Below are 56,693 nucleotides of genomic sequence, written 5' to 3'. Positions count from 1 at the left end.
GCCCCGAACCGGTGCGAACCCGACGACCACGGCCCGTGGTGGGTTCTACCGCCCGGGGGTTCGGGGGCGCTGTGTACGCCGACGTTGCTCGCCTCGCTGATCGGGGTGGGACGGGAGCGGATCGCCCGCGAGGGGGACGTTCTGTGATGGACAGCCCTCACACCCGCGAGCTGGGTAGAACATCCTCACCTACCTCGGACATGGCCGGTGACGGCGCCCTCGATCCTCGGCCCGTGAGGAGCAGCGCGCGCATGGCCACCGAACCCTCATCGTCAGTGATCTCGGAACCCGCCTATAAGCAGAACATGCCGCGAAAGCCCGAGTCCGCGCGGACCGCGCGGCAGATGGTGTCGACGGCCCTTGACGCATGGGGCTTGGGAGAGGCTGCGGACGCGGCCCACCTCGTGGTGACCGAGCTGGTGGCGAACGCCGTGCAGCACGCCCGGCTCGACACGATCCTGGTGACGACCCAGCGGCGGGATGCGTTCACGGTGCGGGTCGCCGTCGTGGACCGGTCCCGCGAGACCCCGCAGCGACACCACGCCGATGAAGACGAGGAACACGGGCGCGGCCTGGAACTGATCCAGGTCCTGAGCCACGGGCACTGGGGAGTTGACCCGCTGCCCTGGGGCAAGCGGGTATGGGCCGACCTAGGGATCGCGAGCCGACCGGGAGACCCCGGAGGGGCACCGTGACCCTGATCCAGCAGCAGCCTCTGTTCCGGGCCGAGGTGGCTAGCTACCCCTCCGGGCACCCCGAACCCGGTAGGTCCGTTCTCGGCACGTTCGTGAGTCCGTATGCGGCGCGGGCGATGCGGTGGCTGTGTGTGCAGGCGGTGTTCATCGCGAACGGGCTGAATCCCGATCCCGATGTTCCGTGGTCGGCTGGCCTCATCTCGATCGATGCCCGGAGCACCCTCGATCTCGACCTTGGTGACGCGCCGGCCCGGCTTCGGGCCTGGGTCGCCGATGAGGACGCGCGGCACCCGATCGTGCAGGACCTCAAGGCCGGTCAGTCTTTCCGCTTGGACGTCGCCGATTGGTCCGGTCGATACGAGCTGACGGCCTGGCCCTGGCACTCTCACGAGCCCGGGTACGGGATTCCGTGGCCGCCTTCCCCGATCGGGAGAGCCCTCGTCCGGCGCTGAGACCTTTCGCGCTGCCTCTCCTCGCCCTGCCGGGCCGTGAATCGACGCTTCCCTGCGGGGCCGGCAGGGCGACCACCTCGATGCCTTCGCCTTGCTTTGCCCTCCTCTTCTGCCCGTATCTCTCGCACCACTGGGACTTTCAGATGAAACACCCTCGCTCGACTTTCCTGCCGTCTCGTCGGGACACTCAAGGGCCCTCTGCACCCGAGGAAAGCGGCAGAGCCGAGGGCGGGATCGAACGCTTCGGTCAGGCTTGGCTGCAACGGTTTCCGGAGTACGGGAACCGGCTGGTGGTCGCGGTCGGCGGGACCGTCGACTACCAGGTCCGAATGGCGCTCCGCGATCGGCTGCACACGCACACCGGCATGGGCCAGGGCGATGCGGTCCTCGACCTCACCCGTGTCGAATTCCTTGACGCGTACGGAACCGGAGCGGTGATTGCGCTCCATAACCGCCTCTGTGATCAGCGCCGCAGGTTGTATATCGCAGCCGCCCCCACGGGGCCGGTCCTCAGAATCCTGTGCATTACCGGCCTCACCACGATTCTGCGTCTGCGCGATGACCTCCCGGGCGCCCTTATCGCAGCGGGGATCGGGCCGGCCGCTGAAGTCTCTCCGCTCCGTTCGGCTTTCGCGCGACTCACCGGGCGAGCGACATGAACCGCGAAGGCCGACGCCGCACGAAAGCCGAGATTGCCGCGTCGAAAGAACGCGTGGTCAAGGAAAGGGCCATCGTGGTCGCCCGCTATCGAGGCGGTGAGTCCCGGCGTGCCCTCGCCCGGGAGTACGAGGTCTACGAACACTGGCTCAGCCGGCGGTTTGACGAGTGGCAGGTTCCGCAGCGGGGCCGGGCCCAGGCGATGGAGCTGTGGGGGAGGCAGCAGGCAGAGAAGGGGGCCGCGGCCCGACGTGCTGCCCAGCGCCGCACGAGGGAGGAATGCGACGCGTCGAGGAAACGCGTCATCAAGGCGAAGGAGACCGTTATCCGCCGCTATCGGGACGGTGAGCCCCGGCGCGCTCTCGCTGACGCATACCGGGTCCATCTCGATTGGCTGGACCGACGCTTCGCCGAATGGGGAGTCCCCTTCCGAAGTAAAGCGGAAGCCGCGAGCATCAAAAGGCCGATGCCGTGAGCGAGGTCATGCGCCAAATTCTCTGCGTGATCGCTATCGCCGCCCTTATGGCCGTCCTCGCGTACAGCGTCACCAGCTGATAGCCAATCCCGCTGTTCGCATTCTCGACTGGAAGCTCATGACCGGAATTGATATGGAACCCCGCCACGGCCGCGATTGTAAGGCGGCGTTCAGCGTGGAGTGGCATCTCCAGGGCCTCGGGTTCACCCCCGCGGTGACCCGCCGCGACGGTGTCTCCTACCAGACGTTGCCCGAGGGGCTCGGCTGGTGCCAGACGCTCCCTGTGCCGGAAGAGGCATGGCCGCCGGGCGCAACGCAGTGTGTCGTCGTGCGCTGGTACCCGGACAGGACGTACCGCCGCGATCGCCGCACGGGGCTCATCCCGGCTGGTGCCGACGAGCACTGGAGGGACCGCACGACGGACATCATGGGGCGTCTGCGCGCCCTCGGCTTCTGGGCCGAGAACACCGGCCCGTACCGCGCGCCGGCCCTCCACACCCACGAAGACATCCTCGTGTGGCGCCAGCCCGGCGATCGGCACTGGCCCCCGGTGTCTGCGTGGTTCGGCTCGGAGCCGGCCTCGACCCACTTCGGCCCCCCGTCCCCCGCGGAGCGTGAGGCGGTCCTGCGGGTACGGGGCGTGCTGAGACAGGTGGAGCGAGGGCGGCGCCGTATTCAGGGGACGCTGTCGGCGGAGCCAGCCCTACCCGCGTGGTGGCCGCCGCACGCCGGGATGTGCGTACGGGTGCTGTGGCAGCCCACCGTGCAATACCAGCGTGACCCGAACAGCGTGGTGGCGCCCCCTGGGGCCGCACGCCACTGGCATACGGGTATCGAGTCCATTCGTCGGGCTCTGATCGCTGCGAGCTACGAGGTGCAGGAACCCGTACGCCCCAGGACGCCTACGCGCGACACATGCGTCGGATTCCTCGCGTGGCGCCGCCTCCGATAGGCCCCTCGGCCCCTGTTTTCCCGTCATCTTCGGGAACGCCTCCCGTGCTGGCCCAGGACTCCGCCGGCACTGATGACGGGCGCCGCTTCCGCTGTGACGGAGGAAGCGGCCTCCACGTCCACCGCCTCGCTCGCACCGCCCCCAGGACACACCATGACCACACCCAGCCCCACGCCCGACCACGAGCCCAGCACCGAGCCCAGCATCGAGGAGATTCGCGCAGCCATCAGCGCCGTACAGGAGGCCCTGGATAGCCCCGGCGACGCACACAAGCTGGCCGCCCTGATCTGGGAGGAGATGCCCGAGCCGCACCTACTGGTACACCACCTGAGCACCGCGCTGACAGGTGTCGGGCTGACGATCAGTGAGACCACGATCAACGAACTCGGCATCGAGATCGGCACCATCCGCACAGCTGACGCCCTCACCCTGATCACCGTTCTCGGGGGGACGCATCCGCCCCGCTCGAACCCGGCCACCGGGCGCAACACCGAGGCGATCGCGGACCGCCTCCGCGGCCGGCTCCGCCGCCTCTCCCCCGAAGTGAAGGTCACCCCGCATCCCGCCTGTGCGAGCTGCGCGGCGGACCGCCCTCACCAAATCCTCATCGGCACCGCCACGCTGGAAGAGGTTCGGCTCCTCATCGAGGCGATCGAGGCCGGAACCCAAGAGCGAGAACGCTCTACGGGGCGGCGAGCGGGAAGCGCCATGGGCCGGGGTGGTGACCGTGCCTGACCCGGCAGCGGTCGCTCGGAACGACCAACTCCAGGCCGCGAGCGCCGAGGCCGCGTCATGGCTCGCACAAAGAGGTGCGGGTGAAGGGACCTCCCTGCCGCTCGACCAGGCGCCGCCGTGGCTGAAGGAGGCGCACCAGTCCTTCGCCGAAGCCGTCGAGGCACGGGCGGCGACGTATTGCCTCCACCTCGTCGGGCGCGGCCCGCAGGTCGTCGTGATCCAAGCCGAGTACCCGGAAGAAGCCCTCTGCCGGGCCTGCGCGCAGGCGAGAGCCCCTCACCGCTTCTGCCTGACCTGCTGCCGTGGCGCCGGGACGAGCTCACCGGCAGGAGGGGTTGAGGACACCTTTGAGAGCAGCGCGGTCGTCTACTCCCGGGTCCGGTGCCCTACCTGCGTGGAACGGGCCGCGCTCGACGACTCCCACCCGGACGTCGGGTAGGGGCCGGAACCACCCCGAGGGTGAACCCGGGGGAGGGGGCCGGCCAGGGCACGACTCCACCGCGGATGGCCCGGTGGAGAACACCAACAAGGAGAAGACCGTGACCACTGACGACACGATCACGCCCGAAGGCGTGCAGAACGAGACCGGCGAGGTGACCGCAGAGGTGGCGACCGTCCGGACGAACGTCTCGGCGTTCCTCGCCGAGGCCATCTCGACGATGGGCTGCGGAACCGAGTAGCGCTCGGTCGCATGCCCCGGCCCGGGGCAACCCGCCCCGGGCCCACCCGATAAGGCCACCCAGCAACAAGGAGTCGACTGTGCGCTTCCTCAACCTGGATCACACCCAGGAGACCATCTCCCGCCTCGTCACCGCCCTGCACGGCTGTGAGCCGATGCCCGATGAGCTGGACACTTCATACCGGCGAGTCATCTCGAAAATGCGGGTCCTGCCTGCCCCGCCAGTCGGCACCGAAGTCCAGTTCCGGCAAGGCCCGTGGGGCCAACACCTGGAGAAGGGCCGGACTTTCGAGCACCTCGTCGAGGGCCTGGCCGACACCGAGGCGCACCAGGAGATGGAATGGTTTCGGCAACTGGAGGCCGCGATCGCCCACACCGAGGAGCTCTCTGCCGGTCTCGGCGCTCTGGTGAACCTGGTCGTCACCGACATCGTGTGCTTCAGCTCGAAGAACAAGGGCAGTGCGTCCGCTTCACACTTGCCGGGCCTGGTGTCGATGAGCCCCGGTGACAGCTGGCAGGTGTACGACTTCGCAGACTCACTCGTCCGCCAGGCCGTCCATCTGAACGTGTACCTGGCGGACATGGCATACCGGCTCTACACGAAGCCGGTCCGCGAACTGGCGGGCGACGAGCACCGCGTCGTGTCGGCCGTGAACGCCGGCCACATGCGACCGCTGGATCAGGCTTTCCACTCCGGCGCAGTTGTGCCGCCGCTGATGCTGATGCAAGCACGTCGCGGAAAAACGGACCGGGTCGACCAGCTCCGCGACTCCCTGAGGGAGTGCACCGACGGCCTCATGGACAAGCTCGGCCAGTTCACCCCGTACGGGCAGCTCCTCGTCCAGGAGCTACGTGAGTTCACCGACTCCTATGACCTGGACCTCGTCGCCGAGTCGGTGTCAGGGGAGCGGTTCGCGCACTACGACATGTCCGCGGCCTGAGCCACGACTCCATACGAGCACGGGCGCCCGTGCGAGGGCTTGGGCCACCGCGCCATCCTCGCCTACCGCCCCGGCCCCCTCATGGCAGGTGCGGCGTCATGACCCGCGCACAGAACGGCAGGTCAAGGTACTTCCTCCCTGCCGATCCAGCTGACCATCAAGGAGACTGCTGTGACTGCCCGCTTAATCAACACCGCTGAACAGGCGTCGTCCTGCTACTTCCGGACCACCGTCGACAGTCCTCACCGCAAAGCGCTGATCCAGATCTGCGAGCCGTGCAACGAGAAGTGCGCGCACTACTTCGTCAGCGCGACGAAACGCGGCGATTACATGCCCTTGGGCCAGGTCCGCAAGCGGCTGATCCCCCAGCTCGCCGAAGCCCGGGTCACCCGTGTGACCCTCACCGGCGGCGAGCCGTTCATGCACCCCGACCTGATCGAGATCGCCGCTGCATTCCGCCAAGCCGGCATGGGCGTAGGCGTCTGCACCAACGCCACGTTGGTGACCGACCCGCAGATCTCCGCCCTGGCCGAGATGGACGCGCACATGAACGTCAGCTTGGACGGCTTCGCAGAAGAGTCGCACAGCCGGTTCCGCGGCCAGCCGGAGTCGTTCACGGAAACCGCTGAGACCGTCAGACGGTTTGCCAAGGCGGGCATCCTCCAGGGCCTCCTGTGCACGCCGAACAATCTGGCACAAGACCACGAGTATGAGGACCTGGTGCGCTTCGCCCAAGAGCAAGGCGCTACCTACGTCCTGATGAATCCGCTGGGCCCCATGGGCCGCGGGGAGAACTCCCAGCGCAAGCTGGCTCGCCCCGACGACCACATGCGGCACATCAGGACCGCGACCGTGTCCGCCGCGGCGGAGGACCTGGACGTCGTACACATCCGATTCCCCAACGACGATCGGCCCCTCGCTGGCTGCGAGGCCGGCAGCATCATCTACGTGTTCACCGACGGCGGGGTAGCGGTCTGCCCCTACCTCGTATTCGCGGCCCGAACAACGGTGAGCCAGCACCCGGACACCGACTTTTTCGTCGGCAACATCTGGAGTGACGACGACGTCGCAGCCAAGCTCGATGCGTACGGTCGCTTCAGCGACCATTGGACCGTCGGCGCGAACCCCACCTGCGGGGGCTGCTCACTGTCGGGCTCCTGCGGGAAGGGCTGCCCAGCCGCCGTGGTGGCGGCCGGCGAACGGATCGGCGCCGTCGATACCGAGCAATGCCCGATCGTGCCCAAGCGGTCGCGCATGCTGCCCGTGGTGGGTGTCTCGTGACCGAACGGACGGGCTGGCCGGGATTGCTGGTTGCGATCGAAGGGCCGGGCGGCGTGGGAAAGTCCACCGTCACGGCCGCCGTGGCACAGATGCTGACCGAACAGGGGGTACCGGTCCTCGCCACGAGAGAGCCAACGGACACCCCTTTGGGGGACCTCGCACGCTACGGCACGCAGGAATACCGAGGTACGGCGATGGCCTGCCTTATCGCGGCTGGCCGATACCAGCACGCGCAGGAGATTCAACCGGCCCTGGATCGGGGAGAGGTGGTCATCTGTGGCCGGTACATCGCCAGTTCACTGGCCCTTCAGTGCATGGACGGCGTCGATCGAGACTTCGTCTGGCTGCTGAACGAGGGTGTCATCCAGCCCGACCTGACCGTGATCCTCAGCGCGCCGCCAGAGGTCATCGAAAGCCGGCTCGCGGCCCGAGGCGCCCATAGCCGGTACGAGATGCAGGAGGATGGCAGCCGAATCGAGCTCGCGTACTTCGCCGAGGCCGGTCGATACCTACGGGCCCAGGGCGCGCGTGTCCTCGACGTGGACGCGACTCCAGGCTCTCCGCGAGAAGTCGCCAGCCCGATCGTTGCTGCCATCACCTGCTTCATGAAGGACCCCCGATGACGCTGGACGTATTGACGTTCAACCTCAACAACCCCAGTCGAGAACGAGCAGCACGGCAGCTCACCTACCTGGCGGCCCGCCCGGAGGCGATCCTCGTCCTCACGGAGACAGCGAACAGCACAGGGTGCGAACACCTGGCCAACGAGTTCGAGGGGGCCGGCTATCACGTCGCATTCCCCCTGCCGTCGCGTCAGGCGCGTGAGCGCGGCGTGATGATCGTGTCCCGTCTGGCCATGCACCCATTCCCCCTGGCGTTGGAGTACCTACCGCACCGGGCACTCGCGGTCACGGTCGACACCGAGGAAGGGCCGCTCACCGTGATCGGTGTCTATGTGCCCTCCCGGGATGCCACCGAGGCCAAGAGGGAACGCAAGCGGCGATTCCTGGAAGAACTTGCAAGCCGACTGCCGGCCGGTGAGACCGGGGCCCGGTTGATGATGGGCGACTTCAACGTACTGGAGCCGGACCACGTCCCTCGATACCGCTTCTTCGAGCCCTTCGAATACGACTTCTACACCGGCCTCGCCGAACGCGGCTACACAGACGCCTTCCGGCACCTCCACCCCGAGGCGCGGGAATACTCCTGGGTCGGGAAGACCGGCGACGGATACCGGTACGACCACGCACATGTCTCGGCCGGGCTGCACGATGCCCTACGCACCTGCGCCTACGTACACGAGCCGCGCACCGCTGCGCCGCCGCGGCTGACCGACCACTCGGCCCTCTCGGCGGGGCTGGCCGTCACCGCGACAGAGCCCCTCCCGGTTGCCGTCCCGGGTACGTCCGTGTCGGCCCTTTTCTGATGCCCACCTCCAGAGGAGAACACCTGATGACGAACACCGAACCCTCCGGGACGTGGGAGCGCGTCGAGCTGCTGCGCGCGTGGCTGGACTCGGAACTCACCCCTGCCGCTGAGGGGTCCGTCGAGTTGTGGCGTGTCCTCAAGATCGGCGAGGAGTTCGGCGAGACCGTCGAAGCGCTACACGGGGCCCTCGGCGTGAACCCGAGGAAGGGGTACAGCCATACCTGGGACGACGTCACCAAGGAGCTGTGCGACGTCATCGTGACGAGCATGGTGGCCTTGGCGACATGCGCGCCGGACGCTCCGGAACTCCTTGATGCCCGCCTTAAGGAACTGGTCGACCGGAGCCTGCGGCCCGCCCGTCCAGGAGGGCCTGGTGCTGATGCCTGATCACCCGGGAGCGGTCGCGCTGGACGACCAGCTCCGTGCAGCCGGTGCCGACGCTGCGGCATGGCTGGAGCAGAGAGGCGGCGGGAAGGGAGCCGCTACACGGGTCGAGCAGGCACCGCGATGGCAACGGGATACCGCGGCCTACGTGTGCGTAGTGGCGGAGGCGGGGTAGGCCCAGTCGGATGCCCATGGGGCCGGAGGGTGGGCAGCGGGCGGTGGTCGTCCAGCGTTCGCGGCGGATGATGATCGGCAGGAGATGGCCGCGGTTGACCCAGGACAGGACACCGGTTTCCAGGTGCAGAGTGGCGAGGATGCCGGTGGCGTACTGGGTGGGGCCGAACTGGGCGATGAGCGTGTCCTCGATGGCGCGGCTGACGTCGGCGATGCCCGCCCCTTGGCGGCGCTGGTTGCGGCAGGTGGCCATCGCCAAAGACGCGGTCAGCCCGGAGGAGGTGTCGTGCCCCATGGCATCGAAGATCGCCAGGTGCGCGGTGTCGCCCGCGACGGCGTAGTCGAAGGGTCCCCGGCGATCTGGTAGGCGGGTTCCATGGCGGCACTGACGACGACCCGGTCGTTAGCGAAGGTCATGGGCGGCATCAGCGCCCACTGCATCTCCGCCGAGACACTCATCGGCCGGGCACGGGCCAGACACGCGTAGGAGTCGCTGTTGGTGCGTTTGGACACCAGCAGCAGACCGGCCATCGACGCCAGAGCCTGCCCCATACCCGCGAGGACACTGGCTTCCGATGGAGGCTGGGGTGCGGCGTCCTGGACGAGGTGGAGCACGCCGAGGCGTTCGCTGCCGTCCAGCACCGGGATCCAGCTCTGCAAACCGTCCGCGGTGAGCATGGGGCGCAGCATTTGGTAGGCGCGACCCGCGGGGGTGGTGTCGATCCATCCGCAATTCCTGTCCGCCCGCGCCGGCGTTGTCTCCGCGGCCGGTGACTTCGCGTAGCACGTCTTCTTGGAGGTCGGACACGAACAGTCGTGCTCTTCCGGCCCCGGCGGCGGCTCGGCCGAGGAGATCCGGTGTCTGCTCGAATGGGGCGTGGTGGCTGGCCTCCAGCAAGCCGGCCAGTATCCCGGCCAGGCCAGGGAGAGGTGACGTCATGACGCGAACCCCGAACAGGAAGGATGGGGAGAATCGCGTCGGCACCTGATCCGTGTACCTGGCCGGTGCAAGGCGGACGGGCACGAGAAGCCCAGCGGCTGTGACCGAACACCCTATGGCCCCACCAAATTGGTCCATGCGGGTAGGCGGCGATGGTCTGGTCCGTGCTTTGCCGGTTCGCCTTTCCGTTCTGGGGCCGCACCAAGGTGGGCCACAACCCGTTCGCAGGCAACGTCGGCCACGAGAAGCATGCGGAGACCGGCAGCAGAGTCAGCTGTGGCCGTCCGAACGGACGGGTGTCAAGACGCGGTGGGGTTGTAGCCCCACCGCGGGTCAGCCTGCTTTGAAGGTCTCATCGGAAAGCTACTCGCGGCGGGCCGGACGCCGTTCCAGGTGCGCGATTACGCTGGTGTGGAACCGGTCCACGGCGTTGTCGACGCTGCGGATGAAGCCGGATTCGGCGTTACCTCTTGTGCTACCAGTGCTTTTGAGGAGTGAGAGCCGGAACCCGGTGATGGGGGAGCCATCTTTCGGTAGCAGGTCGCCCGGCTCGGGGCGCAGCTTCTCCAGTGTGCCCCGGGGCCCGCCACTCTGGCTCGCGACAAGGGTCTCGACATGGAGATCGGCCGGGGCTTCGGAGAGTTGGCGCACCAGGCGCTTGGCCCAACTGAGGGGGTAGCCCTGCTCGGGGGCTGGGATGTCGATGGATGTACGGAGCTTGCTGGTCCGCAGGTCGGCAGTGATCGCGAGGATGCCGATGGTGCTGTCGATGCGGATCTCGGCGTGTAGGCGGCCGTCTTCGCACAGACCGTCGGCGAGCGCGGCCCGGCGTGATTGTGGATCGGAGCCGCGCTTAGCGCGCTGGACAGGCAGCACCTTCTCTCCGGCCTCGCCACCTAAGCGTAGGCAAACCTGGCGGATGAGGCGTTCCCAGCTCTCAACGACCTCCACCGCGCGCGGGTCGCCCTGGCACAAAGTCTCCGCGTCGATGCCATTGCGTACCGGAACCCAGGCCGGGCCCATGTTCTGGAAGCCGTGGCAGCCGGAGTTCTCGTGCTGGAGGTAGTGCAGAAGTTCCTGGAGGAGCCACGCATGGGCGGCGTTGCCGACACCTTCGTGGCGGATGAGTATCTGAGCTTGGTAGGTGACCTCGGCCCAGGACAGGTGCCAGAGGGCGACCTTGTTCTTCCGCCTGCCGTCGATCTTGACACTGACCAGCGGACTGCCTTCCAAAGCGACATCGTTGGAAAGCGTGATCACAGCCTCATAGCCACGTTTGGCCGCGATGTCCATGTAGTCCTGGACCTGCTCGCCCTTGAGCGAGTTGCCGTTGGTCTTCGCTTCAACGAGGGCTGTCCACAGCTTGCCGGCGCGCTCGACCCGGATAACGCCGTCCGGGCGCTTCGGGGCGTCGCCGTGGGGGAGCGAGACCTCCGTGAACGTCTCCATCCGCCCGGCTGGGGCGCCGAAGGCGGCGGTAAGACGGCGCCCGAACTCCGGTACCTGGGCCATCACCGACAGAAGGATCGAGGTCGCCCGAACCTCGCGCTCATGGTCGCTCTTGAGCGACGAAGCGGGGAACAACCGGGCCGTCCGCCAGGCGTCGTTCTCAGCGAGAGTCTTCTTGGCAGCCTTGGGCAGGATCACCTTCTTCTTGGCAGTGCGCGGTCGCCGTGACGAAACAGGGGCCTCGGATGCCACGACGGGAACCGGGACCGGTGCCTCCGGCACGGGTGGGGCCGCAGTGGCGCGCGGCTCCAGCACTTGCGACGCCGCTTCCGAAGAGGCCGCCTGCTCATCCGGCTCTTCGGCGTCATCGACATCTATGCCGAAGTCGGTCGCCAGCCCAACCAACCCGGTCTCGTAACCCTGCCCAACGGCCCGAAACTTCCACTCTTCACCGCGCCGGTAAAGCTCAGCGAAGAGGAACGCACTCTCCACCGTCGCGTCCGTGATGGAAAACCCGATGATGCTCTCGCCGGCACTGTCGGCCAGCGTCACCCTCAGATCGTCCAGATCACCGAACCGCGCACCCCTGTAGCGGCTGGCCGCCACGACGATGCGCTCCACCTCACCGGGCATTACTGCCAAATCGAGATTGATACGGTCCTCACTGCCGCTGCCCGTCGGCGTTTTCCCGAGCAACTGCACAGTTCCGTCAGGACTGGCCTGATTGTTGTAGAAGAAGAAGTCCTCTTCGCTGCGCACTTTGCCGTTGGCATCGAGTAGCAGCACAGAGACGTCCGCGTCTCCGTCCCCCTCTGCGCTCGTCCAACTCAGGCTGACGATCACGGAACCTATGTCCGGGCTCAGGCTGGGCAGGCTGACGTTCGCACCCTTGATCAACTCATGCATGGAGCTCCCCCTGGGAATCCTCACGGCATTGCGAGAACGTCCACGGACGGGGACTCCGCACGGAAAGTCGCCTGCAACTGGACAGTTCTCGTTGACTGCGCAGGAGGCAGTGGCCCCCGCCGCCCGAACATGCCTGAATATTATCGGCGGATTCCTGCCAGCCACCCGCGAGTCGGCAAATACCGGTCGACAAAGGTGCCAGTGATAGCTGTGGGCACCAAGTGGCGCTCTCAACCGCTTCGGCACAGCGCGGCGCAGTGCCAGTGCATGTGCCAAGCCCGTCTTCAGGGCGCAGCGGACAGAGCGCCGATCTCGCTTCCAGGCGATGAACAGCTGGTCACTTGATCTCGGAACCAGATGGCACTGGAGACGCGGACAAGGCGCCAACTTCACTTGGCGGGCGCCAGGGACCCGCTGCCTTGCTCACCGCTGGGTGTTCAGGCCGCTGGCGCGGGCGATGCCGTCGAGCGTCGCGTCTTCGGCTTCCCGCTGGGCCCACCAGGTGTTGAGCTTGGTTGGGACGGCGGTGAGTTGTTCGGGGTCGTTGGCGATGTCGGCTTGGACCATGGCCCCGTTGAGGGAGCCGTCGGGGCCGGGCATGTCGATGTAGTGGTGGTCGGTGCGGCCGGTGGCGAGCATGGTGATGACGGTGGCGAGTTCCTGGTGGAGGCCAGAGGTGAATGCGGTGTCGTCGATCTGGAAGGAGCCGTTACCGCCCGTGGCGATCTGGCGGCAGAACTCGTTGACCGCTTTGGCGAGTGTCTTGTATTCCGCGGGTGCCATGCGGGCGCGGAGGGTTTGCATGTAGAGGCCGACGAATGCGGCTGGGCCGACGCCGGAATCCTTGCTTCCGTTCTCGTCGTTCATCCCGCGAGTCTTGACCCGCTTCCTCCCCAAGTCCAGGGGTATGCACCACCTTCCTGCCGCCGACTCGGGACAGGGCAAGCCCTCCGGGAAGGAAGAGGCTGGAGAAACAGAGTTCCTTCCGAGTCCTGGCCGTTCAGGGGCCGGTGAGGATGTCGTGGGTGCCGACGCGGTGCCAGATGATGTGGGCCTGCACGGGTTGTACCGGGGTGCCGCATTGTCATGTGGCGCGCCCGTTGCCGTCCCAGGTGTGCTCGAAGACAGCGGGCGTCCACTGGACACCTTCCACGCGGAGCCTGGGGCGGAATGTACCGCCGGTGCGGAGGTCGTGGAACGAAGGCTGTGTGCACGATGCGGCGGAATGCCCCCAGCTCGACCCGGCCCCGCCCGGCACCCCGGTCACCAAACCCACCCCTCACACACGAAGCCGGGCCCGTAGCCGATTCTCGCGTCAACTTGACTGCGAACGACGTGCTACAGCATTCCGGTTAGGTCGGCGAGCCACCGGCCTAGGACATCTGAGCTGATGGCCCACGGCACTGCGAGACCTGCGGGAAATGCAAGCAGGCAGAGCCGTAGGCCGAAGTCGGCGGCGCGTGTGCCTTGAGTGCGCTTCGGCGGCGTCGGCATCGCCATGCCGACGCTGAGGAGCATGGCGAACACGCATATCAGCACCACGAGGGTTCCGTAGCCGAGGAGCCTCCAGGGGCTAACCGTGGACGAGTTCTGGAGGCCAGCCGTGAAACCGGTCGTGACTAGGGCGATGGCGCTGGGCCCGGCTAGAGCGTAGAACCAGGTCCGTGAATGGCTCAGGAGCTGGTACCTCCCCCTGACCAGTCGGGAGCGGAAGGGGCGTGGGCTCAGGTCTGCGAGGTCTCGCGACATACCCAGTTCGGAAGGATAGCCAGCGAGGATGCGGGCGTAGGCGCGCTCGAAGGCGGATACTTCGTGATCTGTCGCCCCCATCACACGTACCAGGGACTCCAAATGGTTCCAGGTGTCGGGAAGGACGTCGTCGTCGATCCAGCGCATGACAGTCATATAGACGAGGTCGTCTTTGAGGTGTCCTGGAAATGCGGTCGGGGTCAGTTTCCCCAGTGGCTGTCTTCCCTCTCGCTGCAGCAGCAGCGACAGAGCGTCGGACAACGCTGTCGGTGTCTTGACCCCTTCCAGGCCCGACAGTAGTTCCCCTGTCTGGCTCGGCAGATTGTCCCGGTGGGTGCCGGTCCTGGACTCGGCCAACGCGTCCCAGCCGTGTGCTGAGCTGATCGGTACTGCCGCATCCTGCCTGGTCAGGGCTTTTCCAGTGTTGTCCAGCCCATGATCGGCGGCAGTATCGTGGACTGCCCCAGCTGGACCGCGTTCGAGGGTGTCCGTCTGCACGATTCGGGTGAGTGTCACCTCGCCGTAGTTGCTTTCGGCGTCGAGTCCGATCTGAAGTCCCAGGTCATCCAGCTCTTGATCCTGTGCGTCCAGCTGCTGCTGCGCTGCTTCGAGGAGCCGATGAATCTGCTCCAGTGGAGGCAGGTTCAGTTCTTTCACAGGTGAAAGGTTCGAACTGCGAGCTTTAGCGTCATTCCCGAACGTGTTCGGGTCGATGTGCCGTAGAGCCATGCGTTCGACTGCTACCTGCTTCTCGGCGGCCAGCCGGAGAGAGTAGGCCTTCTCCTCCGCTCGGCGGGCCTGGTCCAGCTTCTCGTCTGCCTGGCGCCGGTACTCCAGCGACAACTGCAGCTCATGCTGAAGCTCTGCCTGAACCTCCTTCCGTGCTAGGTCTCGCTCGCTCTCAAGCAAGGTGCAGCGTTCTTGCAGAGCGGACACCATGTCTTCTAACTGTTCGCGGCGCTTCTCCGACGCGGCGAGCTTCTGCATCGCCTCAATCTGTCGCAACCGCGCGTCATCCAGCCTCAGCAGAGCTGCAGCGACAGCATCCGCCCGGTTCGGCCCAGGGGCTGCCACCGGAAGATTCGCCACACCGTCCAGCGCCTTGACCGCCTGCTGAGCGGCTGAGAGTAGCCGCAGCCCTTCCCTGAGCTGTCGGCTACGCATCACGGGCTCGGGCAGATAACGGGCCGCCACCTCTTCCACTAGCTCTTGAGGCGGAAGCCTGCTTCCGTCACGAAAACTGCTCCAGGAGGACTTGCCGTATGGAAAATCCTCCTCAAGTGATCGGACCCTTATCCCAGACGTGACCCTTCGCAGCCAAAGAGCGAACTCATTGGCCTGCTCAGTCCGGCCTTTCAGCGCCCCCAGCGGTCGCCCCATGCGCTCCCCGAACTCACCTTTGTCCAGGAACAACCCGTCGTTGTCCCTGATGTACCGATGCCCGCCTGCGAAGACACACGCGCAGCGAAGCGGACAAAGAATGCATGCGCCAACGTGAGTCCCACGAGTCCAGTCGACCACGGGAGATCAAATTGAGCGCCAACTCGCCCAGCCCCAACCGACGTTCATGGCCATACGCGGTCACGGCGATCGTAGCCCTCGCCGTTCAGCAAGGATGGGACGTCCAACAGGTCATCAGCCTCTCGGTGATCTTGCTGGTCTTCATCGCGCTCATTACCTCAGCGGATCGCAGAGACGGGTGAATGGGCGGCCCGTCAAACAGCGCTCAGCAGCGTGGCCAGAAGCAGACCGACGAACGCGTTGTCGGCCTGGCGGAAGCGTTGGTGCTGTTCTGGGGTGAAGCGGGTGGTGGGCACGTTGGTCTTCTCCGGGAAGCACGAAGCCCCCGGGTTGCCGGGGCGGTGGGCGTCTTGCTGGGGTTGAGGAAGGGGTTGGTGACGTGGTGGGGGCGGGGCGTCTTCAGCCGTCGGGTGGGGGAGTGGCGCGTAGGTATACGCGCCACGTCGATGGCGTCGGTTACTTGGCGTTTTTGAGGTTGGTGAGGCTGGTGTGGCGCTCGCCGCGCAGCATTTGCATGGCCGGGCCGGTGTCCGCCTGACGGGTGTGACGTGGCCGCCGGCTCCCGCTGTACTGGATGGGCGGTAAACGTTCGGTGAACTGTCCCGCCTCGCGGGATCGAGCTTTTCCGCAGGTCAGAGCAGGCGTCCCCTGGGGGATGCTGAGTGTCGCCAAGGTTCAGAGGCGTAATGCGTGGCGTTACTACCTGCGCCATGTCCTGGCCGGGCATGGTCCCCGCCTCGCGGGAGAGGAGCCGAGCGATCTCCGCACGCTCCTCGCCCAGATGCCTCGTCCATGACGGCCTACCAGATTTCGATCAATTGTGGAACCACAGCACCGCCACCTGACGCCCCACGACGACCGGGTTGGGGGCGGGTACTCAGAGGTGGGTCTGTCCTCCGATGAGTCTGATCGGTGTGGTCGGTCACGCGACATCGGCGTCGTGCTCGATGACCTTGAGCCGCGATCCGATTGCCACGGCCGGATCTACCCAACCCTCCACAGGTACCGGATCTACCCAACCCTCCACAGGTAAAGGGCGGTCCGTCTGCAACGGCGAGCAGCCAGCGGTGAGTTCGAGGTGTGAGGATGGGTGCCTTCATCGGTGACTGGAAGGGAAGGGACCCATGAGCGGTCAGCAACCAGATCAGGGGCAGATCGAGGCTCGGCAGGTGGCTGAGGCGTGGGCACGGATCGAAACATGGCTGGCAGAGCACGCTCCGGTCTCTTTCGCTTCGCTGAGGGAGGGAGCGTCTGAAGAGGAGATTGCCGCGCTGGAAGACGCCATCGGCGTTCGTGTGTCCGCTGGGTTAAAGGCGCTGTGGCAGGCGAACGCTGGTGCGGAAGAGGCGGCTTGCGCGGTGTTCATGCTGGGCAATTGGGCGCTGATGGGGCTTGATGCGGTGGAGGACGTGTACCGAAGGCGCATGCGGTTTCAGCGGGACCATGAGGCCGAGGGGTACATGACGTGGAAAGAGGCGTGGATTCCGGCCTGTTCGTACACCGTGACGGACACCTCCTACGGGCTGTGCGTGGACGGGGAGAGCGGCACGCTGTGGGAGTGGGAGGAGAACGCGGTGGTCACTCCCCGGTTTGATTCTCTGAGCGACTATCTTGAGGAGATGGCCGACGCGCTCGAGGCGCCCGGCCTTGCTGTCGGGCCCATGCCAGGAGTGGCCCGTGGGGCTCTGATGTGGGGCGAGCCCTCTGACCCAGAGGCCAAGGACGCGTGGGCTCCGCTGGCCTGAGCGCACACGGCAGGAGAGGGCCGATCGTAGTGACCGGCCCCCTCCTGATCATGTGCGGCTTTTTCAAGTTAGACCTTGCGCCAGGCGCAGGTGGTGGCTGCGCTGGTGCAGTGCTCGAAACCGGGATTGGAGACGAAGAACTCGTCCTTGTCCAGCAGGCGCCACGCCGGGGCGGGATACTGTTTGAACGCCCCAGAGTTCTGTGTGGTGGGGATCGCGGCTCGGCCGCACCTCTCAGCCCCGGTGGGTCCGTCCGCGGCGATGCGGGTATCCGCGAGGAGACCGAAGTTGGCGCTACCGTCGCCCATCCTGTCGGTGTAGAGCTGGGCACATTCGTCGCCGCTGGCTACTTCGTTGACTCCGCCGGGGAAGCCACCGCTGTGATGGGTGGAGGCCATGGCGTACTCGTCACAGGTGAGCTTCTCCAGGGTGCTATCGGTGGGGTGTGCTGTCCAAGCAGATGGGCAGATCTTGGCGCGACTCTTGGCCGAGGTCCACAGAGTGCCGTCGGGGCCCTTGGTAGTCGAGTCCGGGCCCAAGTACTTCAAGAGGGAATCCCACCGCTTCGCCCCGGCGTGATCAGGCATCTTCTCCTGCATCAGCCAGTAGTACGCCCCGGCTGCCGGGTTGAAGTTGGTGTCGACGGTGTAGGTCGGCTTGAAGAACGGTAGAACGCAGCCGGGTGCCGCAGAACCCGAGATGTTGTCGCAGCGAGGGGCGAGCTCCCGCATGGTCGTCACGCCACTGGTCCCGAAGTCTGCGGTCGCGGGGTTTCCACCGGCGTCCACGTTCGCGGTGATTGACCAGCCGAGGTCGATGGTCTCCTTGCCTGTGCCGTTCCACTGAGTGGTCACGTTGCCGCGGCGGATGCTGTAAGGCGCCCCGCTAGCCGTACTCCAGTATCCGGTGGACGAGTTGTTTTGGTCATCAGTCCAGCGGACGTTGGAGGTGACACAAGAGGAGCAATTGTTGCCCACGTTCCACCGGAGAGTGACCCCTTTGAGGAGCGGGTCGATACTCCGCGGGGTGATGACGATCTGTTGGTCGAACTCAGGAAAGTTGCTGCCACTGTCGCCCTTGGTGGGGTAGGCCTTGATCCGTTGCTCGATGCTGAAGGTCGCGGTACCCAGCGCAGGTTTCTGCGGGTCGGTGTCGGTAAAGATCAGCGTGGCGTTGCCGACGCTCTTCATACAGGCGTCGGTGCGGTTCATGTAGTCCTTGCCCAACGGCTTGCCGTGGCACCAGGCCACCAGTTCCGAAGCCGGGGCGACGGCCGACGTCAGGTACGGGCTCTTCTTTTCGTTCTTGTCCGGAGGGTTCAGCTCGACGCACAGCTTGTGCCCCTTAGCGTCAGCCTTGGAGCAGCTCTGCTTGATACCGGGTTTCGCGTCGCTGGTCGTGTCGGGACTGACCTGCGGGCGTTTGCCCTTCTTGGCGGCTTCGCCGCTGTTGCGGTTTCCGTTGGCGACCGCAGCGGCCGGCAGCGCAGGGCCGGGGTCGGTGCGCGTGAACTCTATCTCGGTCTGTGCTACCGGGTTGATCGTGGAGGTGGCCTGGGGCGCGGGGAAGGTCACATACGGGACGATCTTGAAATTCGCCCATGGTGACCAGGTCGTCTCATACAGGCTGCCGTCGAAGGCGTTGGTGCGGAATGTGTAGGTGACGCCCGGCTTCAGCTTCCCGTAGGGGACGGGGACCTTGGCAAGCGCACCGGAGGCCACGAAGGGCGATACGAGAACGCCGTATGGGTTGGCGTCGGTGAGCTTGACCTGTGCCTTCGGTGTGCCGTTGGGGTTGGTGGTCCACACCTCGAAGGTAAGGGTGCTTCTGTCGCCGTCGGCATCGGTGACGGTGTTGCGCAGGATCACTGCCGGAGTGATGACCTGCCAGGTGCTGCCGCTCTTGGTGAACTTCGGACCGGCCGCTGGGGACCTGCCCGAGACGGGGCGCGAGCCGGCTGCAGCTGCGTTCTCGGGACCGGCTGCTGGCCGAGCGGATGGTGCGGCCTTCGGCGAAGGGTTGGGGGTGAAGTCGGCGGCCGTCGCCGGGCTAGACCCCACAAGTAAGGCGACAGCTGCCCCAGCGGCAAGGCAACGTAACGCCAGGAACGGGCGTCTGTGAACCATGCTGACATCCTCCTCGATCGTAGAAATGTTCGAGGAGAGCACAGCAGATACCCGACTCAGGCCGTATGACCGAGATCACGGTTTAACTGCCCAGCAGAGGCATTCGAGAGCCCCTTGAGAAGGATCGAGAGGAATCAATCCTGGGTAGGCCACCCTCGGATCTCTGAAGATCTATCACGCGCACCCCGCGATACGAATGAAGAGATCCCCACGTGATAACGCCATTCAAAGAAAACTCGTGGCTTGGCTAGTCTCAGCCCTAGATTCCGCCTGCTTCTACCCGCTGACCCGAAACCGGACCGCCTTGTCGTACGAACGTCCGCCTCGCTGCCGGGCGCTAAGGGACCGGGCCCGCGCCGTCGGCGCCAAGGTCCTCTTGGTGGCAGATGAATTGGGCGGGGAATACTCGGACCGTGTCGAGGCCGTCCTCACTGCGCCCTACACCCCACCGGCATCACAGCCGAGTCGCTCACCGGACTACTCATCGCCGACGCACTGCTGCTCGCGCTGGCCACCTTCGACGAGACTCAGGCGGTGGAGGCCTCCCACCAGCTCACCGCGCTGCGGGAGCAACTACTGGCTCCCAAACGATGGGCCGTGAGGCGGCACTGAGAGCGCGCCGAGAAGTAGGTGAACAGTTGGCTGGACGGTGGCCTTCAGTGGAGGAAATGGAGGTACGACTCCAAGTCGCCAGCTACTTGCCCACCCCATACCAGAGCCGGGAGCCGCCCCGCCGGGAGCTGGCTAGGGACCACGCCGTCTGCCCGGGCTGCACACATCCGGACCGAAGGTTGGCTCACCGCTGGGTGTCCAGGCCGCTAACCCGGGCGATGCCGTCGAGCGTCGCGTCTTCGGCTTCCCGCCGTGCCCACCAGTTGTTCAGTTTCGCGCGGACGGCGGCGAGTTGTTCGGGGTCGTGGGCGATGTCGGCTTGGACCATGGCTCCGCCGAACGTTCCGTTCGGGCCGGGCACGTCGATGTAGTGGTGGTCGGCGCGGCCGGTGGCGAGCATGGTGATGACGGTCATGAGTTCCTGGTGGATGCCAGGGGTGAATGCGGCGTCGTCGATTTGGAAGGAGCCGGTACCGCCCTTGGCGATCTGGCGGCAGAACTCGTTGACCGCTGTGGCCAGTGTCTTGTATTCCGCGGGTGCCATGCGGGCGCGGAGGGTTTGCATGTAGAGGCCGACGAATGCGGCTGGGCCGACGCCGGAGTCCTTGCTTCCGTTCTCGTCGTTCATCCCGCGAGTCTTGACCCGCTTCCTCCCCAAGTCCAGGGGTATGCACCGCCTTCCTGCTGCCGATTCGGGACAGGGCAAGCCCTCCGGGAAGGAAGAGGCTGGAGAGACGGGGTCCTCCGATTCCTGGCCGTTCAGGGGCTGGTGAGGATGTTGTGGCCGCCGATGCGGCGCCCGATGATGCGGGGATGTCCGGGTCGTGCCGGGGTGCCGTATCGCCATGTGGCACGTCCGCTGCTGGACCAGATGAGTTCATAGACGCCGACGGTGCGCACCGCAGCCGGTCTCGCGGATGATCCAGAGCGTGGCGGGGCGGTCGGCGGGTTGCGGACGCTACGCCCAGACTGGGAAGAAGTCGAGCAGACGGGAGTCCCCTGCACGAACCTTTTTGACCGTGACATTGAGCTGGGCGCCCTCGGGTGCGTCGTTCTGGCGGATCCAGGGGGTGCAATACCACGCGGGATTTCCCTGAGTGTCTGCCACTATAATCTGCGCGCCGGTGCTGGCCAGCGTAACCTTCACTGTGATGAACCAGCCGTCGGATTCGAGGTCGCATATCCTGACGGATTCGCCTGCGATTCCCGGGTGGGGGTCGGCATTCCACTGGAAGCTCGCGATATCGGTTCCGCTGCTGTTTTTGAAGTACTTGATATCGCCCGGAGCTGCGGGGGCGGGGGCCCCTGCCATGCCAACGAGCACGCCGGCAGAGATAAGAGTGATCGCGCCACGACGCAGTGAACTGCGCAAAGACATGGAGACTCCTTGCTGAATCCGAGATGACGACAGACCATGACCGTCGTCCTTACTTTCCCTTACAGCCACCCGAAATTTCAATAGAGCAGAGTTCCGGCATGGCAGTATCACGTAATACACTCGCTAATTCCTCCTACGCTAGGCGTGCTTCGACGCCATGACCGCCGGCCTCGCTCTGAAATAGAGATCCGGCAAAGTAGAGATTAGAGATCGACACCAACAGGGTGAAGTAGATCAAAAGTGACGGATGGCCGAGCTTGATTCGACCTACTTCGACGGTAAGTTGAGGTCACCACGAAGGGGGCCGGTGAGTGGAGGTACCGCGGGTGCACCTCTGAAACTCTCAGCGGTCGAGCGCGAGTTCGCGCGGAACAAGGCTAGGACCGAGAGCGGATACACTCCGCGTTCCCGCCTGGCCCTATCCGATGTCCACGCCGTGGTCTTTGATGCCTGGTTCTTTCGCCGAGGAAGAGTACGCGGATGAGTTGGTAGTGGGTGTGCAACCCGGCGCCCGATCGGTGAGTCAGGGGCCGGTGAGGATGTCGTGGCCGCCGATGCGGCGCCAGATGACGTGCGGGGTGGTGGGACTCACCGCGGATCCGTATTGCCAGGTGGCGCGTCCGGCGGGGCCGGTGCCCATGGACCAGGTGAGTTCGTAGATGCCGGGGAAGCCGCTGACCTGCTTGACGCGTAGTCCTGGGCGGAAGCCGCGGCCGGTGCGGAGGTCGTGGACGAAGGCGTTCACCGTCTGGCGGAAACGGTGGCGTTGTTCGGGGGTGAGGCGGTTCAGGTCGGTGGTGAAGCGGGGGAGGGTTTCGTAGGTGGGCACGGCGAGCTCCTCCAGTACGCACGAAGCCCCCGGCCAGGTGTTGGCCGGGGGCGGTGGTGGGTGTTCGTGTGGAGGGGCGTCGGTGGCGTTGGTTGGTCAGTGGTGGTCGTTGGTGTCGGTGGTTGGTGTGGTCGGGCGCAGTATTCGCACGGCCGGGGTCAGTTGCCGTAGCGGGCGTTCATCAGGTCGTTCCACTGCTGTGCGCGGGTCATGTCGTTGGCGCAGGTGGTGCAGTGGGGCAGGTAGTCGGTCCGTGTGGGGTACGGCGTGTTCGAGCGGACGACGACGGTCGGGCGCAGCGTGAGGGGGCGACGGCACAGAGGGCAGAGGTCTGCGGAGATCTGTTCGTTGTTCATGGGGCGGACTGTGCACACGCCTGTGGCTTAATGTCGCGTGCTGGTGGGGCGGCCCGTCTGACGGGAGTTCCGGTAAAGACTTGGTGATGGCCTCCCGCCCGGCGGGAAGGACCCCGGATCGCGCTTTTGCGCAGGTCATAACCGGTGTTCCATGGCCCGGTGATCAGCAAATCGGCGCTCCGCCCGGGTGACGGAGTGCGCTACCTCTTCCGCGGCGTGATGGTCGGTGACGGCCACCGCCCCGCGGGCACGGCGCTGCGCGACGCCCAAGACGAGGCGGGTGTCCCGCCCGGGATCTGGAGGGGACATGGCCTTACGGCGGTCGGCCTCACGGCCGGGGATGTGGTGACGGAGCGGCAGGCCGAGCTGCTCCTGGGGGAGGGGCGGCACCCGGACGCGGACCGGATCGAGCGCGAGCGCCTGGATGCGGGCGACGATCCGGCGAAGGCCCGTCGGGCGACGGTGTTGGGCAGGCCCGTCGAGCACAACCGGTCACCGGAGACGGAGAAGGCCAAGGAGCGCACGCCTTGGCTGGGCATGGACCTGGTGTTCCGGCCGCCGCCGACGGCACACATCGCGTGGGCGCTCACCGATGACGAGACCCGCTTGGTGCTGGAGTCGTGCCAGGACACCGCTGTGGACAAGACGTTGGCGTGGGTGGGGGAGTCGGTCGCTCAGATCCGGTCGGGGAGCGGCGGCAAGCACCGCACACCGGTCCGCGACGGGTTGATCGTCGCGGTGTTCCGGCACTACGAGTCCAGAGCTGAGGAGTCGAAGCCGCTACTGCACGATCATGCGGTGGTGTCGATCCGCGCCCGCCGGCCGGACGCCAAGGGCACATGGGGCAACCTGTCAGCGGACACGCTGCTGGCCCACATCGTCGCCGCCGACACCCTGTACCTCCTGTTCTTCATGGAGGAGGTGTCGGCGCGGCTCGGGTGGGCCTGGGAGCCGCGCGAGGTGACACCCGGCCGCCGTCCCGTCATGGAGATCGCCGGCATCGACCAGCGGCTCATCGGCTGGCAGTCCACGCGCCGTCAGCAGATCGAGGAAGCGCTGTTCGTCCTCACCGCCGAGTACGTGGAGGAGCACGGGCACGCGCCGGGGGAGAAAGCCGCCTACGGGCTGGCCTGCCGGGCCGCCGACCGGACCCGCCCGCCCAAGCGCAAGGAGCCACGGCCGCTGTCCAAGCTGCGCGAGAGCTGGCGGGAGTCGGCCATCGCCGCGTTCGGCGCCTGCACCATCTACAAACTGGCACAGCGGGCGCGGGCGGCGGCCGCGGCGGTGTGGGCACGGGTGCGGCCGGTGGTCGACATCGTGCTGGCGGCCGTCGACACCGTGGCCGTGGTGTACGTGATGCGCGGGGCGTTCAAGCGCCATCACCTGCTCGCCGAAGCACGCCGCTGCCTCTCCTACGTCCTGCGCGGCCGACCCCATGAACCCGGCCTGGACGAACAGATCGTGCAGACCGTGATCGACGACTACACCCGCCCCGTCGGCCGGGGCCTGGCGATGACCGCCGACCTGCGCACCCTGTACCCGCACGACACCGACGACCAAGCCGTGCTGCGCCCGCTGACCCGCAACCGAGCGCTTGCCCTCTACGCGCGGGCCCGCATTGCCGCCGGCGCGCTGAGTGCCCGGGTCTATGCGGCCCGGCGTTCGGAGCGCCTCGGTTTCCGCACCCGCCCGCACCATGTCACCGTGCCCGACGCGTCGAGGTCTGGCCCGCGGCCATCGCGCCCGGACCGGAAGGCCGGCCGTGCACAGCAGCAGGGGACCGACGTTGCCGCGCTGGATCAGACCCGCGCCACGATCGAGGCCGTCGCCAAGATGGCCGCCAAGCTCCAGGACGGCGTCCGGGAGCGCGCCGTCGCCCGCGGCCCCCGGCCGCATCCCGCCCCGCCGTCGCCCGCGCCGTCACACACCCCGCCGCCCGGCGCGCAGCAGACGCCTGGCCGGACCCCCACGGGAGGACCCGCATGACCACGCCCGAAAACCCCGAAAACCCCGAAAGCCCTGAGAACCTGGAGAACTCCGAGAAGCTGGAGATCCCGGGGTTGAAGGACGCCCTCGCCCGAGCCCGCGCGGCCCACGAGGGGACGGCCTCCGAGTTCGACGAGGACCAGGAGCCCGAGCTCGATGAGCTTGAGCCCGATGAGCCTGTGGGGTGGCAGCCGGTCTGGAAGCGGCCCCGGAAGCCGAAGTCGAAGGCGGAGAAGAAGCGGGAGCTGCGCAAGCAACGGCGGCGGCTCCAGGACGCCGTCAAGCGCCGCCTCGCAGCCAGGGAGTCGCACCGACCTCGGTCCCGGCAGAGCCGGATCGGCAACGCGGCCGCGCGCCGCGATGCCCGCGCCCTGTCCCGGGTACGGCACTCGAATGCCTGGCTGTGGTGACGAAGCCAGGCATCGTCCATCGAGCGGACCCCGCGATGCTCCGCATCCGATGCGCGATGCACGACACCGGATGTGGAACGACGTGGACTCCATCCCGGTGCACCGGAAGACGACGGACTCCACTTCAGCGCGCACCGCGATGTCGTGCATCGCATCCGGCGCCGCGCCACCCGACGATGCCCGGCACTCACGCGCGCCCGGTGCGCGCGTATCCGATGCCCCGACCGCATCGGAGCGCGCGCCGATGCGGTGCACCCCTTTACCAGGTGTCGGTGGGCGCGCGTTGTTCCTAGACCAGGTTCGCTATCCGGCGCGTTTCCCCTTGGTGCGTCTGGTTTCGGCTTTCGCTCGGGTCGCGGTCAAGGGGCTGTGTGATAGAGGGCCCGCGCGCTCGTGGCGCGCGCACCGCGCGCCTGGTGTGGTGCGCCGGATGGTGGCGCGCGCATCGCGATGCCCGACACTGGCGGTGGCGCGCGCCACCGCCACCGCCACCGCCACCGCCAGTGTCGGTGCCGTGTTACCGGGCGGTCGGGTGTCCCGGGTGCGCTTCCATCGCCTGCTCCATCCCGGCCGCTTCCAGTCGGTGCAGGACGTTGGCGACGTCTTCGTGTTCGTCGGTGAGGATGTTGTCGGTGAAGCGGACGATGGTGTCGGCGATGCCCGGCAGGCATGCCAGGCACTCGCCGTGGCACAGAAGTTCCAGCAAAATCCGTCCGAGCGCGGCGGCCAGGAACGAGTGGGCACACGGCTCTCCGTCGTGGTCGTCCGCGGCGGTGACCGGGATGATGACGCGCGCGGCGACGTCCAGGAGCAGCCGGTGCAGCTCCGGGCCCGTGGCGTCGGCGACCGCGCAGGCGGTGTCGATGTCGTCGGCCTGCAGCGCCCGGATGTAGGCGAAGGCGTCGGCGACGTCTTGCGGCTCCATCGGAGCGAGCGGCGCGGTGACGGTGTTCTCGGGCATGACGACTCCCTCATGTACGGGCCACCCCGCGGATCGCGGCGACCTCGAAGCCACCCTCGAACCGCAGCCCTGTGGACAGAGTCCGGGCGTTGACGGGGGAGAGTTCTCCCCCCTCCGGGTGTGACGACACACGAGAGTTGGCAAATCAGCAGGCTTGTTGGCAAACGGTGCCAACGTACCTTTGCGGCTACTCTGCGAAGCCGCAGTTACCGGGCTCACGATCTGCGTGGCGCACTGGGAGGAAGCTCGATGCGGGGCTGCAGCGTTTGTGGGCTCCCTCGAGCGGCGGGCGCAGCCCTCGCCGCCTTGGACGCTCACGCGAACCGCGCCCGCATGTGTGTTCTTACCGGCCCTTGGGCGTCGTCAGAGAGTTGACGCCGATCTTGACTACGGTTGCCGCTTGTTGTGGAGTGATCACGACCTGTAGTCGACGGAGTCAGGAGTGCTTCATGCCGCCGAGCGAAGGAAACAAGGGCTACATCTACAGGGGTCGGAAGGTCAGCAAGTCCAAACTGACGTTCCAATACACATACTGGAAGGGCAACGACAAAAGGGTGGACTACACGTCGTACCTGTCGGAGACGTCGGAGGGCGGCACCCCCAACTACTCACTGGGCAACCAGACTTTGGTGTTCCAGAACGTCAAGCGGACGGATTGGGGCTTCGGGGCAGACCTGCTGATCAGCGGCGGCGACTATGACGGGTACTACCTCTCGTTGAGTCCGCAGCACTACTTGCAGGCCAGGAGCAATGCACTGCGGTGGCATTTCGAAGATGAGGGGCCGTACTACACCTGGTCGTCGCCGGATTACGAGGTCTACGTGCGGATCACCTCGGAGAAGGTGAAGGGCAGCGACAGCGTCTACCTTCGGGCCCTGGCCGGTAAGCCGACCGACTATGAGGGCGAGTTCAACATCAAGGTCCACTGATAGGCCAGTGGATCCTGCCGAACTGTGCGCGGTGACGGTTCGCCGCACAGCGGATTGCTGAAAGTGCACGTGGCCTCCGGATCGACAGGACGGCCACTGGAGGTTTCCGGTATGCCCCCGGCCTTCGCCGGGGCTGGTTCCGTGCCTGTCTTCGGGGCTCAGTGGCCGAGAAGCGGTACGTCGACCTCATCGAGGTAGTAGGCGCGAACGGCCTGGACCAGTTCTTCCGTGGAAAGCTGCCCGTTGCCGCTGGTGTCGATCTGGGCGAACGGGGTGCCCATGTCGGAGGTCCGGACGCCGACCGCCTTCAGCCAGGTCATGAACTCGCGCGGGTTGATCTGGCCGTCGCCGTCCCTGTCCGCCAGTTTGATCAGGGCCTTGATGGCCGGCGTGAGGGCCTTGGCGAAGCCCGCGCCGTCACTGCCGATGATGCGGTCATCGACCACAGTCTTGAACTGTTCGGGAGTCAGCGCACCAGTGTGCGCGTCGATCCCGGCCTTCTCGGCAAGGAAGTCCCACAGGTCCAGGTAGGCGTCGCTCAGCGCACGGCCGGACGGGGAGGCGGGGGTTTCGCCGAAAGCCTGGAGGACGCGCCTGGCATCGGCTTCCCAGTCGGCCCGGTCGATACGGCCGTCACCGTCGACGTCCCAGCCGGCGAAGCTGCTCTGGACACGGCCGTTCTGCACGGACGTGGTCATCTCGGCTGTCTCCTGATGGATACATGCGGCTGGCAGGAGGAGCTGGGCGGTAGAACGCTGCCGAGGTGTCCCGTCCGGGGAGAACCCGGGCGGGACACCGTCGCATGCGGCTGTTACGGGACCATGAAGTAGAACGGCCGGTTCACCTGGGCTTCCTCGGCTCCTTCATCCAGACCACCCAGGCGTCCGCCGGCACCCAGGCCGAGGAGCCTCCCAAGGCGCCCAAGGCCACCGCCGAGAAGCCGTCCGATCCCAACTAGGTTCACAGGTCCGAGTGGTCAGGGGCGGTACCGCCCCTGACCACTCGTGCGTTCACACGGGGAGCAGCTGCCACTGGCGGTCGCGGTGATCGTCCTGCACGCTGTATTGCTTGATCACCGTGGGGGCGTTGGTGTCGACGCGCAGCAGCAGACCGCTGTTGCGGTTCGCGATCTCATAGACCCGCGGGGTGTCGGTCACCGACCCCATCGGGATCAGCCTCCACTGCTGGTGCTCGGCGTCGCTGCCCTCGTAGGCACGCTGCGCGACCACCGCCCCGTCGACGGTGCCTCCTCCGACGACCTCCAGCACCTTGCCGCTGCGCACGTTCTCGATCCGGTACAGGACCTCACCCTCGTCCTGGCCCGACACGATCAGCCGCCACCGCTGGTGAGACCTGGGAGAAGCCAGGGCCTGGTGGATCTCGGCCCTGTCCTTCGTGGACTCACGCAGGACCCCCATCCGCAGCCTGCTGCGCACATTGGCCCAGGAAACCACCGTGCCCGACTCGGGCAAACCGGCCATCCTCTCCGACGCGATCTTCCGGATCCGGTTGTTGAAGAGGTCGGCGATGTAAAGCGTGTCGACACAGTCCACAGCGAGCCCGATCACGTTGTTCAGCTGGGCGGCTGTTCCCGGGCCGTCGTCGCCGCTGAAGCCGGCAGCACCCGTACCGGCCACCGTGCTGATCTTCCCGTCCGGCGTAACCTTCCGCACCCGATGATTGGCGGCATCGGCGAAGTAGAGGGTGCCCGTACTGTCCAGAACCGGGCCGATCGGCTTGTTCAGCTGGGCCGAATCGGCCGGGCCGCCGTCACCGCCGAAGCCCGCAGTTCCCACGCCTGCAACCGTGCTGATCTTCCCGTCCGGCGTAACCTTCCGCACCCGATGGTTGCCGCCATCGGCGAAGTAGAGGGTGCCCGTACTGTCCAGACACAGGTCGCTCGGCTTGTTCAGCTGGGCCGAATCGGCCGGGCCGCCGTCACCGCCGAAGCCCGCAGTTCCCACGCCTGCAACCGTGCTGATCTTCCCGTCCGGCGTAACCTTCCGCACCCGATGGTTGCCGAACTCAGAGACGTAGAGGACGCCGGAGCTGTCCACCGCCACCGCGAAAGGGGATTTCAACTGGGCGGAGGTGGCGGGGCCACCGTCTCCCCCGAATCCCGCGGTGCCGGTGCCCGCGACCGTGCTGATCTTCCCATCGGCCGTGATCTTCAGGATGCGGTGGTTGTTACTGTCGGCGACGTAGAGGTTGCCAGCGCTGTCCACTGTGATCCCACGCGGGTGCTTCATCTGGGCGGAGGTGGCGGGGCCACCGTCTCCCCCGGATCCGGCGGTGCCGGTGCCCGCGACCGTGCTGATCTTCCCGTCGGTCGTGATCCTGCGGAGCCGGTGGTTGTCGCGGTCGGAGAAATAGAGGGTGCCGGCGCTGTCCATCACGAGACCGTAGGGACGGTTCAACTGCGCGGACACGGCTGGTCCGCTGTCCCCGGCGAACCCCGCAACCCCGGTCCCCGCGACCGTGCTGATCCGGGGTGCCGAGTCCTCGCCACCGGTGTCTGCCGCCTGAGGAGTGCTCACTGTCGTCCCTTCGCCGTGCACCGACCGCTCACTACAGCCGGCTGTAGATCGATTCCAACAAGGCATGCGGACAGCCGGACGGCAAAGTCACCAATGGGTGCCTTCGCGGTTTGCGTTGACGGAGACCGTCCTGGATCGGATCCGGGACCACCGACCACGAAAACCCTGCGTAGTCGTAAGTTGCCAACTAGCGCGCGTCATTCTTGCCAACTACGACGCGTCACATCCCGCTGAGCAGGACCGCCGCGCCTCCCTATTTGCCAACAAGGCTGCACTGTCACACCGGGTTGTGACTGGACGTGCTTGTTGGCAGCTGGCCACGTAGTTGGCGGACCTGGAGCAGACGATCACATGAGCAGCGGATTTGTCCGCGCAGTCGGCCATTTCGGTCGGGGCCCCGCCAACTACGTCGACCTGGGCCCGCCGACCGCCTTGGCCAGAAATGCCGTGACCAGGCAGAACACCAAGGCCCAGCCGCCAACCATCGTGTCCAGTCACACGGGTTGATCACGATGCGGTCACGGTGGAGGGGTTTTCCGAGGTCGGCCGTCACACGGAGCCCGATTTCCACACCTGTACGGGGTGAATGGCGGGATTGGCCCGCCCCACCTCCAGGAGCCTCCTGTGGGCATTCCCGACGGCCCCGAGCATCCCCTTGACCAGACCGGAGAGGCCCTCTCCGTGGGCCCCTCCATCACCCCCTCCGCGGCCACTTCCCCCGCCAGGCGCGTTTCCGCAGGTCAGCCCGGACGGTCGGGGGGTCGTCGCAGCGCCGACATCCCTCATGTAGATGTAGCAAGGCGCCCTGAGCACCGGAGGACTTCGACCGAACCTCGACGCCAGGAGCTGCTGCAAGCGCTGGGGATCTTCCAGAGGGCTACGCCCGAGCAGCTGTGGAAGCTGACCCGCCCCGGCAACCGCCACGACAGGCTCACGCGGGACAACCTCCTGGACATGGAGGACCACCGCCTGGTGAGGATTGAATCGGTCCAGAAGGACCAGCGGCAGGTGTGGGTGCTCACCGACCGGGGACACCGTGAGGCGAGGAAGCTCCTGGAGCCGGAGGGCATACGGGTCTCGGTGCTCCGCAAGGAGGAGTACGACCCGGACACGGGGGAGCTGCTCGGCACCGGCTACAGCGACCACGCCGCGGCGGTCACCTCGACCGCCGCCGAACTCCACCGCTCCGGGATCGGGTACCCGCTCGCCTTCCAGACCGAGATCCCTCACCGGCTCACAGGCGGCTACGTCCAGCGGGCCGACCTCGTGATGCGGGCACCCCAGGCCAAGGTGCCGATCCTGCTCCTGGAGATCGACCGCCGCACCGAAGACGCCCACCAGCTGGTCCGCAAACTCCGCCGCTACGCCGACTGGTTCCGGCTGCTCCCTCCGGACGCGGACCAGCGCACCGTGGACCTGGTCCGCTCCCGGCCGGACGCGATCGAGCAGCTTGTCGGCCACGAGGAGCGGTTGTGGCGCCGGGTCTACCCGCCGACCGGCAGGGAGGGCACACCTCCGCTGGCGTTTGTGTTCGCCGACACCACGGCCGCCAGGGTCGCCAACACCGTGAAGGTGCTGGAGGAGGCGGGCCGACGGTACTGGGCACCGCGCCGGTACGACAGTTTCTACGGGGGGATCACGGCCCTCGACTACGGCCAGGTGGTGCCCGTGGTCGTCACCACCCTGGAGCGGCTCCAGGAGCACGGCGCGGACGCGGCGGTGTGGCGACGTCTCGGCCGCACCGGTGAGCAGACGCTGACCGCCGCGCTCGACAACCCCGACGGCGACGCCCTCTACCGGCGCCAGTACGAGCGGGTCGAGGAGAAGGACAAGCGGCAGCGGGCCGCCGAACGGGAGGCGCAGCGGCCGGTGTGCTCGCGGTGCGGGGCGAAGTTCACCGACCAGCGCTGGGAGGAGACCACTGCGCGCCCCGGAGCCTGGAAGGCCGGCGACCTGTCCGTGTGCGGGGTGTGCCACGGCGACGACGTCGCCCGGAGGGAAGCCGCCGCCGAAGCCGAACGTGCTGCCCGCCGTCGGGCGGAGGAGGCCGCTGCCCGCGCGGTGGCGGAAGCGGGGGTGAAGAAGAGCCGCGGCCTGTTCGGACGCCGCCGGTAGCTGGCACGCCCCCGGGGTCTGCATCCCCGGGGGCGACTACCGTCTCTGCCCTGGGCAGTCAGTCCGGCCGGCGAGGGCGTGAACATCCTGGACAGTGACGTGAAGGACCCGCTGTTCCTGAAGCTCGTGAGCCCCTTTGGACCTGGCTGCCGTGGGGTGTGGGTGGTGGGCCGGGGGCCGGGTATCAGGGTCTGGTTCATGGAGTGCTGATACCCGGCGAAGGGCCGTGTGGGTGGATCGGTTGGTGTCTGGTGGGTCAGCAGCCGGTGGTGGTGTCTGTGGTGTCCGCGGTGCAGGTGTCGGAGCCGAGGCCGCCGTGGGCGGTGTCGCCGCCGGTGCCGTCCTGGACGTTGATGTTGTCGTTGCCGAGGCTGCCGCTCATGGTGTCGGTGCCGTTGGTGTCGGTGAGGGTGTCGTTGCCGTTCTGGCCGTCGAGGTCGTCGTTTCCGGGGCCGCCCTGGATGTGGTCGTTGCCGTTGTCGAACAGGTGCAGCAGTGAACCGAGGAGGGTTTCCCCGTAGCTGGTGTCGTTGCCGGCCTCGCCGTACAGGTGGTCGGCGCCGTTGCCGCCGCTGATGATGTCGTCGCCGGCGCCGCTGTGGAGGGTGTCGTCGTTGTTGCCGCCGTCGATTTTGTCGTTGCCGGTTCCGGCGTGGACGGTGTCGGTGCCGTTGCCGCCGTTGATGGTGTCGTTGCCGCCCAGGCCGCAGATGACGTCGTTGCCGCTGGTGCCGTTGAGGGTGTCGTTGCCGGGGGTGCCGGTGATCGTGCAGCCGTGGCTGTTGGCGATCGTGGTGTTCTGCGCGCCGGAGTTGTTGCCCGGGGTGGCGTCGGCGACGGCCGAGGCGGTGGTGCCGGTCGCGGTGATGGTGCCGGTGGACTGGGGTTCGACGGTGACGGTGACGGTCGCGGAGGCGGCGTTGGCCAGGGTGCCGAGGGTGCAGTTCACGGTGGGCGCGCTGATGGTGCACGAGCCCTGGGAACTGGTCGCGGAGAGGATGGTGGCCGAGGAGCCGGACAGCGTCAGCGTCGAGGTCGTCGACGTCGCGGTGGCCGGGCCGTTGTTGGTGACGGTGTGGGTGTAGGTGAGCGCATCGCCCAGGGGGACCGGGTCGGCCGAGTCCGTGACCGTCGAGGCCAGGTCCGCGGAGGGGACGCTGCTGGCGGGCTTGAAGCCGATCGCGTACGGGAACGTGCCCACCGTGAAGGTCGTGGTCACGGTGTTGCTGGCGGTGTCGATGACCGACACGGTGCCGTCGTAGCCGTTGGGGACGTAGACGGAGGCGCCGTCGGGGGTGACGGCGGAGCCGAACGGGCCGCTGCCGACGCCGACGGTGGCGGTCACGGTGTTGGTGGCGGTGTCGATGACGGAGACCGAGCTGCCGCTGTTGTTGCTCGCGTACGCGCGGGACCCGTCCGGGGAGAGCGAGATGCCGAACGGACCGAAGCCGACGGCCACGGTCGCGGTGACGGTGTTGGTGGCGGTGTCGATGACCGACACGCTCTGAGAGTTCTGGTTGGTCACATAGGCCCGGGACCCGTCCGGGGACACCGCGATGACATTGGGCTTCGCGCCCACGCCGACGGTGGCGGTGACGGTGTTGGTGGCGGTGTCGATCACCGACACCGACGCGGATGAGTTGTTGGAGACATACGCGCGGGACCCGTCCGGGGACAGCGCGACACCGTACGGGGCGCTGCCGACGGCCACGGTGGAGGTGACGGTGTTGGTGGCGGTGTCCACGACGGAGACCGTGTTCGCGCCGGAGTTGGCGGTGTAGAGGCTGGCGCCGCCGGGAGACAGCGCGAGCTTGACGGGCCCCGCGCCGACCGCGAAGGCCGCGGTGACCGTGTTGGTGGCGGTGTCGATCACCGACACCGAGTTCGAGCCGGAGTTGGCGACATAGACCGACGCCGCGTCCGAGGACACCGCCACGCCCACCGGGCTGTTGCCGACGGGGATCGTCGCGGTGACGGTGTTGGTGGCGGTGTCCACCGCGGAGACGGTGTTGTCGTTCAGGTCGGCGACATATGCCACCGGCGCCGCCGCGAGAGCCTGCGCGGCCGGGGCGGTGAGCGCGACCAGCCCGGTCAGGGCCAGGGCGCCGGAGACGACCAGCGCGGAAAGCCGCCGCATAAGCGATGGGTGTAACGCGGAACGTGAGGACATCAGATGCCTCATCCCTTCTTCGGGGCCCGACCCGCCCCCGGGGATGCCGCAGCAGCGCCCGGGGGACGCTGCGTGTCCGCCGCCCCCGGTCACCGCCACCGGGAAGCCCGAGACGGAGCGAACACGCCGGGCAGCCAGCAAATGTGGCCCCCTCGGCCCGCTCAGCATGACACCGCGCGCAGCTGCGGCAGCCCCGAACCGGCACATCCGGCGGACCGCATCCACCCGGGTACGAACAGGCTGCCCCACCCCACTCATCCGCCCCCGCAGAGTCCGGAACAAGCCTCCGAACGCGAACCCCAGCCACCAGCACCCCCCGGCGGCCTTCCGCGTCGGCTCCACCTTCCGCGGCGTCACACTTCACCGCTCGGGGCCGATGGTGTCCCGACCCCGGGCAAGGAGGCCACACGCGCGACGGCGCCCCGCCACCGGCTGAGAGCCGGCTGCGGGGCGCCATGGGGTCAGGGGGCTGTGTCAGACCAGGCGAATGTTTTCCGCCTGTGGGCCCTTCTGGCCCTGTGCCACGTCGAACTCGACCTTCTGGCCCTCCTGCAGCTCGCGGAAACCCTGGGCGGCGATGTTCGAGTAGTGAGCGAAGACGTCGGGGCCGCCGCCATCCTGCTCGATGAAACCGAAGCCCTTCTCCGCGTTGAACCACTTCACGACACCCGTAGCCATGCTGCTCTCCTCAACGTGCGCAGCCGCCGACGAGCCGCACCGCGCGACCGCCGCGTCCGGCCGGACCCCACCCGATCGCTGTCCCGGATAGTGAAAACGCCCGTAACCGCGGACGGGTCGAGCTCAGCTCGGAACCACGACTGCTCCTGGCGATCACGCTACCGCCCCGACTGGTACTGCGGAGCCAAGGCAGCCACACCCCGCTCGAAGGACACCGCAGAGCCTCCACCTGGAACATTCCACGCCAGCCACTCGGCGCTCCAGGAAGGGCCTGCCGGTAGGTGCCGCTGGATCATTAGGCACGACGGCAACTCACCTGGCCGGGGCGGACCAGGAGTCCCGGAAGGTGTCGGTGTCGGCTTCGGCCTGGTGCGTGGCGGCGGCCCCGGTGCCGCTGAGTGCGGCCGGAGGGCCGGGTTGCCCGCAGGGAGAGCCGGGAGGCGTCTGCGGCCGGGTGGCGGTGAGGCTGCCCGAGGCGCTGCCGTGGCGCGCGGGCGGGTGTCGGCGCTTTTGTGTGCGTTGCTGGCTCTTTGCGGGGCCGGCGACGCGGTGTGCTCCGCTCGCCTTCGTGCTAGTCGTCCGCGTGCCGGGCCTCGTAGGCTTCCATCTCGGCGTCGGCTCGCGACTTGTCCCTGGCGGCCCTCTCCTCGTAGGGCCTCCTGTCCGTGTCGGACAGGGACCGCCACTCGTTCCCCAGGATCCTTCCGGTCTCGGAGAAGGAAGCGTCCGGGTTGGCCTGCTTCACGCGTTCGCGGTGGTCCTGGGAGTAGAACATGTAGGCGCTCAGGGCGCGCTTGGGGGCGTGGGGGTCCTTCTTGCCCCGGGCGCGGGTCTTGTCCTTGGCGGTGGTCTTGGTGGTTTCGCTGGTCATCCCGGTCTCTCGTTCTCGAAGCGGCGAGGTGTGCGGCGGTCAGGCCGTCTGGTCGTGGACGCTGTCGAGGATGTCGCCGACGGTCTCCCAGTCGCCGGCGTCCTCGTAGAGACCGTCGATGTCCAGTTCCATCTCCAGCAGGGAGGCGACGTTGGCCAGGCCCTCCTCGTCGGCGCCCGGGCCGTCGGCCAGAACCGATTCGGGCCGCAGCGACTCGGCGTCGCGCCCCAGCGTCTGCGCCACGATGGCCGTCGCCCGCACGATCACCGGGTCGTCACTGCTCCACGTGTGCTGTGTTTCGTCCACCGTGCTCATCTCACTCCTCCAGCAGGTCGTACGGGTCGTGGAGAAGCTTCGTGGGAACGGGGGCGGATCGGGCACGGGCCGGGGATTTTCACCGGCCCGGGGGACACCTCGCTCACCTGTCTCCGGCGGCTTCGCGGACACCGGACGGCCGGGGACGGCAGACCCGGCTGGTCGACTCCACGAACCGGGCACGTGGCGCGGCACGCCGATCGCGAGGGCAGCCCGCCCGGGATCCGGACCGGCCCGCCTCACGGCCCGGCCTTGGAAGACGCCCGGGCCGGGCCGGGGTGTCCCGCCCGGGCTACCGGGACGGGACACCTCAGCACGAAGCTGCTACGGGACGAGGAAGTAGAACGGCCGGTTCACCGCCACACCGTCGGTGCCGGTGGTCACGCGAATGGAGTTGCCCGGACAGGAGGCGTCGTTGCGCGAGACGCGGACGTCGCTGCCCCTGGGGGCGTCGTTGCTGAGGGTGGCCATCGGGATGGACTTGATGGCCTGAACGCCCGATGCCAGCACGATGCAGTACGAGCCGGCTCCGGGGACGACTTGTAGTTCGGTTTTGAGGGTGTCGTGGACTGCGCGGCGTAGTCGGTGGGGTGGGAGGAAGACGTCGTTGGCTCCTGTGACGGCCAGCTGCGTGCACCGCTGGCCGGATGGTGGTTCGGCGCGGCCGGGTGCCCCGCTGGAGCGTGAGTGCCGTGCGACGAGGGTCATCCACTCGACCAGCTCGTTACGTGGTTGGCGTCCGGGGGCGGACATGGCGCGTAGCAGGCGGGCGCTGCTTGTGGGGGTGGGGCGTAGGAACCAGGCGGTGGAGGCGGCGAGGAGGTGTGGGGGGACGCTGAGTCTGGTCAGTCCGGCGGGGGAGGCGAGGACGAGCCGTTCGATGTGCGGGGAGTGGCAGGACAGGGCTACGGCGGCGCCGAAGGAGTGCCCCATCACCGTCACGGGGGCGGCAATGGTCTGTTCGATGACCTCGTTCAGCCAGGTGCCGTACCAGGACAGCCGACCCTTGGCGAGCCCGCGTTCACCGGAGCTGAGGCCGGGCTGTCCGGGGACGTCCGGCAGGATGACGCGGTGCCCCGCCGCGGCCAGAGCGGTGGCCAGCGGCAGGGATGCTGCTGCGTTGAAGTTGGTCCCCGGTAGGAAGAGCACCGGGCTCCCCGTCCCGGCGGTCACCACATGCGTCCGCACACCGGACACGGTCAGCGTCACCCGTTTATGAGCCACCGCCCAGCCGTCGAGCCGGTCTGTGCACCAGCGGCTGATGGCCTCGCGCCCCGCGATGGAGCGGTATATGGATCCCATCTACCGGAGTATGGCGATCACAGTGGCTGAGGAACATCACGAGCGGAGCACGACCTGTCGCACGGCACCACCGCGGGCGCCCGGATGGTGCCGCGGATGCGGTCCCTGGACGCTTAAGCGTCACTTGCCGAGGCTTCCGGGGCCTGACCTGGAAGGGTGCGTTCTCAAAGGAGAGCGACGTTCGCCCATGACGACGAGAGGAAAGCCCGCCATGAGCATTTCCCGCCGCCTGATCGGTTCCGGCGACCACAAAGTGCTGGTGCTCCACGACTGGTTCGGCACCAGCGCCGGCTGGGGGCCCTTCCTGGACTACCTGGACGGTGACACCTTCAGCTACGCCTTCCTCGACTACCGGGGCTACGGCGATCGCAAAACCGTGCGCGGTGCGTACACGCTCGCTGAGATCGCCGAGGACGCCCTCGCCTTGGCCGACGAGCTCGGCTGGGAAAGCTTCTCCCTCATCGGCCACTCCATGGGCGGCAAGGCGGCCCAACAGGTGTTGGCCCAGGCGCCGCACCGAGTACGCAAGCTGGTCGGCGTGGCCCCTGTCCCCGCCGGTGTCTATCCGCTGAACGCCGAGGGAGAAGCGCTGTTCTACGGCGCAGCACAGGACCGCGACAAGCGGCGGTCCATCGTGGACCTGGTCACCGGCCGACGTGCTTCCCGGGTGTGGGTCGACCTGATGGTCGACCACTCTCTGCAGTGGTCGACCCGCGAGGCGTTCGGCGGCTACGTGAAGGACTGGGTCACCGCAGACCTCACGGAACGGATCATCGGCAACCCCGTCCCGGTCAAGGTCATCGTCGGCGAGCACGATCTCGCCCTGACGGCCGACGCGATGCACGCCACGTGGCTCAGCCACTATCCGAACGCCGAACTGGAGAAGATCGCCAACAGCGGCCACTACCCCATGCACGAGACACCTGTGGCCCTGGCCACCAGCCTCGAAGCATTCCTGAACCGCTGAACCCCTGAGCCCGCAGCGGCAGTTCCACGAGCACGTGGCGCACCATCACCCTGCCTACGGGCCCGATCGGGAATCCCGGACAGCGGATCACCGCCCAGTCACGGCGGGGAAGATCGCTGCGCAGTTCACCTTCGGCTGCGGCGGTTCGCCATATCAGCATGTCGGGGTGTGTAGCCCGCCCGCGTGAGAGGTCCCTGACGGAGCGGGGACCCACTCGCACGGTTGCATATAGTGACTGAGTAATCACTATGCGCAATGGTTCGGCTTTTGCTGCCTGCCTGCGCCACACGAATCGCTAAGGACCGACATGAACGCACTCCACCGCGGCCGCCACCGCAGCGCCCCGCTCCTGGTGGGCCTGCTGACGCTGCTGGCAATCCTGATGACGTGGCCCTCGACCGCCACCGCGCAGGAAAGCCGGCTCAAGGGTTGGGGAGCCAACGAGAGCTACCAGCTCGGCGGCGTGGTCGCCAACGCCAAGTACAAGCCCGTGACCGTGGCGGGGCTCACCGACACCGACATCAAGAGCATCGATGCCGGCGCCAGCCACAGCCTCGCACTGCTCTCCAACGGGACCGTGGAGAGCTGGGGCCTCAACACCAGCGGCCAGCTCGGCATCGGCACCGTCACCAACCAGGACCAGGCATCCACCGTCACCGGACTGCGCGGCGTGGTCGCCATCGCAGCCGGCGCCAACCACAGCCTGGCACTGCTCGCCGACGGCACTGTGCGCGCCTGGGGCCTCAACACATACGGCCAGCTCGGCGACAACAGCGTCGCCACCCGCGTCACCCCGGTCAACGTCGCCGGTCTCACCAACGTCGAGGCCATCGCCGCCGGGGACCACCACAGTCTTGCCGTCCTCGCCGACGGCACCGTCAAGGCGTGGGGCTACAACGCCAACGGCCAGCTCGGCGACAACTCCCTCGCCCAGCGCAACACCCCCGTCACCGTGACCGGCCTCGCCAATGTCCGCAGCGTCGCCGGGGGCAATGCCCACAGCCTCGCCCGTCTGGCTGACGGCACGGTCTGGTCCTGGGGCTACAACGTCCAGGGGCAGCTCGGCGACAACTCCGTCACCAGGCGCCTCACCCCGGTCAAGGTCGACGAGATCAGCACCGCCCGCGAGATCAGCGCCGGGGTCCACCACAGCGTCGCCCTGCTCGCCGATGGCACCGTGAAGACCTGGGGCTACAACGCCCAGGGCCAGCAGGGCGACGGCACCCGCACCGACCGCCCCGCCCCCATCACCCTCGAAGGCGCCACCAACATCCGCGCCATCTCCGCCGGCCACTACCACACCCTCGTCCTCGACCGTGACGGCAAGGTCAGCGCCGTCGGCTACAACAACAACGGCCAGCTCGGCGACGGCACCGCCACCGACCGCACCGCCCTCACCACCCCCATCAACAGCCTCAGCAGCGTCTCGCTGATCGCCGGAGGCGGAGCCTTCAGCCTCGCCGGATAACGGGCAGCGCACACAAGACACCGCACCAAACACCGCGACCAGGCAAGCGGCACACACCGCTAGCCTTCAGACGGCCCCCACGAAGCAGAGCCTTCACCACGCACCCCGCACGAACGCCAGCCCGGCCGGAACCCGGCCGGGCTGACCCAGTTAAGTGTGCAGACCACCGGGTGGGAACGCACGCACGGCATTGTGTTCACCGGCCGTGGATGTGGGTGTCAGGTGGTGGACACAGGGTCTGCGGAGTCCATTCGGTTTGCCGGGGTGGGTCTGGTCAAAGGTTGGCGTCCAGGAACTCTTCGATCTGCCCTCGGGAGAGGGCTCCGATCCTGGTGGCCGTCACCGTGCCGTTCTTGAACAGCAGGAGTGTCGGGAGCGCGCTGATGTCGTAGGTGGGAGGGGTAGTGGTGTTGTGGTCGATGTTGAGTTTGGTGATCACGAGCCTGCCCTCGTACGCGCCGGCGATCTCGTCGAGTGTGGCCGCCACCATCCTGGACGGACCGGCCCACTCCGCCCAGAACTCGACTTGAGTGGCGAGGCGCGGATCCCTGCCATTGGCACGGTGCCTGACTGGTCTCCCCATGCTTTCACCGTGTTCGTACGGATCCCGGCCTGGTGTCACCCGAGCCGAATGTGAAGACCCAGTCGTCTCGCGGTCTGGGGTCAGGTGGTTTGGCGGCCGGAGGGGTGTCCGCCGGGGTCGCCGGCGAGGACGATGGAGATGGTGATCCGTTTGCCTACGGGCTCGCGGTGGATCGCGAAGCTCTGGCTGATCGCCATGACGATCTCCAAGCCGTGCTGGCCTACCCGTGTGGGATCTGCGGGCAGGAGGAGCGGTAGGGCGGTGCTGCTGTCCCAGACGCTGACCTGAACCGCTCCGTCCTCGACCTGGAGGGTGAGGAGGCACGGGCCGGGGGCGTACTTGCGCGCGTTGGTCACCAGCTCGCTCACCGCGAGCTTCACCATATCCATCGCCCGCCTCGATACCGGCAGCCCGTGCGCGGCCTGCACGGAGGTGAGGAAGTCGCGGACCAGATCGCGCGCCTCAGCGATCCCCCCGCTCTCCTCGAACACGGCGGAGACAGTGATCGGGTGGTAGCCCAGCAGCTCGGGTCCCTTGTCCTGCGCAGACAGGTCCATACATCCGCCCTTCTGCTCCCAGCGCTGAGCTGACTCACCCCCGCATACCCGCGAAATTTCGCCCCACTCCCACCCAATCCCGACCAGCGACGTGATAGCGCCGCACAGCGGATGAGAACCATCCCTCCGACGTCGCTGTTGGAGACAGGTGGGATCGCGTGGAAGGGGCTGGGTCCGTGGGTGTTCTTGTGGGATTGCTGCGATGGGGCAGGTGCGTGGGTTCGGTCGCGGATATGTCACGCGGCGTCAGTTGGTCAGGCGTCAGCGCTGTAGCGGCTTGCGCCGGTTGGAGTCGGGTAGCCGTGAGCCCCCCCCGCCCGGGTTGACCACGTCAGTGACCGGCGGGCGCGCTGCGTTCTGGTCGGCGTCCTTCGGGTGGGGGTTGTGGTCCCCGGTGATCGCTTTGTCAGTGGGGGCACTTAATCTCACTTCATGCATAATTCCAAGATCGCTTTCGGCCTCATCGCGGCCTGTTTGCTCACCGTCGGGTGCGGCTCCTCCGATGACCAGGACAGCGCCGGGGGCGCCGCGCAGAAGGCACTGCCGGTTGCCGTCGACGGTCCCCAGAAGGGTGTTATTCCCCAGCGTGAAGCGGGCGAGAAGCTGAAGATCACCCCGCTTCCCCCGATGAACGCGCCCTTCGCCGAGAAGGTGGAGCACAACCTGCGCCAGGACATCCTGCGCTCCGCCCGGGTGCCCGGGGAGACCAGCGCGGAGTGCCCCGACGGTGTGGATGAGACAGCTGGCGCCGTCAGCCAGTGCGTCGCCGTCTACGAGGGAGTCGCGATCCCCTACGAGGTGAAGATCAGCGAATCAGCCAAAGAGGGCAGCTCCCTGATCTTCTTCACCACCACCCCCAAGAAGGGCCTGCTGGTGGCGAGCACGGCCTACGACTCGCTGAATGAGCAGTACGGACCCACCTCCGGTCGCACCGACGCCAGCAAACTGGCCTGCCAGACGCTGCCTCCCGCCAAAGCCGTCCCCCTGGGTAAGGACACCGGCTACACCTGCCAGTACTGGGGCAAGCACGCCAACCAGGGCGAGCCCGGCTACGCGACCCTGCGACTCACCATGGGCCCCCAGGGGTCTGGGCTGGGCTTCGAAACCATCGCATAGCTAATGCAGCCTGGTGGCTGATCGCTATAAGCCTGTTGCCGTGTGCGCGTGTTGTATTCGACGGACCTCTGAGGACCATCGCCTTGCTCGGGACGCGTGCACCACGTCGTCTACCGGCGTGCAGGTGGCTCCGACGAGCTGAAGAACCTGGAACTTTGACACACCGCCTGTCACCAGCAGCACCACGCTGGTGATCACCGGAGAGAGCAGTGCCAGCCCTTCTCTGAGGGGGCGGGGACGCAGCAATGCGTCCCCGCTACCCGACACGCCTCGTCCAACACTCCGAAGCCCTTATCACCTGGGCCACCATCACCCTCATGACCCGGCGACTCGCACGGCAGGGTGCCACCCGTAGCTGGCCGGGGAAGCCGGCGCGGGCCAGGTAGGTGCCAGGGGTCCGAAGGATTGGGCGCGTCTCGCCGGGCTGGGTCAAGGGCGCAGGGCATCGAGGAGTATCGGTAGTGCGTGGCGTAGTTCGCGGTATCCGTAGGTGCCGCTGTGGGTGCCGGGGAAGATGTGTGTGGTGACGGGGGGCTCCCAGGGACCTGAGTCGGTGTGTCAGGGTGCGGGTCTCGAAGCCGCCTGCGGCTTCGGTGACGGAGACGACGTCGTCGGGGAACAGGGCGATCCATTTCTCGGTGCCCGGGATGTGGACGTCGGCGTCGCCGTCGAGTGGGCCGGGGGTGCCGTCTCCCGAGGCGAGGTAGAGGGGTGTGTCGCGCAGGCCCTTGGCGCGGTAGAACGGGTCCCAGTCCAGCCAGACCTCCCACTGTTTCCAGGGGTCTCCCCAGATCTTGTAGCCGTCAACGCCCAGGTACGCTGCGCCGGACAGCCACATCTCGGGGTGCTGGATCGGGTGGACGGGGGCGCTGAAGGCGGCGATGGCGCGGAACAGGCCGGGGTTTCGTGCCGCCATGCCCAGGGCGCCGAAGCCTCCCTGGGACTCGCCTCCCGCTGCCCGCCGCGGCCCGGCCCCGTAGTGGCGCTCCATCAGGGGCACGACCTCTTTGAGGAAGTATGTGCGCACCCGTGGTGTGCCACCTTGGCCGTTGTTCCACCAGTCGGTCCAGAACCCGAACAGCGGCATGGCCGGCATGACCACCAGGACATCGTGCAGCTCCGTCAGTTCCTGCACCCGGAACATCGTGGTCCACGTCGTGTGGTCCCCGTCCCCGCCTGCCAGCAGGTAGAGCGTCGGCCACCGGTCACCCCGGCCACGGCGGTCCCAGCCGTGCGGGGTGAGCAGAGCCACGGGAATGGTGCTGCCCAGGGCGGGGGAGTCGATGGTCAGCTCGACCAGCCGTTCGTCCAGGCGCCGTTCCGCGATGACCTCTCCACCCGCTCGGGCAGAAGAAGCCACCGCGACCGGCGACGGACCGACAACGGTCAGCGAAGCCGCGCCGGCCAGCACAGCGCGACGAGAAGGAAAGTTCGGCATACCACCTTCTTCGGCCACGAGCCCTCACATCTGAACCCCGGAGCGATAGTTCCAGTCGGCGGCCGACCCACAGCAGTCCCGGTTCAAAAACACGTACCAACCGGGGGTGCGGGGTGGGGGCGGCTCTGTTTGGCTGGTGACGGGGTACCCCGTCCATGGAGGTGAGCACGACCGATGCCCAAGGTAGCGGGAGGGTTTCGTACCGCCCTTGCAACCGTAACCGCGGCCTTCCTGACCGTGGTCCTGATCATCCCGGCGCCCTGGTCGGCAGCCGCATCGCCGGCGGGTCGGGACGACGCACACGCGCGGACGCGCGCGGCCATGGAGCGGGCGGTAAGAGATGGTGCGCCCGGGGTCCTCGTCTCCGTGATCCACGGCGCGGACCGGTGGGCGGGGGCGGTGGGGGTCGCGGACCGCAGAACGACGCGACCACCGCATCCGGCGGACCACTTCCGGGCGGGCAGTATCACCAAGACCTTCACGGCCACCCTCGTTCTCCAGCTGGAGGCGGAGGACCGGCTCGGTCTCGACGACACGGTGGAGAAGTGGCTGCCCGGCGTGGTCCGGGGCAACGGTCACGACGGCCGCCGCATCACCGTCCGGCAGCTACTGAACCACACCAGCGGTGTGTACAACTACCTCAACGACCCCGCCCTCCACCAGATCGGCCCCCCCTGGCTCCAGCACCTGCACGAGACCTGGACACCCGAGCAGCTCCTGGCCGTCGCCCTGTCGAACCCCCCGCCCGCCCGGCCGGGCGAGAGGTTCGTGTACTCCAACACCAACTACCTCCTGGCCGCGATGATCGTGGAGAAGATCACCGGCAACTCCTACGAGCACGAGCTGCACCGGCGCATCATCGACCCCCTCCGCCTGCGGGACACCAGCTCACCGGGCACCCGCGAAACGCTGCCCCGCCCGTCCGGACGGGCCTACTCCACCGCCCAGATCCAGGCACCCCTGCCAGGCATCGACGTCACCGAGTTCAACCCCTCACCGCTGCGCGCCAGCGGCGAACTCATCACCACGGCCGGCGACCTCAACCGCTTCTACCGCGCCCTGCTCACCGGCCGACTGCTGCCCGAGGCCCAGTTGCGGAAGATGACCACCACTATCTCCGCCGGCACCGAGGACCACGGCCTCGGCCTCATGCGCATGGCCACCTCCTGCGGAATCGAACTGTGGGGACAGCGCGGCGCCGGATACGGATTCGAAGCCCTCACCGTCTCCACCCGCGACAGCCGCCACCGCATGACCCTCTACATCAACACCGACCACCTGGCCCTGGAGGGCACGACAGCCAAAGACGTCACCGAAGCGGAGTTCTGCCACCGTTCATGACCTCAAGGGCCTGATCCGTCTCCACTGGTACCCCAACTGCCCCGGGAACGCGCGCCTGAGCAGGATGGGAGCCGAAGTGTCCAAGGCCGCCCCTTGGCGTCGCTGGCCGGTTCCCGCTCTTGGCCTGGCCGGCTGGCTGGCTATCGTGCGGTTCGGCCCCTCCCTCTGGCGCCCGGTCAGCCTCCGGGGCCTGTCCGGTGTGGCCCTGATGTGAGCAGGTATTAGGACTCGGTGCCGGCCTGGATGATGGCGCCGTTGAAGTCAGCCGGTCGATGATGGCCGCGCTGAGCCGCAGGTCGGTGAACGTCTTCGTCCATTGATCGACACGGCCGTTGCTGAGATGGCCGCCCAGCTCCAGAAAGGCGTGAAGGACCGAGCTGCCGCGCACCGCTCCGGCTCCCAGCCCATGGCGCCACCGGACCCGACGCACCACACCCAGCGGCCCGCCCCACCCCGGGCGGGCGGGGCGATACCCACGGGAGGACTCGGATGACCACACGGTCCCCGGACCCGAGGATTAAGGCCATCGCCGCCCGGTTGAGGAAGGACCTCCAGGAGCGCGCCGACATATACGGGCCGCCGTTGCTGTGGGAGCCGGTCTGGCAGCGCCCCCGGAAACCGAAGAGCGAACAGAATGAGGAAGGCGGAGCTGCGCAAGCAACGCAAGCGACTGCGGAACGCGGGACAGCGCCGCTTCGCTGCTGGGCAGTCGCGCCGGCCCCGCTCTCGGCAGAACCGGATCGGCAACGCTCGTGGAGGACACCGCCCCCTGAGAGCTCTGCCCAGGCGGCGGGTTTGTGCTGCTTCTGGGTCCTGGGCCGTGAGCGTGTCTTGGGAGGGGACTCCCACGGGGCCCGGCGGTGCCTCCGTATGGGTGGCTCTAAATGGGTGGGGCGCGGGAACACGGGGGTATGGCGGTCCGCTGCCGCGCATTGCTGGTTCGGGTTCCCTGATGCTGGGTCCTGCCCGGGTGTGGGCCTTCGGGCAGGACTCGCAGAAGGAGTGATCGTTTTGGCCGGACACTGTTGTACCCGTTCCCGGAGGGCGGCGAGGGCGCTGGTCGCGCCGGCCGCGCTCGGCGCCTTGCTGGTGAGTACCCCGGCGGCGGGCTTGCCCATGGCTGAGGACCCGGTACAGCGGGGCATGGAGCGGCTGGTGACCGAGGACAGGTGGCCAGGTGCCCTGGCTGCCGTGCGAGGTCCGGGCGATCGGCGGTTCCGTCATCTCACTGCCGGGGTAGCCGATCTGGATACGGGGGCGCCGGTGCCGTCCGACGGGCGGGTGCGCATCGGCAGCAACAGCAAGACCTATCTCGCCGTGGTGGTGCTCCAGCTCGTCGGCGAGGGCCGGGTGGATCTGGACGGGCCCATCGAGACCCATCTGCCGGGGCTGGTGCGCGGCGAGGACATCGACGGGCGGAACATCACCGTCCGGCAGTTGCTCCAGAACACCAGCGGACTGCCCAACTACACCGACTACCTGGACCCGGACTGGTTCAGGATCCGCGACATCTACTGGGAGCCGCGCGAACTGCTCGACCTGGCGCCGGCCCACAAGGCGACCTTCCCGCCGGGCACGGACTGGTCGTACAGCAACACCAACTTCCTGCTGGCCGGTCTGCTGGTGCAGAAGGTCACCGGCCGTCCGCCAGCCGAGGAGATCGAACGGCGGATCCTCCAACCGCTCGGGCTGCGCGACACCTACACCCCCGTCCCCGGCGAACGCGGCATCCGGGGCCCGCACCCCCAGGGCTACCACGCGGACGACCCGGAGCAGACACCCCGGAACATCACCAGGATGGACCCATCGTGGGCCTGGGCCGTCGGAAGTATGATCGCCACCCCGAGCGATCTCAGCCGCTTCTTCTCCGGGCTCATGAACGGACGGCTGCTGAATCCCGCGCTGCTGGAGCAGATGCGGACCACGGTCCCCGCCGACAAGCTCTGGCCGGGCTGGCGCTACGGGCTCGGTCTGCTTAGCGCCCCGCTGAGCTGCGGCGGACTGGTCTGGGGGCACGGCGGTGACATCCCCGGCTACAAGACCCTCAGCGGAGTCACTGACAATGGCCACGCGGCCACCCTCGCCCTGACCGGAATCCGCCTGGCTTCACACCCGTCCGTGGAACACGCCAACGACGTCCTTGATACCGCTCTGTGCACATAAGGAAAACGGCCCGCCGCTCTCGCCACTGAGTTCCCTACCGCTGCCCGCACGGCGATCAGGAGATGAGGCGACGTACCTCCCGTGGCCGTGCGTGGCCGAGTCGACCATGTCACCGGAGGCGCCACTGACGTACAACGAGCGCATCCGCATCCCGCTGACTGCACAACGGGGTCCGTTCAGGTGCTCCCGGGAGTTGGTTCGCGCTGTCGCCACCTCTTCTCCGGTCCCGCATCCGTTCTGCTCCAGCGCCGGGGTTCGGGAAGGTCCACCGGCTGCACGATGCTCAGGCGGTCCGAGGCGTGAAAGGACGTGGCGATCACCTTGATGCCGATCTCGCTCCTGCCACCCGTGGGATGACTGATCTCAAAGCGGAGCTGCACCGCAAGCTGCGGGCTGCACGGGCTGGTCTGCTCTCCAGGCTGGAGGGACTCGGCGAATACGACCTGCATCGTCTTGTCGGCGGTGGTGATCAAGACCGTGGTGGTTCTGGGGTCCGTGGTGATTCTGTGGAGGGCTGTCTCGATCGCTGTGGCTCCGCTGTTGGACTGCTGCAGCAGGCCGAACGCCATGCAGTGGTGCGCACCGGTGAGCCGGGCGACGCGGTGGGCGGGGCTCCAGACCCCCTCATCCTGTTCGTAAACCCAGCAGTGGATGAGAAGGTCCACGTCCTCGGGGGTGAGGCCGGCATCGGCGAGGGCGGTGCGGGCGGTACGGCTCCCACACTGGTCACCTCGGAGGCGGCGACCGCATCGCCAACCTCGCCTTCACCCTCAAGCAACGGCCCCCACCCGGGAGCCACACCCTGCTGGTGAGCGTCGGCGCCGGCTACTGCGCCACCTGCCTCATCGTCCGAGCCCGACACGCACACCAGCGCCGGGGAACGAGCCGACCCGGTTCGGAACAGTTGCCGGTCTGCTCGAAGCGAACTCTTGCCGACGACCGTTGGAAGACGACTGAGGCATACCCGCCACCCGGTCCTATACGGTGCGTGCGAGGCGGCGGTCGCGCGCGAGCGCCTGTAGTCGCCGCTTCCACCACTGAGTACCAGCGTGATCCGTGGTGATCGCTTCCCCGGCTGCATTGTTGACCTGGGTATGGGCCTGAACGCGCGGGCCGCGCCGGGGTCGATCAGCGGGCCGAGCAGGCGGTCGAGAGTGCGTGTCATCTCGCCGACGTCGTACCGGGCGTTACCGAGCTGGACGGCGGTCCGGCCCGGGGGAGTGGCAGTGTGCCGGCGGCGCACATCACGGGACCGTTGTCTGACCGGCTGCCCTCGGTTGTGCTCGGTGTGGGTTGCGTCCCCGGGCCGACACCTGTGCTTTGCCTCTGGTGGGGGATGGGGTGCACCGGGGTGGTCTGCGACAGGCCGGGCGTCGTCTATCGCGCTGTTCCGGCACCTTTGTCGCCGGTTTCTTCTCCGGCGGCTCGCGGGTTGCCGCTGGCAGGTTGGTGAGGAGTTCGGGGTGTTCCTCGACGAGGAGGTGTCCGCCGCCGGGGACGACTTGTAGGTCGTTTTTGAGGATGTCGCGTACTGCGCGGCGTAGTCGGTGGGGTGGGAGGAAGATGTCGTGGGCTTGTGAGTGCGAGAGGTTCCCGTCCCGGGCTGCGGACGTTGGCCGTTCGCAGCCCGGGACGGGAGTGGGTCACCCGGATCTGCTCCGGCGTCAACGCATGTTCGCCGCCCTGGGCGCCGGCAGCGGGGGCGGGGTACACGTCCCCGCGCCGAGTACCTGACGCGCCGTCCCCGCCCCCGTGAGGCGAGAAGGGGAGCGTGTGTTGCCGAGTCGCATTCAGGCGGGGGAAGGTTACCCAGAAATGTTGTTCCACGGGCCCCAGGCGCCTGTGTGCACGTTCGCTCCGTTAGCGCCGTTTCGGGTGAGGACGCGGAAGCTGACCTTGCCGGATTCCTTCATGTTGTAGTTGCAGACCTTGGTCGTTCCGGAGCCGCCAGCTGCGTGGCACTCGTCATTGGCGCGGTTGTAGTTGTACTTGGTCTCCACGACTACCCGCAGGCCATCACTCCGTCTGTCCTCGGCAGTGATCACGTCCCCGACGTGATCGAAGCAGCCCATGCCGACCGCGGGCCCGCCGTTGTCATCCAGCCACTGACAGTAGATGACCGACGCACGGGGACTGGAGGCAACGTTGTCAGCCTGTGCGGGAGATATCGTCATGGCGAAGGTGGCACAGCCTGCGACGGCTGCGGCAGCGAATCTCAACTTCATGGGGTTCCTTCTCCTCCAACAGTGAACTGCGGCCAGGGGATGCGGTCCCGCCCTGTCGTGCGATCGCTCGGCAATCTTCCGTTCGCTCTCGCAGAACGCACCCCCAAGGAGCCACTCATCATGCCGATTGCCTGCGAGGAGCTCAACAACCCGGCGTGATACGCGTGATAAGTACAACGATCAGTCGGCGCCCCACTAGAGCGCCCCCTGCCTGCCATTCCCTTGAGGTCGGCCAGAACGTGAGGAGTAGGTTGACCAGTCGGCCGAGTAGCCGGGATAGCGGAGCACCGCCCAATCACGGCGGGGAAGATCGCTGCGCAGTTCACCTTCGACTGCCGAGTCAATCTGGTCGCCAAGGAAACCGCTGTGGGCGACGGAGTCCAGTCCCCCTCTGCGACGCAACACCCGGAACGGGTGAAGAAGCCGCCCGACACCCGGGATGACGGCAGGCATGCCCCGCCCCTGCACTGCGGACCGAGGCGCCAGGCCAGGCGCGAGCCCCAGTGCCCGCCCTTCTCACGCCACTCGGCCCGGTGCGTACACAGTGGGTGACGGCGCATCGGGTGTCGTGCGCTCGGTGCGCTGCCCCTTGACCAGGTGCGCAGCCGGATTCCGATCCGTCCTCGGGTGGAAAGCAACCCTTGTCCAGCGACGGGTTTCTGCGAGTTTCTCGACGTTTCCCCTAGACCACGTCCGCTACCGCGCCAGCGGGGCCATGCACGGGCCCCGCGATGGGCGGTGGCGACGGGGTGATCTCTCGCTCCCTGCGTAGCGTGCACCGTGTGTAGGGGGTGCGCGGCTCGGACGATGCCGCTCCCTCTGGGGCCCGCAGCGCGCTCTGCCGGGTGGGAGTGCGCGAGTTCGTGCGCACCTGGTGGTGGTGGGGGGGCATCGTGGTGCGCGCCCCGGATGGGGGGAGTCCACTCGGTGCGCACCGTCGGGTGGGGGAGTGCGCTGCACTGGTGCGCGTCGGTGCGTCGCCACCGCTGGTGTGATGGCGCGCGGTGGTTGGCGGAGTGGTTCTGTGGGTGGGACCTGGCCACCACTTGTCGCTCAGAGCGAAGAGCGCCGGGTTTCCACTCCGTCCCGGTTTCTGGCGCGTCGAGTTGGGTTTTGCGCTGCTCCTCAAACTCACCCGTCCGCAGCGCCTTCCGTTGTTGGTGGACCGATCGCCCCACTGGGAACGCCTTCGTGGCGCCGGCCTCGACCTCAATGTCATGCAGGCAGGCGCCGTCGCCGTGGCACAGGATCTCCAGGAGCAGTCGGGCCGAGCGCCGCTGCCGGGCAGGAGTGCGCCCACGGCTTCCCGTCGCAGCCGTCCACGGTGGTGATGGGGTCGGTTCAGTCGTTGTACGGAGCGGTGACGTCCAGGACCCAGGTGATGCCGAAGCGGTCGGTGAGCATGCCGTACAGCGGTGCCCACTGCGCGGGCTCCAGCGGACGCACGATGGTCGAGCGCTCGGCGAGCTTGCCCCACAGGGCGCTGATCTCCTCGGCTTCGTCGCCACGCACGGAGACGAAGAACGGGTTCTCGCCCTGGTTCCAGGGGAGCCGCGAGGGCACGTCGTAGGCCATGACGTGGAAGCCGTTGTCGCCGGCCACCTCGCCCCACATCACCCAGTCCGCCTCACTCTCGTCCTGCACGGCGCCCGCGTCCTTGTAGGTGACCGCGACAGTACGCCCGCCGAAGACGGACTGGTAGAAGTCCAGCGCCTCACGTGCGGTGCCCCGGAAGTTCAGGTGAGTGGTGGTCGTGACGGACATGACCTGCTCCTTGCTCGATGTGATGAATACACCGCCTACCGTCCCAGCTCCAGCGGCGGCTGCCGTGACCAGGAGGAGCGATGCCTCCCGAACGGCTCGTATGCCACGATGGCAGAGGTAGAGGACAGGTTGTGTCCGGTACTTCAGGGAGTATGAGTGCCATGCATAAAACATCTGCCCGGCTCCTCGCGCTGCTCTCCCTCCTTCAAACACCCCGTGACTGGTCCGGCGATGATCTCGCCGAACGTCTCGGCATCACGTCGCGCACGGTGCGCCGTGACATCGACCGCCTGCGCGAACTCGACTACCCGATCAAGACCCTCAAAGGACCAGCCGGCGGCTACCGCCTGGAGGCCGGCACTCACCTGCCGCCCATGCTGTTCGACGACAACCAGGCCGTCGCCCTGGCCGTCGCGCTGCAGACCGCGGCCGCCAGCACCACCGTCGCCGAAGACGCCACCCGCGCGCTGGCCACCCTCCGCCAGGTCATGCCACCCCGCCTGCGCCACCGTATCGACCTGTTGCACATCACCGCCGTCCAACCGCCCGCCGCGGCCGGCGGCACCCCCCAGGTCGACGCTCAGGTCCTGATGGACCTGAGCCGCGCCATCCACACCCGCGAGGAACTGCGCTTTGACTACTCCCCGATTCCCAGCACCTCGGCCGATGACGTCCGCCGCGTACAACCCCACCACCTGGTCACCTGGCGTCACCGCTGGTACCTCGTGGCCTGGGACCTCCACCGCGAGGACTGGCGCACCTTCCGCGTCGACCGCATCCAGCCCCGCACACCCACCGGCCCCCGCTTCACGCCTCGAGACCTCCCCAGCGGCAACCTTTCCACCTTCATCACCAGCCGATTCCGCGGCAACGACGGCACCACCACCGACTGGCCCTGCCAAGGCGAAGTCATCCTCCGCCTCCCGGCCGCCGACGTCGCACCCTTCACCCAGGACGGCATCGTTGAGGAACTCGGCCCCCGTCACTGCCGGCTCATCCTCGGCTCCTGGTCATGGACCGGACTCGCCGCCGCCATCGGCCGCTTCGACACCGACATCGAAGTCATCGGCCCACCCCAACTGGCCACCGCATTCGGGGACCTCGCCGCCCGCTACGCCCACGCCGCCCGCACCACAAGACCACAGGCCGGCCCGGTGCGGTGAGAACACGCCCACAAGCCCTCCGAACCTTCGGGGCCGACCCAACACCCAGTTACACGCGATCCGTGAGGCGGGAAGGGGTTCGCGTAAATGGCGGTTTGTGCGACGCGTTACCGCGCCCCAGCGGCCAGAAGCCTGAACCTGCAGATAGATACGAGAACCCGGGAACCCGCCGTGTCCCCGGGGTTTGGTGTGGTCTTCGCTTGGCCGTCGGGTTCAGCGGCCGGTGGTAGAGCGTGTCACGCCCGCTGCACCCCCAGCCTGCGCAGTGCGTCCAACTGTTCTGGGGTGAGTTTGTCCTCCTTGCTCGGGCGCTGGAGATCCATACTCCTAGGACTTGTCCGGCCGACCACGGTTGCCGTCGACCTGAAGTCGATTGCCCGAGTTCCGTAGGCGCGCGACCATTCTCGGATGGGTCAAGTCGAGAGTCTGATGCTGGTGCGGGTCGTGCAGACGTGTCCCGCCTACCCGTCCCAGTGGGATGCCTGGACAGCGGGGGGCCAGTACCTGTCCCTTCGTTACCGGCACGGTGCTGGCTGCGTCGAGCGTCATCCCGGCCCTGACATCGACACATCCGACTCCTGGAATGAGGGCCTCTCGGAGCTCCTGACCGAATGGGACGACGGAACCGGCAGCGGAGTCATCAGCCTTGAAGCCTTCCTTGATACCTCTGGCCTGGCATTGGCTCCAGGTGCATCCGTGGGCTGACGCCGTCAAGCCCGGTCATGTCCGGAGCCAGATGACGAGAGCTGCTGCCGTTGCCGTGCCCAGGAAGACCTAGCCGCGCTTGTCATAGCGGGTTGCCACTGCTCTTGCGTGCTGGAGCCGGTTGATCGCGCGTTCGACGGTGTTGCGCTTCTTGTACCGCTCTCGATCGAAACCGGGTGGCCGTCCGCCGCGTGAGCCTTTGCGTAGGCGGGCGGCCCGGCTGTCGGTCTTCTCCGGGATCGTGTGCCGGAAGCCCCGGCGCCGCAGGTACTCACGGCACGGGCCGTTGCTTTATGCCTTTGAGGTTCCCCCGAGATTCGGTGGGTGGTGACAGCGGGTCAGATGGATCTCGTGAGAGGAACTCTGGCCATGGCTGCACCGAGAAAATACCCGCAGGAGTTGCGTGATCGCGCGGTGGGGATGTACCGCTTCACCGATCCGAAGCCGCAGATCAAGCGGCTGGCAATCGATCTCGGGGTGCATCCCGAGGCTCTGCGCGGCTGGATCCGCCAGGCCGAGGCCGATGCCGGCGAGCGTGACGACCGGCCGACCACGGCCGAGCGCGAGGAACTCGCGGCCCTGCGCAAGGAGAACGCCCAGCTCAAGCGGGCGAACGAGATCCTGCGGACGGCCTCGGCTTTTTTCGCGGCGCAGCTGTGCGCCACGAGGCGCGATGTTGATCGAGAGGTGGTGAAAGACCACTTCCGTCGGGCCGTCGTAGCGGCCTGATCGAAGCTTGGGGGCAGCCTGATCCGGGGAACGCCGGTGAGGGTGGCAAGCGGCCCCGACGAAGGCGGGACGTGCCGGAACTGTCAGACGGTGTGGGCCCGTTCAGCGAGGTCAGAAGGTGTAGCGAGAGCGAACCAGTGGTGGACGCCCCGTAACAGCGAAGCCGGGTCAAATCTGGCAGATATGGGCCGGTACGCAGCGCGTGAGGGCCGGGCCTTTCGGGCTGGTCTTCAACTCCGAAGCCGTTTAGTTGTGTCGGTGGGGAGGCCACGTCGAAGTTCTACGGCGTAGACGTGGCGATGCTGCCGGGGTAGAGCTGGGCGCCTCCCTGACTGATCGATCACATGGTGAACGTGGGAACCATCCACGGTCGCCCTCCTGTTGGACAGCCAGTTCAGCGGTGGGCAGGTCCGTTGCCGATTGAGGGCCGTGGGATGGGGCGGAGGCTCCGTAGTAGTCGCGGGCGTGACGACCCGCCGTGGAGGCCGTGAGAGACGGCCGCAGGGCGAAGGGAGCCAGCAAGCCAGCAGTCGAGGCTGCTGGAATATCAGGAGGTTTTCGCTGGTGAATACCGACGAACTGGAGCACGCCATATATGTGGCGGAGCGACGGGTACTGAATATCCAGACCAAGTTGCACCGTTGGGCTCGTGATGATTCTCATCGCAGGTTCGACGACCTCTACAACCTCGTTGCCGATCCGGGCTTCCTTCTGGTGGCCTGGGATCGGGTGAGGGGTAACAAGGGTGCCCGCACGGCTGGAGTGGACGGGCGCACAGCCCGTTCCGTCGAGGCCGGGCAGGGCGTCGAGGATTTCCTCGACGGACTGCGGTCGCAGCTGAAGGACCGTAGTTTCCGCCCGCTACCGGTGCGGGAACGGATGATTCCAAAGGCCGGCGGGAAGCTCCGCCGCCTGGGGATCGCAACCATCACCGACCGGGTGGTCCAGGCATCTTTGAAACTGGTGCTGGAGCCGATTTTCGAGGCGGACTTCCTCCCGTGTTCCTACGGGTTCCGCCCGAATCGTCGGGCTCATGACGCGGTAGCCGAGGTGCGCTATCTATCTTCGCGGCCACGCAATTATGAGTGGATCGTCGAGGGAGACATCACGGCCTGCTTTGACGAAATCTCGCATCCGGCCCTGATGGATCGGGTGCGGCATCGAGTTGGGGACAAACGCGTTCTGGACCTGGTGAAGGCATTCCTAAAGTCAGGCATCCTCGGAGAGGACCGCCTGCTGCGGGAAACCACCGCCGGGACCCCACAAGGGTCGATTCTTTCGCCTCTGCTCAGTAACGTGGCACTGTCGGTCCTGGACGAATACATAGCCCAGGCGCCGGGAGGCCCGAGCGCTGGGAAGGTGGACCGCGCCAGACGGCACCGCCATGGTCTTCCCAACTACCGCCTTATTAGGTACGCGGACGACTGGTGCCTGATGGTCTTCGGCTCGAAATCGGATGCCGAGGTCCTGCGCGAGGAAATCACTGAGGTCTTGTCCACGATGGGCCTGCGCCTGTCGCCGGGGAAGACCTTGATTACCCATATCGATGAGGGACTGGACTTTCTCGGGTGGCACATCCAGCGTCACCGCAAGAGGGGGACCAGTCAGTACTACGTCTATACCTATCCCGCGAAGAAGGCTGTCCAGGCCGTGAAGCGGAAGGTCAAGACGCTGTGCCGCGAGGTCGAAGTGAACCAACCGCTGGATGACCTGCTGCGTCGTTTGAATATGGCGTTGCGGGGCTGGTGTGCTTACTTCCGGCCAGGGGTGTCCTCCGCGACCTTCGCTTATCTGAGCCACTACACGTGGCAGACGGTATGGCGATGGATGCGGCGCAAACACCGCCGGTCCACTTGGAAGGAACTCCGCAACCGCTATTGCGGCGGTGGATGGTGGCCCTCCAGTGATAACAGGGAGCTGTTCGACCCAGAGAAGGTAGGCACGACCCGCTACCGATACCGAGGCTCGATAATTCCGGCTCCCTGGCCCATCGCGGGATGAGGATGTTCAACACGCAGCCCATTTCGGGGCTTGTGGAGAGCCCGGTGCATTGAGAGGTGCCCGCCGGGTTCGGGAAGCGGTCCGGGGAAACGGGCCGGTCGAAAGGCCGGAACCGCGCCCCGGGCCGACTTTCACCGACCCGACCCGGCCCAGGTGACGGCGCTCTTCACCGAGCACCCGCATCTGGAGGTCGAGCCCACGCTCCGGGAACTGCACATTGCCTCCTCCACCTACTACCGCTGGCGCCGCGCCGAGAAGCAACCGTGCGAACGGGTCCGCAAAGACGTCGAACTCACCGACAGGATCCGCGAGATCCACACCGATTCCGGCGGGATCTACGGCTCCCCGCGCGTGCACGCCGTCCTCAAACGCGAGGGCGTCCACGTGAGCCGCAAACGTGTCGAGCGATTGATGCGCGAGGCCGATCTCGCGGGCCTCAGCCCACGCCGCAGCAGCTTCACCCGCCGGGACCCCAAGGCCACCCTGGCCCCGGACCTGGTCGAGCGGGACTTCACCGCGCCTGAGCCGAACCGGCTGTGGGTCACCGACCTCACCATGATCACCACGATTGAGGGTCCGCTGTGGCTCTCGGCGATCCGGGATGCGTTCTCGCGCCGGGTGGTGGCCTGGGAGACCTCCGCCCGCGCGGACGCCGACCTGGTCCTGTCCTGCCTTGAGTACGCGCTGGCCAGCCGGGACGTAGAGCCCGGCCGACTGATCCACCACGCCGACCACGGCTGTCAATACACGTCCGTGAAGCTAACAACACGCCTGATGCGGGCAGGAATTGAGGCTTCCATGGGCTCGGTCGGGGATTCGTACGATAACGCTCTCGCCGAGAACTTGTGGATGCTGATCAAGACTGAATGCGTCCGCGGCCGCGTCTTCGCCACGAGGGCCGAGGCGAACCTGGCGCTCTTCGAGTACGTCGATGGGTTCTACAACAGCCGGCGGATCCAGAAGCGGCTCGGCTACCTCAGCCCCATCGAGTTCGAGGAGAAGCACTACGCCGACCGAGCGGCGGCCGATCAAGCGAACCTGAACATCCATCAACCCGTTCTGACCAGCTGATCAGCACCTCCCGCGCACCGGGGGAACCTCAAAGTTGAATCGGTCACCGGGCGGCGCAGGCCACGACTTGCGTAGCCAGTCGAGATCGACGACGGCATGAGGGATCCCTGCGTCAGCGAGAAGGTCGCCCAGGGCCTCGGCAACGGTTGTCTTACCCACGCCGACAGTGCCATTGAGGAGGAGGGCGCGAGCGTCCCGCCGGCTGTTTGCGTGCATCTCGGCATCGTACGTCGAACAGCTCGGGCGTCGGAGTCACGCCTGTCACTGGTGGGGATGCGCACGTCCGCCACCGGTTCGAGCCTCTGTCGTAGTCGTCACGGAAGCGCGATCACCCCATTTGCAAGGGAATTCCATCACCGCCCCGCCACATTACCGGTATCCGGCGAACCAACCGCTGACAGACGATCTACTGCGCAGACAGTCGCCCATGACCAGCGTGAGCACCCCGAGAACCGGTCACACCAGCCCTTTGAACTGCGGCTTCAAGTTGGCAGAGGCTCAATGGAGAGAAGACACTCTGACGTTCTGTACGCCTGAGGAATGGATCTGGAGCCGAGCCGTACGCCTCCGGTCTGACCCCGCCCCGGGGCCAGAACCCCCACACAGCCCGCTTCCCCCACTTATGAATACATCGACCAACGACCCCCCACCACTACGCCCAGTC

General features: G+C 67.2%; 53 protein-coding genes and 5 pseudogenes (1 of these 58 only partly in view). 33 read left to right on the top strand and 25 right to left on the bottom strand.

The window, feature by feature from the left end:
* The 14 genes from OID54_RS38090 to OID54_RS38025 form a co-directional block, all read left to right on the top strand.
* Window positions 1–147: the 3' portion of a hypothetical protein gene (locus OID54_RS38090; protein WP_329028138.1), read on the top strand. The gene continues 384 nt to the left of window position 1, outside the view; the window shows 147 of its 531 coding nt (coding positions 385–531); the start codon falls outside the window, past its left edge; its stop codon occupies window positions 145–147.
* 104 nt (window positions 148–251) lie between these two features.
* A complete protein-coding gene (locus tag OID54_RS38085; protein ID WP_329028136.1) occupies window positions 252–695 on the top strand; it encodes an ATP-binding protein in 444 nt (147 codons plus the stop codon).
* Window positions 692–1,147, top strand: a complete 456-nt coding sequence (locus OID54_RS38080) for a hypothetical protein (protein ID WP_329028134.1) — start codon at window positions 692–694, stop codon at window positions 1,145–1,147. Before OID54_RS38085 ends, OID54_RS38080 begins: the two co-directional genes overlap by 4 nt.
* A gap of 143 nt (window positions 1,148–1,290) precedes the next feature.
* On the top strand, window positions 1,291–1,806 hold the full coding sequence (locus tag OID54_RS38075; RefSeq protein ID WP_329028132.1) for an STAS domain-containing protein: 516 nt from the start codon (window positions 1,291–1,293) through the stop codon (window positions 1,804–1,806).
* Window positions 1,803–2,279: a hypothetical protein gene (locus OID54_RS38070; protein ID WP_329028130.1), complete on the top strand. Its 477-nt coding sequence runs from the start codon at window positions 1,803–1,805 to the stop codon at window positions 2,277–2,279. Before OID54_RS38075 ends, OID54_RS38070 begins: the two co-directional genes overlap by 4 nt.
* 118 nt (window positions 2,280–2,397) lie before the next feature.
* Window positions 2,398–3,231 carry a hypothetical protein gene (locus OID54_RS38065; RefSeq protein ID WP_329028128.1) on the top strand — a complete coding sequence of 278 codons (834 nt, stop codon included), beginning with the start codon at window positions 2,398–2,400 and terminating at the stop codon, window positions 3,229–3,231.
* Window positions 3,232–3,384: 153 nt separating this feature from the next.
* Window positions 3,385–3,966: a hypothetical protein gene (locus OID54_RS38060; protein WP_329028126.1), complete on the top strand. Its 582-nt coding sequence runs from the start codon at window positions 3,385–3,387 to the stop codon at window positions 3,964–3,966.
* A complete protein-coding gene (locus OID54_RS38055) occupies window positions 3,959–4,405 on the top strand; it encodes a hypothetical protein (RefSeq protein ID WP_329028124.1) in 447 nt (148 codons plus the stop codon). Before OID54_RS38060 ends, OID54_RS38055 begins: the two co-directional genes overlap by 8 nt.
* A 100-nt stretch (window positions 4,406–4,505) precedes the next feature.
* A complete protein-coding gene (locus tag OID54_RS38050; RefSeq protein ID WP_329028123.1) occupies window positions 4,506–4,646 on the top strand; it encodes a hypothetical protein in 141 nt (46 codons plus the stop codon).
* Window positions 4,647–4,725: 79 nt separating this feature from the next.
* Window positions 4,726–5,586 (top strand): hypothetical protein, encoded by an 861-nt coding sequence (locus tag OID54_RS38045; RefSeq protein WP_329028121.1) that lies wholly within the window; start codon window positions 4,726–4,728, stop codon window positions 5,584–5,586.
* 171 nt (window positions 5,587–5,757) lie between these two features.
* A complete protein-coding gene (locus tag OID54_RS38040; protein WP_329028119.1) occupies window positions 5,758–6,867 on the top strand; it encodes a radical SAM protein in 1,110 nt (369 codons plus the stop codon).
* Window positions 6,864–7,490: a dTMP kinase gene (tmk, locus tag OID54_RS38035; RefSeq protein WP_329028117.1), complete on the top strand. Its 627-nt coding sequence runs from the start codon at window positions 6,864–6,866 to the stop codon at window positions 7,488–7,490. Before OID54_RS38040 ends, tmk begins: the two co-directional genes overlap by 4 nt.
* On the top strand, window positions 7,487–8,293 hold the full coding sequence (locus OID54_RS38030) for an endonuclease/exonuclease/phosphatase family protein (RefSeq protein ID WP_329028115.1): 807 nt from the start codon (window positions 7,487–7,489) through the stop codon (window positions 8,291–8,293). Before tmk ends, OID54_RS38030 begins: the two co-directional genes overlap by 4 nt.
* 26 nt (window positions 8,294–8,319) lie before the next feature.
* A complete protein-coding gene (locus OID54_RS38025; protein WP_329028113.1) occupies window positions 8,320–8,682 on the top strand; it encodes a MazG-like family protein in 363 nt (120 codons plus the stop codon).
* On the opposite strand, the gene OID54_RS38020 is transcribed toward OID54_RS38025, so the two are convergent.
* The 5 genes from OID54_RS38020 to OID54_RS38000 all read right to left on the bottom strand — a co-directional run bounded on the left by OID54_RS38020 (window position 8,618) and on the right by OID54_RS38000 (window position 15,310).
* Window positions 8,618–9,148 carry a SpoIIE family protein phosphatase gene (locus tag OID54_RS38020; protein ID WP_329028111.1) on the bottom strand — a complete coding sequence of 177 codons (531 nt, stop codon included), beginning with the start codon at window positions 9,146–9,148 and terminating at the stop codon, window positions 8,618–8,620. The genes OID54_RS38025 and OID54_RS38020 overlap by 65 nt on opposite strands.
* Window positions 9,121–9,531, bottom strand: coding sequence for a hypothetical protein (locus OID54_RS38015; RefSeq protein WP_329028110.1), 411 nt, complete (start codon window positions 9,529–9,531; stop codon window positions 9,121–9,123). The genes OID54_RS38020 and OID54_RS38015 overlap by 28 nt, the downstream gene beginning before the upstream one ends.
* 625 nt (window positions 9,532–10,156) lie before the next feature.
* Window positions 10,157–12,148 carry a TerD family protein gene (locus OID54_RS38010; RefSeq protein WP_329028108.1) on the bottom strand — a complete coding sequence of 664 codons (1,992 nt, stop codon included), beginning with the start codon at window positions 12,146–12,148 and terminating at the stop codon, window positions 10,157–10,159.
* 423 nt (window positions 12,149–12,571) lie between these two features.
* Window positions 12,572–13,015: a hypothetical protein gene (locus tag OID54_RS38005; protein ID WP_329028106.1), complete on the bottom strand. Its 444-nt coding sequence runs from the start codon at window positions 13,013–13,015 to the stop codon at window positions 12,572–12,574.
* A 471-nt stretch (window positions 13,016–13,486) separates the two neighbouring features.
* Window positions 13,487–15,310, bottom strand: coding sequence for a hypothetical protein (locus tag OID54_RS38000; RefSeq protein WP_329028104.1), 1,824 nt, complete (start codon window positions 15,308–15,310; stop codon window positions 13,487–13,489).
* Between the two features lie 1,232 nt (window positions 15,311–16,542).
* On the opposite strand from OID54_RS38000, the gene OID54_RS37995 reads away from it, so the two are divergent.
* Window positions 16,543–17,163 (top strand): SMI1/KNR4 family protein, encoded by a 621-nt coding sequence (locus OID54_RS37995; protein ID WP_329028102.1) that lies wholly within the window; start codon window positions 16,543–16,545, stop codon window positions 17,161–17,163.
* A gap of 68 nt (window positions 17,164–17,231) precedes the next feature.
* Here OID54_RS37995 and OID54_RS37990 read toward each other — a convergent pair whose 3' ends face one another.
* A complete protein-coding gene (locus OID54_RS37990; RefSeq protein WP_329028100.1) occupies window positions 17,232–19,223 on the bottom strand; it encodes a hypothetical protein in 1,992 nt (663 codons plus the stop codon).
* A gap of 403 nt (window positions 19,224–19,626) precedes the next feature.
* On the opposite strand from OID54_RS37990, the pseudogene OID54_RS37985 reads away from it, so the two are divergent.
* Window positions 19,627–19,901: pseudogene (locus tag OID54_RS37985) on the top strand (MurR/RpiR family transcriptional regulator); the annotation flags it as partial.
* A 184-nt stretch (window positions 19,902–20,085) separates the two neighbouring features.
* On the opposite strand, the gene OID54_RS37980 reads toward OID54_RS37985, so the two are convergent.
* The 5 genes from OID54_RS37980 to OID54_RS37960 all read right to left on the bottom strand — a co-directional run bounded on the left by OID54_RS37980 (window position 20,086) and on the right by OID54_RS37960 (window position 22,464).
* Entirely contained in the window at window positions 20,086–20,529 is a 444-nt protein-coding gene (locus OID54_RS37980) for a hypothetical protein (RefSeq protein WP_329028097.1), read from the bottom strand.
* Between the two features lie 131 nt (window positions 20,530–20,660).
* The gene (locus OID54_RS37975; RefSeq protein WP_329028095.1) at window positions 20,661–20,801 is read right to left on the bottom strand and encodes a hypothetical protein; all 141 of its coding nucleotides are present in this window, start codon (window positions 20,799–20,801) and stop codon (window positions 20,661–20,663) included.
* A gap of 58 nt (window positions 20,802–20,859) precedes the next feature.
* The gene (locus OID54_RS37970) at window positions 20,860–21,279 is read right to left on the bottom strand and encodes a hypothetical protein (protein WP_329028093.1); all 420 of its coding nucleotides are present in this window, start codon (window positions 21,277–21,279) and stop codon (window positions 20,860–20,862) included.
* A 523-nt stretch (window positions 21,280–21,802) separates the two neighbouring features.
* Window positions 21,803–22,108, bottom strand: coding sequence for a hypothetical protein (locus OID54_RS37965; protein ID WP_329028091.1), 306 nt, complete (start codon window positions 22,106–22,108; stop codon window positions 21,803–21,805).
* A 158-nt stretch (window positions 22,109–22,266) separates the two neighbouring features.
* Window positions 22,267–22,464 carry a hypothetical protein gene (locus OID54_RS37960; RefSeq protein WP_329028088.1) on the bottom strand — a complete coding sequence of 66 codons (198 nt, stop codon included), beginning with the start codon at window positions 22,462–22,464 and terminating at the stop codon, window positions 22,267–22,269.
* A gap of 159 nt (window positions 22,465–22,623) precedes the next feature.
* Between OID54_RS37960 and mobF the strand changes: the two genes are divergently transcribed.
* Both mobF and OID54_RS37950 read left to right on the top strand, forming a co-directional pair.
* Window positions 22,624–24,450: a MobF family relaxase gene (mobF, locus tag OID54_RS37955; protein ID WP_443055830.1), complete on the top strand. Its 1,827-nt coding sequence runs from the start codon at window positions 22,624–22,626 to the stop codon at window positions 24,448–24,450.
* Window positions 24,447–24,860 carry a hypothetical protein gene (locus tag OID54_RS37950; RefSeq protein WP_329028087.1) on the top strand — a complete coding sequence of 138 codons (414 nt, stop codon included), beginning with the start codon at window positions 24,447–24,449 and terminating at the stop codon, window positions 24,858–24,860. The genes mobF and OID54_RS37950 overlap by 4 nt, the downstream gene beginning before the upstream one ends.
* 517 nt (window positions 24,861–25,377) lie before the next feature.
* On the opposite strand, the gene OID54_RS37945 is transcribed toward OID54_RS37950, so the two are convergent.
* A complete protein-coding gene (locus tag OID54_RS37945) occupies window positions 25,378–25,821 on the bottom strand; it encodes a hypothetical protein (RefSeq protein ID WP_329028085.1) in 444 nt (147 codons plus the stop codon).
* Between the two features lie 449 nt (window positions 25,822–26,270).
* Between OID54_RS37945 and OID54_RS37940 the strand changes: the two genes are divergently transcribed.
* A complete protein-coding gene (locus OID54_RS37940; protein ID WP_329028083.1) occupies window positions 26,271–26,750 on the top strand; it encodes a hypothetical protein in 480 nt (159 codons plus the stop codon).
* A 158-nt stretch (window positions 26,751–26,908) separates the two neighbouring features.
* Here the strand turns inward: OID54_RS37940 and OID54_RS37935 are convergent, their stop codons facing one another.
* Window positions 26,909–27,448: an EF-hand domain-containing protein gene (locus OID54_RS37935; protein WP_329028081.1), complete on the bottom strand. Its 540-nt coding sequence runs from the start codon at window positions 27,446–27,448 to the stop codon at window positions 26,909–26,911.
* A 104-nt stretch (window positions 27,449–27,552) separates the two neighbouring features.
* Between OID54_RS37935 and OID54_RS37930 the strand changes: the two genes are divergently transcribed.
* Entirely contained in the window at window positions 27,553–27,708 is a 156-nt protein-coding gene (locus OID54_RS37930) for a hypothetical protein (protein ID WP_329028080.1), read from the top strand.
* A 52-nt stretch (window positions 27,709–27,760) separates the two neighbouring features.
* On the opposite strand, the gene OID54_RS37925 is transcribed toward OID54_RS37930, so the two are convergent.
* Window positions 27,761–29,287 carry an NHL domain-containing protein gene (locus OID54_RS37925; protein WP_329028078.1) on the bottom strand — a complete coding sequence of 509 codons (1,527 nt, stop codon included), beginning with the start codon at window positions 29,285–29,287 and terminating at the stop codon, window positions 27,761–27,763.
* 846 nt (window positions 29,288–30,133) lie between these two features.
* Here OID54_RS37925 and OID54_RS37920 point away from each other — a divergent pair.
* Window positions 30,134–31,402, top strand: a complete 1,269-nt coding sequence (locus OID54_RS37920) for a replication-relaxation family protein (protein ID WP_329028449.1) — start codon at window positions 30,134–30,136, stop codon at window positions 31,400–31,402.
* A 256-nt stretch (window positions 31,403–31,658) separates the two neighbouring features.
* On the opposite strand, the gene OID54_RS37915 is transcribed toward OID54_RS37920, so the two are convergent.
* From OID54_RS37915 to OID54_RS37895, 5 genes are all read right to left on the bottom strand, one after another.
* Window positions 31,659–33,539, bottom strand: coding sequence for a YVTN family beta-propeller repeat protein (locus OID54_RS37915; RefSeq protein ID WP_329028076.1), 1,881 nt, complete (start codon window positions 33,537–33,539; stop codon window positions 31,659–31,661).
* Window positions 33,540–34,046: 507 nt separating this feature from the next.
* Window positions 34,047–34,250, bottom strand: coding sequence for a cold-shock protein (locus OID54_RS37910; RefSeq protein ID WP_329028074.1), 204 nt, complete (start codon window positions 34,248–34,250; stop codon window positions 34,047–34,049).
* A gap of 571 nt (window positions 34,251–34,821) precedes the next feature.
* Window positions 34,822–35,121 carry a non-histone chromosomal protein 6 gene (locus OID54_RS37905; protein ID WP_329028072.1) on the bottom strand — a complete coding sequence of 100 codons (300 nt, stop codon included), beginning with the start codon at window positions 35,119–35,121 and terminating at the stop codon, window positions 34,822–34,824.
* Between the two features lie 39 nt (window positions 35,122–35,160).
* Window positions 35,161–35,436 (bottom strand): hypothetical protein, encoded by a 276-nt coding sequence (locus OID54_RS37900; protein WP_329028070.1) that lies wholly within the window; start codon window positions 35,434–35,436, stop codon window positions 35,161–35,163.
* Between the two features lie 324 nt (window positions 35,437–35,760).
* Window positions 35,761–36,738, bottom strand: a complete 978-nt coding sequence (locus tag OID54_RS37895) for an alpha/beta fold hydrolase (RefSeq protein WP_329028068.1) — start codon at window positions 36,736–36,738, stop codon at window positions 35,761–35,763.
* 211 nt (window positions 36,739–36,949) lie between these two features.
* Here OID54_RS37895 and OID54_RS37890 point away from each other — a divergent pair, with 211 nt between their 5' ends.
* Window positions 36,950–37,705: an alpha/beta fold hydrolase gene (locus OID54_RS37890; protein WP_329012109.1), complete on the top strand. Its 756-nt coding sequence runs from the start codon at window positions 36,950–36,952 to the stop codon at window positions 37,703–37,705.
* Window positions 37,706–38,012: 307 nt separating this feature from the next.
* Window positions 38,013–39,173, top strand: a complete 1,161-nt coding sequence (locus OID54_RS37885) for an RCC1 domain-containing protein (protein ID WP_329012106.1) — start codon at window positions 38,013–38,015, stop codon at window positions 39,171–39,173.
* Window positions 39,174–39,447: 274 nt separating this feature from the next.
* Here the strand turns inward: OID54_RS37885 and OID54_RS37880 are convergent.
* Window positions 39,448–39,699 (bottom strand): annotated as a pseudogene (locus tag OID54_RS37880) (thioredoxin domain-containing protein); the annotation flags it as partial.
* Between the two features lie 137 nt (window positions 39,700–39,836).
* Window positions 39,837–40,313 (bottom strand): ATP-binding protein, encoded by a 477-nt coding sequence (locus OID54_RS37875; RefSeq protein ID WP_329012100.1) that lies wholly within the window; start codon window positions 40,311–40,313, stop codon window positions 39,837–39,839.
* Window positions 40,314–40,745: 432 nt separating this feature from the next.
* On the opposite strand from OID54_RS37875, the gene OID54_RS37870 reads away from it, so the two are divergent.
* Both OID54_RS37870 and OID54_RS39340 read left to right on the top strand, forming a co-directional pair.
* Window positions 40,746–41,429, top strand: coding sequence for a hypothetical protein (locus tag OID54_RS37870; protein ID WP_329012096.1), 684 nt, complete (start codon window positions 40,746–40,748; stop codon window positions 41,427–41,429).
* Between the two features lie 266 nt (window positions 41,430–41,695).
* Window positions 41,696–41,800 (top strand): annotated as a pseudogene (locus tag OID54_RS39340) (IS5-like element IS4811 family transposase); the annotation flags it as partial.
* 380 nt (window positions 41,801–42,180) lie between these two features.
* Here OID54_RS39340 and OID54_RS37865 read toward each other — a convergent pair.
* Window positions 42,181–42,867 (bottom strand): annotated as a pseudogene (locus OID54_RS37865) (alpha/beta hydrolase); the annotation flags it as partial.
* A 174-nt stretch (window positions 42,868–43,041) separates the two neighbouring features.
* On the opposite strand from OID54_RS37865, the gene OID54_RS37860 reads away from it, so the two are divergent.
* Together OID54_RS37860 and OID54_RS37855 are read left to right on the top strand one after the other, a co-directional pair.
* Window positions 43,042–44,208, top strand: coding sequence for a serine hydrolase domain-containing protein (locus OID54_RS37860; RefSeq protein ID WP_329012093.1), 1,167 nt, complete (start codon window positions 43,042–43,044; stop codon window positions 44,206–44,208).
* 1,002 nt (window positions 44,209–45,210) lie between these two features.
* A complete protein-coding gene (locus OID54_RS37855) occupies window positions 45,211–46,371 on the top strand; it encodes a serine hydrolase domain-containing protein (protein ID WP_443055829.1) in 1,161 nt (386 codons plus the stop codon).
* 176 nt (window positions 46,372–46,547) lie between these two features.
* On the opposite strand, the gene OID54_RS37850 is transcribed toward OID54_RS37855, so the two are convergent.
* Both OID54_RS37850 and OID54_RS37845 read right to left on the bottom strand, forming a co-directional pair.
* Window positions 46,548–47,036 (bottom strand): hypothetical protein, encoded by a 489-nt coding sequence (locus OID54_RS37850; protein WP_329012087.1) that lies wholly within the window; start codon window positions 47,034–47,036, stop codon window positions 46,548–46,550.
* Window positions 47,037–48,176: 1,140 nt separating this feature from the next.
* On the bottom strand, window positions 48,177–48,596 hold the full coding sequence (locus tag OID54_RS37845; RefSeq protein WP_329012084.1) for a hypothetical protein: 420 nt from the start codon (window positions 48,594–48,596) through the stop codon (window positions 48,177–48,179).
* A 1,046-nt stretch (window positions 48,597–49,642) separates the two neighbouring features.
* On the opposite strand from OID54_RS37845, the gene OID54_RS37840 reads away from it, so the two are divergent.
* Window positions 49,643–49,927 carry a hypothetical protein gene (locus tag OID54_RS37840; protein WP_329012081.1) on the top strand — a complete coding sequence of 95 codons (285 nt, stop codon included), beginning with the start codon at window positions 49,643–49,645 and terminating at the stop codon, window positions 49,925–49,927.
* 10 nt (window positions 49,928–49,937) lie between these two features.
* Here the strand turns inward: OID54_RS37840 and OID54_RS37835 are convergent, their stop codons facing one another.
* Entirely contained in the window at window positions 49,938–50,360 is a 423-nt protein-coding gene (locus OID54_RS37835; RefSeq protein WP_329012077.1) for a VOC family protein, read from the bottom strand.
* Window positions 50,361–50,521: 161 nt separating this feature from the next.
* Between OID54_RS37835 and OID54_RS37830 the strand changes: the two genes are divergently transcribed.
* The 5 genes and pseudogenes from OID54_RS37830 to OID54_RS37805 all read left to right on the top strand — a co-directional run bounded on the left by OID54_RS37830 (window position 50,522) and on the right by OID54_RS37805 (window position 56,029).
* Window positions 50,522–51,523, top strand: a complete 1,002-nt coding sequence (locus tag OID54_RS37830) for a helix-turn-helix transcriptional regulator (protein ID WP_329012073.1) — start codon at window positions 50,522–50,524, stop codon at window positions 51,521–51,523.
* A 408-nt stretch (window positions 51,524–51,931) separates the two neighbouring features.
* Window positions 51,932–52,228, top strand: a complete 297-nt coding sequence (locus OID54_RS37825; RefSeq protein WP_329012068.1) for a hypothetical protein — start codon at window positions 51,932–51,934, stop codon at window positions 52,226–52,228.
* Window positions 52,229–52,570: 342 nt separating this feature from the next.
* A pseudogene (locus OID54_RS37815) lies at window positions 52,571–52,873 on the top strand (transposase); the annotation flags it as partial.
* Window positions 52,874–53,521: 648 nt separating this feature from the next.
* Window positions 53,522–54,958 (top strand): group II intron reverse transcriptase/maturase, encoded by a 1,437-nt coding sequence (gene ltrA / locus OID54_RS37810; RefSeq protein ID WP_329012064.1) that lies wholly within the window; start codon window positions 53,522–53,524, stop codon window positions 54,956–54,958.
* Window positions 54,959–55,111: 153 nt separating this feature from the next.
* On the top strand, window positions 55,112–56,029 hold the full coding sequence (locus OID54_RS37805) for an IS3 family transposase (protein ID WP_329012061.1): 918 nt from the start codon (window positions 55,112–55,114) through the stop codon (window positions 56,027–56,029).
* Window positions 56,030–56,693: the final 664 nt, after the last annotated feature.

Origin of the sequence: Streptomyces sp. NBC_00690 (genome assembly GCF_036226685.1) — a bacterium.
Taxonomy (GTDB): domain Bacteria; phylum Actinomycetota; class Actinomycetes; order Streptomycetales; family Streptomycetaceae; genus Streptomyces.
This window is presented reverse-complemented; position numbering and strand designations above follow the sequence as displayed.

What these genes read in the sequence shown, in the direction of transcription:
- OID54_RS37970 (WP_329028093.1), bottom strand. Translation starts at nt 21,279, where the DNA reads ATGTCTTTGCGCAGTTCACTGCGTCGTGGCGCGATCACTCTTATCTCT.
- OID54_RS38005 (WP_329028106.1), bottom strand. Translation starts at nt 13,015, where the DNA reads ATGAACGACGAGAACGGAAGCAAGGATTCCGGCGTCGGCCCAGCCGCA.
- OID54_RS37940 (WP_329028083.1), top strand. Translation starts at nt 26,271, where the DNA reads ATGCCGCCGAGCGAAGGAAACAAGGGCTACATCTACAGGGGTCGGAAG.
- OID54_RS37900 (WP_329028070.1), bottom strand. Translation starts at nt 35,436, where the DNA reads ATGAGCACGGTGGACGAAACACAGCACACGTGGAGCAGTGACGACCCG.
- OID54_RS38015 (WP_329028110.1), bottom strand. Translation starts at nt 9,531, where the DNA reads ATGCTCACCGCGGACGGTTTGCAGAGCTGGATCCCGGTGCTGGACGGC.
- OID54_RS38025 (WP_329028113.1), top strand. Translation starts at nt 8,320, where the DNA reads ATGACGAACACCGAACCCTCCGGGACGTGGGAGCGCGTCGAGCTGCTG.
- OID54_RS37950 (WP_329028087.1), top strand. Translation starts at nt 24,447, where the DNA reads ATGACCACGCCCGAAAACCCCGAAAACCCCGAAAGCCCTGAGAACCTG.
- OID54_RS38030 (WP_329028115.1), top strand. Translation starts at nt 7,487, where the DNA reads ATGACGCTGGACGTATTGACGTTCAACCTCAACAACCCCAGTCGAGAA.
- OID54_RS37830 (WP_329012073.1), top strand. Translation starts at nt 50,522, where the DNA reads ATGCATAAAACATCTGCCCGGCTCCTCGCGCTGCTCTCCCTCCTTCAA.
- OID54_RS37890 (WP_329012109.1), top strand. Translation starts at nt 36,950, where the DNA reads ATGAGCATTTCCCGCCGCCTGATCGGTTCCGGCGACCACAAAGTGCTG.
- OID54_RS37860 (WP_329012093.1), top strand. Translation starts at nt 43,042, where the DNA reads ATGCCCAAGGTAGCGGGAGGGTTTCGTACCGCCCTTGCAACCGTAACC.
- OID54_RS37980 (WP_329028097.1), bottom strand. Translation starts at nt 20,529, where the DNA reads ATGAACGACGAGAACGGAAGCAAGGACTCCGGCGTCGGCCCAGCCGCA.
- OID54_RS37935 (WP_329028081.1), bottom strand. Translation starts at nt 27,448, where the DNA reads ATGACCACGTCCGTGCAGAACGGCCGTGTCCAGAGCAGCTTCGCCGGC.
- OID54_RS37885 (WP_329012106.1), top strand. Translation starts at nt 38,013, where the DNA reads ATGAACGCACTCCACCGCGGCCGCCACCGCAGCGCCCCGCTCCTGGTG.
- OID54_RS37835 (WP_329012077.1), bottom strand. Translation starts at nt 50,360, where the DNA reads ATGTCCGTCACGACCACCACTCACCTGAACTTCCGGGGCACCGCACGT.
- OID54_RS37875 (WP_329012100.1), bottom strand. Translation starts at nt 40,313, where the DNA reads ATGGACCTGTCTGCGCAGGACAAGGGACCCGAGCTGCTGGGCTACCAC.
- OID54_RS38020 (WP_329028111.1), bottom strand. Translation starts at nt 9,148, where the DNA reads ATGGGGCACGACACCTCCTCCGGGCTGACCGCGTCTTTGGCGATGGCC.
- OID54_RS37945 (WP_329028085.1), bottom strand. Translation starts at nt 25,821, where the DNA reads ATGCCCGAGAACACCGTCACCGCGCCGCTCGCTCCGATGGAGCCGCAA.
- OID54_RS37930 (WP_329028080.1), top strand. Translation starts at nt 27,553, where the DNA reads ATGCGGCTGTTACGGGACCATGAAGTAGAACGGCCGGTTCACCTGGGC.
- OID54_RS37825 (WP_329012068.1), top strand. Translation starts at nt 51,932, where the DNA reads ATGGGTCAAGTCGAGAGTCTGATGCTGGTGCGGGTCGTGCAGACGTGT.
- OID54_RS37905 (WP_329028072.1), bottom strand. Translation starts at nt 35,121, where the DNA reads ATGACCAGCGAAACCACCAAGACCACCGCCAAGGACAAGACCCGCGCC.
- OID54_RS38070 (WP_329028130.1), top strand. Translation starts at nt 1,803, where the DNA reads ATGAACCGCGAAGGCCGACGCCGCACGAAAGCCGAGATTGCCGCGTCG.
- OID54_RS38065 (WP_329028128.1), top strand. Translation starts at nt 2,398, where the DNA reads ATGACCGGAATTGATATGGAACCCCGCCACGGCCGCGATTGTAAGGCG.
- OID54_RS37960 (WP_329028088.1), bottom strand. Translation starts at nt 22,464, where the DNA reads ATGAACAACGAACAGATCTCCGCAGACCTCTGCCCTCTGTGCCGTCGC.
- OID54_RS38075 (WP_329028132.1), top strand. Translation starts at nt 1,291, where the DNA reads ATGAAACACCCTCGCTCGACTTTCCTGCCGTCTCGTCGGGACACTCAA.
- OID54_RS37845 (WP_329012084.1), bottom strand. Translation starts at nt 48,596, where the DNA reads ATGAAGTTGAGATTCGCTGCCGCAGCCGTCGCAGGCTGTGCCACCTTC.
- OID54_RS38010 (WP_329028108.1), bottom strand. Translation starts at nt 12,148, where the DNA reads ATGCATGAGTTGATCAAGGGTGCGAACGTCAGCCTGCCCAGCCTGAGC.
- OID54_RS38085 (WP_329028136.1), top strand. Translation starts at nt 252, where the DNA reads ATGGCCACCGAACCCTCATCGTCAGTGATCTCGGAACCCGCCTATAAG.
- OID54_RS37915 (WP_329028076.1), bottom strand. Translation starts at nt 33,539, where the DNA reads ATGCGGCGGCTTTCCGCGCTGGTCGTCTCCGGCGCCCTGGCCCTGACC.
- OID54_RS37910 (WP_329028074.1), bottom strand. Translation starts at nt 34,250, where the DNA reads ATGGCTACGGGTGTCGTGAAGTGGTTCAACGCGGAGAAGGGCTTCGGT.
- OID54_RS38060 (WP_329028126.1), top strand. Translation starts at nt 3,385, where the DNA reads ATGACCACACCCAGCCCCACGCCCGACCACGAGCCCAGCACCGAGCCC.
- OID54_RS37895 (WP_329028068.1), bottom strand. Translation starts at nt 36,738, where the DNA reads ATGGGATCCATATACCGCTCCATCGCGGGGCGCGAGGCCATCAGCCGC.
- OID54_RS37995 (WP_329028102.1), top strand. Translation starts at nt 16,543, where the DNA reads ATGAGCGGTCAGCAACCAGATCAGGGGCAGATCGAGGCTCGGCAGGTG.
- OID54_RS37870 (WP_329012096.1), top strand. Translation starts at nt 40,746, where the DNA reads ATGCATAATTCCAAGATCGCTTTCGGCCTCATCGCGGCCTGTTTGCTC.